This is a genomic window from Pseudomonas sp. UBA5568, from assembly GCF_002425525.1.
GTDB classification, from domain to species: Bacteria; Pseudomonadota; Gammaproteobacteria; order Pseudomonadales; family Pseudomonadaceae; genus Aquipseudomonas; species Aquipseudomonas fulva.
In genome coordinates this window covers 26,017-83,687 of the sequence record NZ_DIMK01000043.1, presented here as the reverse complement: position 1 = coordinate 83,687, position 57,671 = coordinate 26,017, and the positions used below count along the sequence as shown (strand labels likewise).

The following is a 57,671-nucleotide window of genomic DNA, read 5'->3' as shown; positions in this document are numbered from 1 at the left end:
CTCCCAGTTGCCATGCCCTTGTTCGTCACGGGTCAGGATCAGGTTCAGCCCTTCGACGCGCACATCACTCATCTGCACCTCGCGGCGCAGCAGCGGCAGCACCCGCACCGACAGGCCCAGCATCTGCAAGTCGGCAAACGGCGCCTTGGGCGCATTCAAGGTGGCGATGCTGGCGTCATGCAGCTCAAGCCCCAGCCATGGGAACAGGCTCCAGCCAATGTCGCCGTTGAGAGTCAGCTCCACGTGAGCCTTGTCGCGCGCCAGCTGGCGAATCTCGTCTTTGTAGTCGTTGGGATCGAACAGGTGGGTCAGGGCAAAGCCCAGCGCCACGATGATCAGCAACAACCCGAGAAGCCCTAGGCCCAGGATTTTGCCGAACGCTTTCATGGGCGAGTCCTTAACTATCGGAATGTGAATTCAAGCGCGAGAGTATAGCGCCGCAGCGGCCGTCCCTGCTGATTCGGCTGGATATACCGGCCATTTCCCACGTGCTCAGTAGATGCTACGGCTTTCGACAGCGGTGATCTTGGCAGTTCAGAAAGATCGGCTACAGCGCGTTACCGTTTCAGCCGAACTAAAATAGGCGATATCAGATTGCTTTCATGTGATCGGATACTGCTACCCTTGCGCCGCTTTGCCTGCCTTCACGACTTATAAAAAAGGATCATCCCCATGAGCCGCACCATGACGGCGGATGCCTTGGCCAGTGCGCCAGGCTTCCTCTCCAAGGAACGCATCATCGCCCGGCCGGGCTTCAACCGCTGGCTGGTGCCTCCGGCTGCTTTGGCCATCCACCTGTGCATCGGCATGGCCTACGGCTTTTCGGTGTTCTGGCTGCCGTTGTCCCAAGCCCTGGGCATCACGGCGCCAGTGGCGTGCGCGCCAGACATGAGCTTCGTCGCCCGATTGTTCAGCGCCGAGTGCGACTGGCCCATTTCGATGCTCAGCTGGATCTATACCCTGTTCTTCGTCTTCCTCGGCTGTTCGGCCGCCGTGCTGGGCGGCTGGCTGGAACACGCCGGCCCGCGCAAGGCCGGGCTGGTCTCGGCGCTGTGCTGGTGTGGCGGCATGCTGATCTCCGCCATCGGGGTGAAAACCCATCAGCTGTGGCTGATGTGGTTGGGTTCCGGCGTGATTGGCGGTATTGGCTTGGGCCTGGGGTACATTTCGCCCGTGTCCACCCTGATCAAGTGGTTCCCGGACAAGCGCGGCATGGCCACCGGCATGGCCATCATGGGCTTCGGCGGCGGTGCCATGGTGGGTGCACCGTTGGCCACGGCGCTGATGGGTCATTTTGGCAGCGCGCAAGAAGTGGGCGTGTGGCAGAGCTTCGTGGTCATGGCCGCGATCTACTTCGTGTTCATGACGGCCGGCGCCCTGGCCTATCGCATTCCGCCCACCGGCTGGAAGCCTGAAGGCTGGACCGCGCCGGCCAAGAAGGCGGGCAACGGCATGGTCACCGATCGCCATGTGCACGTCAGCGTAGCCTGGAAAACCCCACAGTTCGTCCTGGTCTGGCTGGTGCTGTGCCTGAACGTGTCGGCCGGTATCGGCATTCTCGGCATGGCCTCGCCGCTGTTGCAGGAAGTGTTCGCTGGCAAGTTGCTGGGCAATGAACTCACCTTCAGCCAGCTCAATGCCGCGCAATTGGCGCAGATTGCCGCCATCGCGGCGGGCTTTACCGGCTTGTTGAGCCTGTTCAACATCGGCGGGCGGTTCTTCTGGGCGTCGTTCTCCGACTACATCGGACGCAAGAATACCTACTTCGCCTTCTTCGCCTTGGGCGTTGGCCTGTACAGCCTGATCCCGAACATGGGTCACCTGGGCAACGTGGCGCTGTTCGTGGCGGCGTTCTGCATCATCCTGTCGATGTATGGCGGTGGCTTCTCCACGGTACCCGCCTACCTGGCCGACCTGTTCGGCACACAGATGGTCGGCGCCATCCACGGGCGTCTGTTGACAGCCTGGGCGGCCGCCGGGGTGCTGGGGCCTGTGTTGATCACCTACCTGCGCGAATCTCAATTGGCGGCTGGCGTTGAACGTGCGGCAGCGTACGACATGACCCTGTACATCCTCGCCGGCCTGCTGGTGCTGGGCTTCATCTGCAACATGCTGATCCGCCCGGTGGCCGACAAGTACTTCATGTCCGATGCGCAACTGGCCGCCGAACGTGCGTTGAGCCACGACAAGGGCGCTGACGGGGCGCGGTCCCTCGAGTGGAAGGCTGCGCCTGGCAGCCTGCCGCTGGTGCTGTTGGCCTGGGCCGTGGTGGTGGTGCCGTTGGCCTGGGGCGTCTGGGTGACCCTGCAGAAGACCGCCGTATTGTTCCACTGATCCGGGCCGATCCAAGCCTTGCCACGGGGCCGTCGCGTCTGGCCCCTTGGCGTCGATGCTACCAGCACGTGCAACAGGGCCGCGTTCAATGGCGGCCCTTCAGGCACCCCACGAGCGATCCCCCGCTCCCGGTTGTATAGACCTGTAGCGGTATCCGAGCCCGTCATTGCTGGGCTTGCCATCTATCTTGCGCGTTCCAAGCAGCGGCCATCTGCGCCTATAATGCAGCCCTTTCGCCTAATGATTTTGCGGAGCTGGTGATGGTCGAACGTAAGGCTTCCGTCGAGCGCAATACCCTGGAAACCCAGGTCAAGTGCTCGATCAACCTCGATGGCAGTGGCAAGGCCCGATTCGATATCGGCGTGCCGTTCCTTGAACACATGCTGGACCAGATCGCTCGCCATGGGCTGATCGATCTGGATATCGAGTGCAAGGGTGACCTGCATATCGACGATCACCATACCGTCGAGGACGTCGGTATCACCCTGGGCATGGCGTTTGCCCAGGCCATCGGCGACAAGAAAGGCATCTTCCGTTATGGCCACGCCTACGTGCCGCTGGACGAAGCGCTGTCACGCGTGGTCATCGACTTCTCCGGCCGCCCTGGCTTGCAGATGCATGTGCCTTACACCCGTGCCAGCGTAGGCGGCTTCGACGTCGACCTGTTCCAGGAATTCTTCCAGGGCTTCGTCAACCACGCCCTGGTCACCCTGCACATCGACAACCTGCGTGGGCACAACACCCATCACCAGATCGAGACCGTGTTCAAGGCCTTCGGCCGCGCACTGCGCATGGCTGTTACCCTCGACGAGCGCATGGCCGGGCAGATGCCGTCCACCAAAGGGTGCCTGTAAATGCAGACGGTAGCGGTAATCGACTATGGCATGGGCAACCTGCACTCGGTCGCCAAGGCGCTCGAGCACGTCGGCGCCGGCAAGGTACTGGTCACCAGCGATGCAGCGGTGATCCGCGAAGCGGACCGGGTGGTGTTCCCAGGCGTTGGCGCCATTCGCGACTGCATGGCCGAAATTCGCCGCCTGGGCTTTGACAGCCTGGTGCGTGAAGTGAGCCAGGATCGCCCGTTTCTGGGCATCTGCGTGGGCATGCAGGCACTGCTTGAGCACAGCGAAGAAAACGACGGCGTCGACTGCATCGGCCTGTTCCCGGGCCAGGTGCGCTTCTTCGGCAAAGACCTGCAAGAAGAGGGCGAGCACCTGAAGGTGCCGCACATGGGCTGGAACGAAGTCAGCCAGAGCGTCGACCACCCCCTGTGGCACGACATCAGCGACCGGGCGCGTTTCTATTTCGTGCACAGCTACTACATCGCCGCCGGCAAACCCACGCAGGTGGTCGGGCGCGGTCACTACGGCGTCGATTTCGCCGCGGCGCTGGCTGATGGTTCGCGCTTCGCGGTCCAGTTCCACCCGGAGAAGAGCCATACCCATGGCCTGCAGCTGCTGCAGAACTTCGTGGCCTGGGACGGGCGCTGGTAAATGAGCCGTTCGAAGACCAAGGCGCCGATCCTCACGTTGGCCCCCGAGCAGGAGCGTGAAGCGCTCGATACGCTCAAGCGCTTTCTCGAAGACCGTTTCGAGCTGGAGCTGGGGTCGTTCGAAGTCGCCGAGGTACTCGAACTGTTCACCCATCACATTGCACCCCATTACTACAACAGGGCGATCGCCGATGTTCAGCTGCACCTCAAGGAGCGGTTCGAGAGCATCGAAAGCGATCTGTGGGCGCTCGAGAAGCCCTGAAACCCCAAGAACGGACAGGTTCCCAAGATGCTGATTATCCCCGCTATCGATCTGAAGGACGGTGCCTGCGTGCGTCTGCGCCAGGGCCGTATGGAAGATTCCACGGTATTTTCCGATGACCCGGTGAGCATGGCCGCCAAGTGGGTCGAGGGCGGCTGCCGTCGCCTGCACCTGGTCGACCTCAACGGTGCCTTCGAAGGCCAGCCGGTCAACGGTGAAGTGGTCACCGCCATCGCCAAGCGCTACCCGACCCTGCCGATCCAGATCGGTGGCGGCATTCGCTCGCTGGAAACCATCGAGCACTACGTCAAGGCTGGCGTCAGCTACGTGATCATCGGCACCAAGGCGGTGAAGCAGCCTGAGTTCGTGGCCGAGGCCTGCAAGGCCTTCCCCGGCAAGGTCATCGTCGGCCTGGACGCCAAGGACGGTTTCGTCGCCACCGACGGCTGGGCTGAGGTGAGCACGGTGCAGGTCATTGACCTGGCCAAGCGCTTCGAGGCCGATGGCGTCTCGGCGATCGTCTACACCGACATCGCCAAGGACGGCATGATGCAGGGCTGCAACGTGCCCTTCACCAAGGCCCTGGCAGAAGCCACGTCGATACCGGTAATCGCCTCGGGCGGCATTCACAACCTGGGCGACATCAAGGCACTGCTACAGGCCAATGCGCCTGGCATCATTGGCGCCATCACCGGCCGTGCCATCTATGAGGGCACCCTCGACGTCGCCGAGGCCCAGGCCTTCTGTGACACCTACCCGAGCATTGGCCAGCGCTAAGTGTCTGCGGCAAGGGGCCCGTTCGGTGCGTATCCCTTGCCGCCCCAAGCTTGCAGCTTGCAGTTGCTTCCCAGGAGCCCTCTCATGGCTTTAGCTAAACGCATCATCCCTTGCCTGGACGTGGACAACGGCCGTGTGGTCAAGGGCGTCAAGTTCGAGAACATCCGCGATGCCGGTGACCCGGTTGAAATCGCCCGGCGCTACAACGAGCAGGGTGCGGACGAAATCACGTTCCTCGATATCACGGCCAGCGTTGACGGCCGCGACACCACGCTGCACACAGTCGAGCGCATGGCCAGCCAGGTCTTCATCCCGCTGACCGTCGGTGGTGGCGTGCGTACCGTGCAGGACATCCGCAACCTGCTCAATGCCGGTGCCGACAAGGTGTCGATCAATACTGCCGCCGTGTTCAACCCGGAATTCGTGGGCGAGGCCGCCGACCGTTTCGGCTCGCAGTGCATTGTCGTGGCCATCGATGCCAAGCAGGTATCCGGCCCTGGCGAAACGCCGCGCTGGGAAATCTTCACCCACGGCGGACGCAAGCCGACCGGTTTGGACGCGGTAGAGTGGGCCAAGAAGATGGAAGGCCTGGGCGCGGGCGAGATCCTGCTGACCAGCATGGACCAGGATGGCATGAAGAACGGGTTCGACCTGGGCGTGACCCGTGCCATCAGCGATGCGTTGAGCATCCCGGTGATCGCCTCGGGCGGGGTGGGTAACCTTCAGCACCTGGCCGATGGCATCTTGCAAGGGCATGCCAGTGCCGTGTTGGCTGCCAGCATCTTCCATTTTGGGGAGTACACGGTGCCTGAGGCCAAGGCCTATATGGCAGCGCGCGGAATCGTCGTTCGCTGATCCGAAAAAAAAGGGGCTGCCAGGCAGCCCCTTTTGCTGATCAGCCCTGCTTCACTTCGCGCATGGGCTTGCCTTTGACCGGCGCGTCGTTGGCCACGTAGTACTTGGCAGTGCTGCGCGGCAACGGCTTGCGACCACGGATCTTGTCCGAGATTTTCTCGGCAATCATGATGGTGGTGGCGTTGAGGTTGCCGGTGATGATGATCGGCATGATCGAGGCATCCACTACACGCAGGCCCTGCATGCCATGCACGCGGCCTTCGCCATCGACCACCGCCATGTCGTCGGTACCCATCTTGCACGAGCAGGATGGGTGGTAGGCGGTTTCGGCGTGCTCCCGGATGAATTTGTCCAGCTCTTCATCGGTCTGCACATGCGCGCCTGGGCTGATTTCGCGACCGCGGTACGGGTCCAGCGCCGGCTGGGCCATGATTTCGCGGGTCAGGCGAATACCGTCACGGAATTCTTCCCAGTCCTGCTCGGTGGCCATGTAGTTGAACAGGATGCTCGGGTGCTGGCGTGGGTCCTTGGACTTGACCTGCACGCGGCCGCGGCTAGGCGAGCGCATCGAGCCCATGTGCGCCTGGAAGCCATGTTCCTTGACGCCCTTGGAGCCGTTGTAATTGATGGCAACCGGCAGGAAGTGGTACTGGATGTTCGGCCATTTGAATTCAGGGCGCGAGCGAATGAAACCGCCGGCCTCGAACTGGTTGCTGGCCCCGATACCGGTACCGTTGAACAGCCACTCCGCGCCGATGGCCGGCTGGTTCCACCACAGCAGCGATGGGTACAGCGATACGGGCTGGGTGCACGCGTACTGAAGGTACAGTTCCAGGTGATCCTGCAGGTTTTCGCCAACCCCTGGCAGGTCGTGAACGACCGGGATGTCCAGGCTTTCGAGCAGGGCGCGCGGGCCTACACCGGAGCGCTGCAGCAGTTGCGGCGTGGCGATGGCGCCGGAGCTGACGATCACTTCCTTGCGCGCGCGTGCTTCGACGCGCTCTTCGCTGTCGCCCACCAGGTAGCTCACACCAATGGCGCGCTTACCGTCGAACAGTACGCGGTCGCTCAGGGCGTGAGTCACGATGGTCAGGTTGGGGCGTTTCTTGGCCTGGTCCAGGTAACCGCGGGCAGTGCTGGAGCGGCGGCCATTCTTGGTCACCGAACGGTCCATCGGGCCGAAGCCTTCTTGCTGGTAGCCGTTGAGGTCTTCGGTGCGCGGGTAGCCGGCCTGTACGCCAGCTTCGACCATGGCGTTGAACAGCGGGTTGTTACCCGCCTTGGGCGTGGCCACGCTCAACGGGCCGTCGCCACCGTGATAGTTGTTGGGGCCGATGTCGCGGGTTTCGGCCTTGCGGAAGTACGGCAGGCAGTCCAGGTAGGCCCAGTCTTCCAGGCCTGGCAGCTCAGCCCAGCCATCGAAGTCCAGGGCGTTGCCGCGGATGTAGCACATGCCGTTGATCAGCGAGGAGCCACCCAGGCCCTTGCCACGGCCACATTCCATGCGGCGGCCGTCCATGTGCGGCTCCGGGTCGGTCTCGTAGGCCCAGTTGTAGCGGCGGCCTTGCAGCGGGAAGGCCAGGGCGGCTGGCATCTGGGTGCGGAAGTCGAAGCGATAGTCAGGGCCGCCCGCTTCGAGCAGCAGTACGGTGGTGCCTGCGTCTTCGGTAAGGCGAGTAGCCAGGGTGTTACCGGCAGAGCCGGCACCAACGATGATGTAATCGTATTCCATGGGGAAGCTTCCTCCGGAAGCAGTTGCGCGTCTGGCGCTGCACCTGGGTGCAGCTGGCCTCACGCGCAAATGGATGAGTGCTGCAAGGGCCGGTCGGTCAACGACCGGCGCTGTCCTGCAGCATGGGCTGGCGTGCTACGGGCGGTCAGAAGACCGACGCGTAGTCGCCCAGCTCGACCTGTACCGACTTGATGCGGGTGTATTGGGCCAGCGAGCTGATGCCGTTCTCGCGACCAACGCCCGATTGCTTGTAGCCACCCACCGGCATTTCGGCTGCGGACTCGCCCCAGGCGTTGATCCAGCAAATGCCCGCTTCAAGCTGGTGGATGATGCGGTGGGCACGGTTCAGGTCATTGGTGCACACGCCGGCTGCCAGGCCGTATTCGGTGTCGTTGGCGCGGCGGATCACTTCTTCCTCGGTCTCGTAGCTGAGGATGCTCATGACCGGGCCGAAAATCTCTTCCTTGACGATGGTCATGTCGTCGCGGCAATCGGTGAACACGGTCGGGGCCACGAAGGCACCCTTGCCGAAGTCGCCTTCGGTCAGGCGCTCGCCGCCACACAGTACGCGGGCACCTTCTTCCTTGCCCTTGGCGATGTAGCCCAGCACGCTTTCCATGTGCTGGAAGCTGACCAGCGGGCCGAAGTTGGTGTTTTCATCTTCCGGGTTGCCGGCACGGATGCGCGCCACGCGCTCGAGAATCTTGGCTTCGAAAGCGGCCTTGTGCTCGGCTGGGATGAACACGCGGGTACCGTTGGTGCATACCTGGCCCGAGCTGTAGAAGTTGGCCATCATGGCGATGTCGGCGGCCTTGTCCAGGTCGGCGTCGGCGCAGATGATCAGCGGCGACTTGCCGCCCAGCTCCATGGTCACTTCCTTGAGCGAGGAGCTCGAGGCGCTGGCCATGACCTTCTTGCCGGTGGTGGTGCCGCCGGTGAAGGAGATCTTCTCGATGCGCGGGTGCTCGGTCAGCCAGCTGCCGACTTCGCGGCCGCTGCCGGTCAGTACGTTGAACACGCCGTCCGGCAGGCCGGCCTCGGTGTAGATCTCGGCCAGCTTGAGGGTGGTCAGCGAAGTGACTTCCGACGGCTTGAAGATCATCGCGTTGCCGGCAGCCAGGGCCGGTGCGGATTTCCACAGGGCGATCTGGATCGGGTAGTTCCAGGCACCGATACCTGCGGTCACGCCCAGCGGTTCGCGGCGGGTGTAGACGAAGGACGATTCGCGCAGCGGAATCTGCTCGCCTTCGATGGCAGGGACCAGGCCTGCGTAGTATTCCAGTACGTCGGCGCCGGTGACGATGTCGACGTAGCGTGTTTCGGAGTAGGACTTGCCGGTGTCCAGGGTTTCCAGCATGGCCAGCTCGTCGTTGCGTTCGCGCAGGATGTCCACGGCGCGGCGCAGGATGCGCGAGCGCTGCATGGCGGTCATGGCCGCCCACACTTTCTGGCCGCGCTCGGCGCTTTCGACAGCCTTCTCGACGTCAGCTTCGGTGGCGCGTTGCACGTGGGCAAGCACTTCGCCGGTAGCCGGGTTGATGGCTTCGAAGGTGGCATCGGTGCCAGCGTCGACATAACCGCCATCGATGTAGAGTTTTTGCGTTCCGAAACGGGCCATAGTGTCCTCGCAAGTGCAATGTGTGAGTAGGCCGGGCGTCACGCTCCTGCCGTGCTGGCAGAGGCCGTGCGCCGTTTTTCAGCAGCGGGGTCGGTGCCCAGTGTGTGCTGCTTGGCCAGTTGTAGATCCATGTATTCGTAAGCGATCCGTATCGCCTGGTCAGTGTCGAAGGCATCCCCCGACAAGGCGCCACGCAGCCACAGGCCGTCGATCAGGGCCGCCAGCCCGCGGGCTGCCTTGCGTGCATGGTAAAGCGGCAGCACGCGGCGAAACTGGCAACACAGGTTGGAGTACAAACGGTGGTCATTGATCCGTTGCAATCTGTGCAGATCGGGCTGGTGCATGCTGGAAGCCCAGAAAGCCAACCAGGTTTTCATCGCCGGGCCATTCACCTGGCTGGCATCGAAGTTGCCCTCGATGATCACTTTCAGGTGGGCGCGCGGCGCATCGTCCGTCAACGCCTGGCGGCGCGCTCGCACGCCTTCGTTGAGCATGCTCATGATGTAGCCCATCGTCGCTGCGATCAGGCCGTTCTTGTCCCGAAAGTAGTGACTGATGATGCCGTTCGACACGCCGGCCAAACGGGCAATGAGCGCAATGCTGGCGTCCCCCAGACCGACCTGATCGACCGCCTGTAGCGTGGCTTCGATCAACTGCTGACGGCGGATGGGTTGCATACCGACCTTGGGCATCTTGCTTTCTCCTCAGGTCTGCCAGCAGACGACAAGCGTCTCACTCGGCGAAGACCAGTCTATTTTGTTTTGATTGAACGTTCAATCAATAAAGAATAAGCTCTGCGACAATTTGTGCCATTGACAGCCCATGTGGCGGCGCCAGCGGCATCGATTAAAACCTTAGGAAATCGCGCAAACCCAGAGCCGGCAAGGCTTGTAAGGGGGCGATCGATAAAGGACGCAGACGCCGTCGCAGCGTGAAAAACCTGCGACATGCCTCAGGATCGGGCGATATCCCTGTGACCAATGCGCGCATGTGCAACCGTGCGCAGCAGTTTGAAGCGGTGGTAACGGCGTATGTGTTGCAGCGGATCGGTTCGAAACCGCGATTCCCAGGGTGCTTTTATAACACCTGATGCAGTGGGGGTATTCCACCAAATGCTCAGGAAGACCGATTAGCCTCCACTGCCGTTCTGCCCGGAGCCTTCTTGCAATGAGTTCTGCCTCACTAACCAAACCCCCCGCCGAGAGGGTACGGGTCAACCGCGTGGTGTTCTACACCTCGGCGCTGATGATCCTCGTTCTGACTGCCTTGCTTATCGCTGTTCCTGAAACTGCCGGCCGCGTACTGGGCGTCGCCCAGCAGTGGCTGACGCGCAGTTTCGGCTGGTACTACATGCTGGTGATCTGCGGCTACTTGCTGTTCGTCATCTACCTGGCGTTTTCCGACTACGGCAAGCTCAAGCTGGGCGGCAAGGAAGATCAGCCTGACTTCAGCTATGGCGCCTGGGCCGGCATGCTGTTCTCGTCGGGCATCGGTATTTCGCTGTTGTACTTCGGCGCATCCGAGCCACTGGATCACTATTTCAATCCGCCCGAAGGCACGCCGGCCAGCCTGGAAGCGGCGCGTCAGGGCCTGCAACTGACGTTCCTGCACTGGGGCCTGCACGGCTGGGCGATCTACGCCCTGGTGGGCTTGGCCGTGGGGTACTTCGCCTACCGTCACAACCAGCCGCTGGCACTGCGCTCGGCACTCTATCCACTGGTAGGCGAGCGCTGGGTCAAGGGCGCTGCCGGCAACGCTGTGGATATCTTCGGCATGTTCGTGACCCTGCTGGGCCTGGTCACCAACCTCGGGATCGGCTCGATGCAGGTCGCATCGGGGCTCGAATACCTGTTCGGCATGGACCACAGCAAGACCAACCTGCTGGTAGTGATCCTGGTAATGGCTGGCGTTGCCACGGTGGCGGCGGTCTCGGGTGTGGAAAACGGCATCCGCCGCCTGTCCAACCTGAACATCGCGCTGTTCAGCGGGCTGCTGATCTTCGTACTGCTGGGCGGCCAGACCCTGCACCTGCTCAACGGCTTCGTGCAGAACGTGGGCGACTACCTCAACGGCATCGTGCTGAAAACCTTCGACCTTTATGTGTATGAGGGTGAGTCGGGCAAGTCAGAGCGCTGGTTGGGCCTGTGGACAGTGTTCTATTGGGCCTGGTGGATTTCCTGGGGACCGTTCGTGGGGATGTTCATTGCCCGGATCTCCAAGGGCCGTACCGTGCGCCAGCTGGTCAGCGGTGTGCTGTTGATCCCGCTGGGCTTCACCCTGGCGTGGCTGTCGATCTTCGGCAACACAGCCTTGGACCTGGTGATCAACCATGGCGCCGTCGAACTGGGCAAGACCGCCCTCGAGCAGCCGTCCATGTCGATCTACCAGCTGCTGGAATATTTCCCGGCCGCGAAGATCGTGATCGGCGTGGCCGTGTTCGTGGGCTTCGTCCTGTTCCTGACCCCAGCGGATTCCGGCGCAGTCATGATGGCCAACCTGTCGTGCAAAGGCGGCAAGGTCGACGAGGACGCCCCGCACTGGATGGTGGTGTTCTGGTCGGTGATCATCACCCTGGTCACCATCGGCCTGTTGTTCGCCGGCAACTTCGAAGCCATGCAGACCATGGTGGTACTGGCAGGCCTGCCGTTCTCGGTGGTGCTGGTGCTGTTCATGTTCGGCTTGTACAAGGCCATGCGACAGGACGTGACCATGGAGCAGGAGCGGGCCGAACTGGCCGCACGTGGCCGTCGAGGCTTCAGTGAGCGCCTGACCCAGCTCGAACTGCAACCGACCCAGGCTGTGGTGCAGCGCTTCATGGACAAGCAGGTCAGCCCTGCGCTGAAGGATGCTGCGGCTCAGTTGCAAACCCAGGGATTCGACGTCGAGACCCGGGTCGGCCAATCGCGCAACATGATGGGCCTGCGGGTGATGATGGAAGAAGGTAACCCCTTCGTCTATGAAGTCAGCCTCGACGGCTACATGGCTGCACCGACAGAAGCCCCGGTCGAAGGTGAGCCCGAGGTACGGCAACGCTTCTACCGTGCCGAAGTGTATTTGCACGACGGTAGCCAGGAGTATGACCTGATGGGCTTTGCGCCTGAACAGATCGTGCGCGATGTACTGGACCAGTTCGAGAGCCATCGGCAAGTGTTGGGGCGGGTATACAGCTGACGCTTGGTCCTGGCCTAGCAATATGTACGGCCGATGACCACACGTGCGTGGCTACGGTGGGTCTCCCGATTCAAGGAGGCCCACCATGCCCACCGCTCGAGCCGCTTCATACGACCTCAAAGCCCAGGTCAACGCGCAATTTTCAGGCAGGCCTACATTACGGCAAGTAGCCAGCCGGCAGATCATGGGTCTGCTGATCGAGCACTACCCCCTGATCGCCGTCCATCGCCCCACGCTCAAGGATGCCAACCAGCTGAGCCTGGTCAGAGCTAACCCCGATGGGCAAAGCGTATCGACCCTTCCGCTCGTGGACGAGATCCTCAAGGCAAAGCTGCACAACCGGGTGCTGGACTTCGCGCCAGTGGCCAATTTCAACCAGTATCTGCTGCTCGACGGCAAACATTTCTTCGCCATCCCAGATCCGTTCGAGACAGCAGAGGGCGATCAAATCGATCTCTTCGCTCTGCAACCTGCCTTCGAAGACCTGCTGCTTTTACTGGATGGCTACTTCAACGCGGCGCAGGTCGAGTACTGGCGTGCTGTCGGCAGCATGGGGGTCAGCCGTGACCGCTGGCTGCAACTGGTCTTGAAGACGGCGCTGCTGCACAACCTGTCACTTCAAGGCTTGAGCGCTCGGCAGCAGGCATGTTTGCGTGGACTCTTGGGCAGCCCCAGTGAGCGGCCGACGGTGTTCATGGTGGAGATGACCCGCCCCTATCAGAACACCACCGTTAGCCGATTCCTGCCCGATCTTATCGTGCAAGGGCAGTGGGATGAGGGTGAGACAGTGCTGTGGTGCAAACCGTCCGGCGTGGTCTGGGCGTTCGACACGCTGGATGAGTTCGCGCAGGCCCTGCAGCAGGAATATCCCGGCCTTGTGGACGAGCTAGAGATGGCCTGGCATCGGCATGAGCTTGAAGGGGATCCCTTTGCGCAGCAAACGGCCATGATGCAGGAACTCATGCTGGGGCAAGTGAACGACCTGTACAAGGCGCCATTGACCGACGTCACGCAGTTGGAAAACGCCTACTTTGCATTGAGCGATCCTGCGCAATGGTTCATCGAAGGTTATGTCGACCCGTCCGATTTCCAGAAAGCGCCGGTAGGTGTATTTCGGGTGGCAGCAGCCGATAGCTTCGCTTGCCAGAGCGCCTTTTTCGAAATTGCCCTGGCCCAGGCCGACTCGGACGGGGAAGGGGCACTGTCCGGGATTCTCGATCTTCACAGCTACACCAGTCAGCAATTGCGAAAGCAGCTGTTGCAGGACCATCCGGTTGATGCCAATTACTTTCCCGATGATGTGCTTCTGGAATTGAGCACTGCCTACGGGGTTCCTGGCGGGGCAGGTACAGGCGCCGGCGACGGCGTTGTGGAAAAGCGCACTATCACGTTGACGGAGTTTGCCATTGGTAACCTGAGTTCGCTCGGGCAAGCGACCATCACCGCCATCGGCCACCGTGAAGATCAGCTGATCATGGATTGGTTGACCGTTGATTACCTCAAGCAGCTTGTCTGGCGAGTAGACATCGGTGCTACTTACCCAGCGTATGTGGTCACCCATCTCGACGACGCGCAGCGCCAACCTGAGCGGGTCAAACGCTTCGCAGGAGAATGGCGAAGCGCATTGCTCAATAGCGCCTTGCTGGCGAAATTGACGCAACAGTTGAGCGAAATCGGCCTGCAGGCTATTTCCGATTATTGCGGCGGTAGGCTGGACGCAGCGCAACCGGCCAGCACACTGATGCCGTTCGCATTGCGACGTGCGCCGGACAGTGAGCAATACGATCGGGTGCATGGCATGTATGTCTTGGTCAATCAAACCCCAGGGACCGTTGTGCTGTACAGGCCCCTCTACGGCGGGAAGGCCGTGCTGGAATTCACCAGTACGGACGCTTTGATGGCTCAGGTGCGCGACGATGCTGAGCTGCAGACCAGCATCCTTGACTGGCTCACGCCTGAAGTGCGTCCGGTCTACGACCACGGCGGCTTCAGCGAGCCTCATCTGGGGCATTCGATCATCGATACCTCGATCTTGCCCGGGCGTGTAGCGCCTGCTCAGTTCTGGGCCAAGCCTTGGTTGGATGCTGTCGATCTCAAGCTGTACAGAGCCAACCGCGATTTGCTGGTCGATTTGGCCGAGCGCAGCTCGGTTTCCAACGCAGAAAGCCAGTGGGCGATTCTCACTCAAGGTGCCTGGTTGCTGTTCGATGTCGCTTCTATGGTGGTAACAGGGCCCGTCGGCGCCATAGCCTGGATGGTCCAAACGCTCAATGCCGCGGCGGCCGACGAAAAAGCCATCCGAGAAGGTACGGCGTTCGAGCGCTCGGCTGCCATTGTGGATATCGTGCTCAACCTGGTAATGGCACTGGGGCATGTGTTCGGACCAAAAACTGCCGCCAAGCCGGTAGAGTTACCCGATGCCATACGCCCTTCAACGTTGGCGCCGGGGTCGACACTCCCACTGCTGGCCGATGCCGATATGCCCATGCAAGGCAAAGTCTACCTTCCTGGGCCGGTCACCAAGCCGCAGGCGATCATGGATTTCTCCTTCTCTGGTGGGGAAGGGTTCAATGCCTTGCCGGCCGAAATGCGCAGCAAGGTCTTGGGGTTGCGCGTGCAGATCGATCTGGAAGAGCACTCGCCCGCTTCCAGCGGGGAGGCCGCAGGTCTTTACACGGTCGATGGGCAGCGCTACGCAAAAATGCTGATGGGCACCTTTGCTGTATCGGTTGATACCGAGGGTGTGCGGATCGTTGATGCGCAGGGCCAGCCTGGCCCGTGGTTGAGGTATGTGGGGGGAGCGTGGCGTATCGACTCGGGCCAACGCTTGCTCGGCGGTATGCCCAAGAGCCGTCTTCAGCTTGTGCGCGAAGAGAACATGCGCCGCGAAGAGAGCATGCGTGAAGAGGATGCGCGCTTGACGTATGCGCGCGAAACATTGGCCGAGACCTATGACCGACATGCTTCTGAAGTGGATAAGACCACCGAAAAACTTGAGGAACTCGAGCGAGTCGAAACGCCCGATGCACAGCAGCTGGAAATGATCAGTCTACTGCGCCAAGTCAGAAGGGGGCAGCGCCAGTATGTGTGCAAAGACCTGGACGCACTCATCAAACACGACAGCGAGCACGACGCTCTGCTCATGTCGGGCGGATCGGTAAGACCTTCCAGTCAGCTCGTCTCGACCACGGTAGCGTATCAACGCAGTATTATCCGACGTGGCCTGTTGAGGTCCTGCGAGATGTATTACAACTTGCTGGCGGATATGATCAATGAGGAGTCCATAGACGCACAGCTTGAGGAAATCGCAGTCCTCCCTACCACTGAGCAGGAGCAGCAACGCTACAAGCAATTGACCGCCTCGCTCGAACGCGTGACGCAGTGGGCCAAAGACATGCTGGCCTTGGCCGCTAAACTTGATCCTCTACTTGAGAGCACCCGAGCCGACAATGACATTGTGTTCCAGGACGAGGATGGCAAGAGCGAAAACAAGCATCTTGAACTGACCCGAATCATTCAACAGCGCCAATTGAACGCCATTGATCTTGAGTTTCGACTGCTTGAAGACCTCGGCGAACTGTCAGTTGATCGTCTCCGGGGCGCCTCTGAAAAGCAGATCAACGAGTACAACGAAATGTTGGTTGGAAAGGCACTCAAGAGTGCGGGCAGTGCACATGGTGAATTGGCTGGCAGTAGCCTGTCTGGCGAAGAGCGAGTCGCTGTGCTCAATGACGTGATCGATGCGTACGAAGAGACCATTGGCAGGGCGCAATACCTGGCCGGCGCCAAACCTGAAGCTATCCGGCTCGATAAGCTCCAGCAGTATCTGGAAGAGCTACGCCGGTTGAAGCTGTTGGCCAACGAGGAAATGCAGGCCAATCTTCGTGAGGTCGAGCAGACCAAGACCTCTGCACCACGCGCTCCCGTCTATGCGCCGCGTGGCGGTGTGCGTCGAATGGTCAGGACCCAGCAGGGACGTAACGTTGTGGGTGTCGAGAGCGTCGACGACGCAGGCCTGCCCGTGGTGCAGCAAGTGGACAGTCATGCGAAGGTGTTGCGAACCTTTCGCCGGCAGAATAGCCAGTGGCAAGAGATCGAGCCCTTAGGCACGACCGAACATTCGCCTGGCCCTGCCATAAGGCTAAGCGAACTGCGCCGACAAGCGCAGAAGCTGATCGATGGCGTTGATGCCACGGTTGCGATGGCAAGGAAATTTTTCGCCAAGAATGAGCCCCTGGGATTGACCACGATTGTCGATCAGCACGTCAAAGACCTCGAAAGCAATCTGGCGCTTTTGCCCCGAACGGATGCCGAGAGTGCGTTGAGAGGGCGAATCGAGCATGCAATCACCGAGCTCGAAGACCATCGTCAGGAGCTGCTCAAGACGTATTACCTGACCTGCAAGACCCCTACCTTGAACGCGCTCAAGTTCCTTCACGGACTGGGTGAGATCAGCATTAGTCAAGCCGATCGCAGGGTGCCGTTGGGAGCAAACGATTACTTGGACACCTACGAGATCAAACGGGCGTCAGGCAAGCCTATCTGGGAGGCTCACTTTCACTACCCCGCCGTCGACACGCCGGATCGAGAATTTTCTCGAGGGCATCTGAAATTGTGGGAGCAGCGCAGGCTTGGGCATCAAGCCGTGTTGCGGGCCGCGAAGAAACAGGAAGTGCTCTCCATCTACCGTGGCCAGCTACGCAAAGGCGATGTCGAGGGCATCATTCCATTCGGGTAACGCTGTTGACTGTGATGGCCTGTGCTCTGTTCGCCGCCCGGGGGGCAGGGTTCAGACGTCACCGACGTGCCTGCGCTGGCATGAAGGCACGCGCTCGACTCGCTTCGCAGGCCCGCACGCGACGCCCGCTCAACGATTGCTGTAACGGCCTTGCTTGCCGTGGGCGGGCATGGCCAGGTTGCTTCGTTCAGCAATCATCTGTTGCAGGTTGATCAGCTTCACACCCTGTCGCGCGAGGGTGGGTAGCTCGCGCTCCAGCACTTCGAGGGTTTGTGGATACGGGTGGCCAATCAGCACCGCTGACCCCTGCTTGCGCGCCAGGGCGATGCCTTGGTGCAGTTGGCGCGTGATTGCCTCTGGCGTGCGCTCGTCATCCAGAAACACATCCCTGGACACGTTCGCCGTACCCTGTGCCTGAGCTTGTGCCGCGGCCACGGTCGCGGCGCTAGTGCGGCTGTCGACGAAGAACAGGTCGCGTCGCTGTAGCTCGCCCATCAACCAGGTCATGGCGTCGCGTTGTGCAGTCATACGGCTGCCCATGTGGTTGTTCACACCAGCGGCATAAGGCACCTTGGCCAAGGCTGCATCAAGACGCCTGGCAAGCTCGGCCAGCGGCACGCCGGGGTGCCAGGCATAGGGCCCGGTAGCCGGGTCCATGGGCATGTGCAGGATGACGGTTTTACCCGCCTTGTGCGCTTGGCGGGCGAAGTCGGTGGCATGCGGGGTGTCAGGCATGATGGCCATGGTCACCGGCCCCGGCAGCGCCAGGGTTCGGCTGTCGCGTTCGGGGCTCTGACCCAGGTCATCGATGATGATGCTCATGTACGCCTGGCCGGTGGGCGCTGCGTGCGCCACGCCCGCCACCAGCCCGATCAGCAGATACAGCAAATAACGCATGGGTGGCTCAGCTGCCTTTGGTGATGTTCAGGCCCTTGAGCAGACTCAGGGCCTGGCTCAGCTGGAAGTCGTTGTCCTGAGGCCGCTCCTTGCGCTTGCTGCTGCCTGTGGGGCGGTCGGCGCCACCATTGCCGTTACCCAGGTGCCCTTGCAGGTCGGCTTCCTTGAAGTTGTCGTTGTCCGCTTCGGCCGTAAGCTTGGCCTGGCGGACCTCGATGTCCGGCACGATACCCTGGGCCTGGATGGAGCGACCGTTGGGGGTGAAGTACAGGGCAGTGGTCAGTTTCAGCGCACGGTCGTTGGCCAGTGGCAGCACTGTCTGGACCGAGCCCTTGCCAAAACTGTCGGTGCCCATCAGCACGCCGCGCTTCTGGTCCTGCAAGGCGCCCGCAACGATTTCCGAGGCCGAGGCACTGCCGCCGTTGATCAACACCACCAGTGGCACACCTTCGCTGGCATCGGCGGGGTCAGCCGAGAAGCGCAGCTCGGAATTGGCGATCCGCCCTTTGGTGTACACGATCAAGCCCTTGGTCAGGAAATGGTCAGCCACTTCCACCGCCGACTGCAACACGCCCCCCGGGTTGTTGCGCAGGTCCAGGATCACGCCACGCAGCTTCTTGCCGTTGTCCTTGCGCAGCTTGGCCAAGGCCTTGCCCACTTCGTCGCCGGTCTTGACCTGGAACTGGGTGATGCGGATGTAGCCGTAGTCGTTCTCAAGCAGCTGGCTCTTGACGCTCTTGACCTGAATGACTGCACGGGCCAGCGTCACATCGAACGGCGTACCCCCGTCGCGCACCAGCGTCAGGGTGATCTTGTCGCCCACCTTGCCGCGCATCTTGTCCACGGCTTCGGTCATGGTCTGGCCACGTGTCGGTGCGCCGTTGATCTTGACGATCAGGTCCCCCGCCTGGACACCAGCCTTGGACGCCGGCGTGTCATCGATGGGCGAGACGACCTTGATGAAGCCGTCTTCCTGGCCGACTTCTATGCCCAGGCCGCCAAATTCACCACTGGTACTTTCCTGAAGCTCCTGGAAATCTTCAGGGCCCAGGTAGGCCGAGTGGGGATCAAGGTTGCTGAGCATGCCCTTGATGGCGTTTTCCAGCAGGGTCTTGTCATCGACAGGCTCGACATAGGCCGCCTTGATGCGGTCCATGACTTCAGCGAAAGTGCGCAGCTCTTCAAGCGGCAGCGGCGCCTTGGCCGTTACCTCTGTGGCCGGCACGGCTGCCGCCTTGGTCGGCTCTGCGGCAACGGCCAGGGGTGCGCCGACCGCCAGGGCGATGGACAGGGCCAGCTGGGTAAGACGGGGCGAGTGCAGCATGTCGAACGAACTCCTGATCCTGTAGACGCTCCCTTCGGAGCATGGGCACAGCACACGCTGCGCCACATAAGTTTGACTAGCCGCGGCACCACTGAGAGGGGTCGGAAGGCCGGCCCTGCTGGCGGATGGCGAAATACAGACCGGCAGCCTCCTGGCCACCACTGTCGCCGACTGTCGAAATGGCTTCGCCCGCCTTGACGACGTCACCGGCGCTCTTGAGCAGGCTCTGGTTATGGCCATACAGGCTCAGGTAACCATTGCCATGGTCGAGAATGACCAGAAGACCGGCGCCACGCAACCAGTCGGCGAACACCACACGGCCTCCATGGACAGCCCGCACCTGGGTACCGGGGTTGGCACTGATCATCACCCCGTCCCACTTGGCGCGTGAATCACCGCCGCGGGCATCCCCGAAGCGTGCCAGCAATCGACCATTGACTGGCCATGGAAGTTTTCCGCGGGAAGCAGAAAATGCACCGCCATAACTGGCACCGTCGCTCGAAACCATGGGCCCGAGGGTCGCGCGGGCCTTGCGAGGTGGCTCGACCGGCTCGGGTGCCTTGTCCCGGGCTGCGGCGGCGAGTGCCTCTTGCTGGCGGCGTTTTTCCGCTTCCTGCTGGGCCAGCAGTGCGCGTCGACGAGCCTGCTCGGCTTCACGCGCCTGGCGGGCCAGGGTTTCCTCGATGGTCTTGAGCACCTTGGAGAGGTCGGCCTGGTCCTGCTCGCGGGCGCGCAACTTCTGGTCGCGGTCTTTCACATCGCCGTTGAGTTTGGCCAGCACCTCGCGGCGCTTGCCCCGCTCGACTTCCAGCGCCTGACGGCGGGTGTCGAGGTCGGCGCGCTGGGCCAGCAATTGCGCTTGTTGACTGCCGATGTCGCGTTCCACACCGGCCAGTTGGCGCAAGGTGTCATTGAAGGCGCGCAGTTGCTCCAGGCGTGCCTTGCTGAGGTAATCGTAGTAGGTGAGCGTTCGCGCAAATTTTTCGGGGTTCTGCTGGTTGAGCAGCAGCTTGAGGTATTCCTCACGGCCGTTCTGATAGGCCGAACGGGCCTGAATGGCGATCAGCCGCTGTTGTTCAACGCGGGCGCTCTGGAGTTTTTTTTTCTCGGTATCAAGGCGCTCCAGCTCGCCTTCGGTCTTTTTTAGTTGCTGCTGCAGGGCCTCCACCTGCTTTTCCAGGTTGCCGATGTCGGTTTCGGTGGCCTTTAGGTCTTTCTGCACACCTGCCTTTTCTTCCTGGAGCTTGCCCAAGGTTTTCTTGAGTTCGGCGATGTCCTGGCGGGTGGCGTCCAGTTGCTGCTGGGTCTGTGCGCGCTCATCGGCGAACGCCGGGGTAAGCAGGCAAGACAAGGCGAGAAGGATCAGGGCGCGAAGCATGGGTTTGGCATACCGGGGATGGAGACTGGCCTAGTATGAATGAGCGGCAGGCTGCACGCTACACGCCACAGGAAGGGGCCGTGAACCGGCACGTGCTTCGTGTGGCGTGTGGCATGACCGTCAGGCGTCGATCAGGATGGAAGTGCCTGTCATCTCGGCAGGCTTCTCCAGCCCCAGCAGCTTGAGCATGGTCGGTGCCACGTCTGCCAGCACGCCGCCTTCGCGGACCTTGAGGTTGCGCTTGCCTACATAGATGAACGGTACTGGCTCGGTGGTGTGCGCGGTGTGCGCCTGGCCGGTGGATTCGTCTTCCATTTGCTCGACGTTGCCATGGTCGGCCGTGATGAGCGCTTCGCCGCCAACCTTTTCAAGCGCCGCGACGATGCGGCCCATGCAACCATCCAGGGCCTCGACGGCCTTGACTGCCGCATCGAACACACCGGTATGGCCAACCATGTCACCGTTCGCGTAGTTCACCACGATCACGTCGTGGCGCTGCTGCTCGATGGCTTCGACGATACGGTCGGTGACCTCGGGCGCGCTCATTTCCGGCTGCAGGTCATAGGTGGCGACCTTGGGCGATGGGATGAGGATGCGCTCTTCGCCTTCGAATGGCTCTTCGCGCCCGCCCGAGAAGAAGAAGGTGACATGCGCGTACTTTTCGGTCTCGGCGATGCGCAGTTGGGTCTTGCCGTTGTTCGCCAGGTATTCGCCCAGTACGTTGTGCAGGCTGGCCGGCGCGAAGGCGGCCGGCGCCGGGATCTTGGCCGAGTATTGGGTCAGGCCGATGTACGCCGCCACTTTCGGCAGGCGCGCGCGCGGGAACTCGTTGAAGTCAGGCTCGACGAACACGCGCGACAACTCGCGGGCGCGGTCGGCGCGGAAGTTCATGAAGATCACCGCATCGCCATCTTCGACCTTGACGGGCTCGCCGATGCGCGTGGCCTTGACGAACTCATCGCTCTCATCGCGGGCGTAGGCTGCTTCAAGGCCGGCCAGGGCAGTATCGGCAGTGTATTGCGCGTCACTGTCGACGATCAGGTTGTAAGCGGCGCTCACCCGGTCCCAGCGGTTGTCGCGGTCCATGGCGAAGTAGCGGCCGATGAGGCTGGCGATGCGGCCTTTGCCCAGCCGGGCGAAGGTGGCGTCAAGCAGCTCGATGGAGGATTGGGCGCTGCGCGGCGGGGTGTCGCGGCCATCGAGGAAGGCGTGCAGGTAGATTTTTTCGGCACCACGCTGCGCAGCCAGCTCGGCCATGGCAACGAGGTGGTCCTGGTGGCTGTGAACGCCACCGTCGGACAGCAGGCCGAGAATGTGCACGGCCTTGCCAGCGCCCGCCGCCGCATCGACCGCACCCGTGAGCACCGGGTTGGTGAAGAACTCGCCGTCACGAATGGCCTTGGTGACGCGGGTGAAGTCCTGGTAAACGACGCGCCCGGCGCCCAGGTTCATGTGGCCGACCTCGGAGTTGCCCATCTGGCCATCCGGCAGGCCGACATCCATGCCCGAACCGGAAATCAGGCCGTGCGGCTGGGTAGCCTGCAAGCGGTCGTACACCGGCGTATTGGCGGCGTGGATGGCATTGTATTCAGGGCTTTCGCTGTAACCGAAGCCGTCCAGGATGATCAGGACCAGGGGTTTGGGCGTGCTCGTCATCAATCAAACTCACGGTTGTTCAAAGATGATAAAGACACGCATTTTAGGGCAAATGCGCCGGGTATGGGCGAATAATCGTCCTCGAACCCGACCGGTGCACCCATGCGGCAATGTGTAACGGCGCTTGATCGGCGCTCCGGTCAGGCTTTGGTGGCACCGGGCTGGTGTGTATACTGGCCGGCATTTTCAATCGCGTGGAACACCCCAGATGGTTGCTAACCTGATTCAATTCGCGACAAACCACTACCTCCTGGTGGCGATCTTCGTCGTTCTGCTGGCGGCCTTGCTGGTCAACGAAATCCGCCGTGGCGGGCAGAGCCTGAGCAATGGGCAACTCACCGCCCTGGTCAACGCCGACAAAGGGCTGGTGATCGATATCCGCCCGGCCAAGGAATATGCTGCCGGTCACATCGTCGGTGCGCTCAGCATCCCCCAGGACAAGCTGGCCACCCGCATGACCGAGCTCGAAAAGCACAAGGACAAGACCCTGATCGTGGTGGACGCGATGGGTCAACATGCCGGCACCGTGTGCCGCGACCTGCTCAAGGCTGGTTACAACGCTGCCAAGCTCAGCGGTGGCGTTTCCAGCTGGAAAGCCGACAACCTGCCTTTGGTGAAGTGATATGAAGCCTGTCATCGTCTATTCCAGCGACTACTGCCCCTACTGCATGCGTGCCAAGTACCTGCTCCAAAGCAAGGGTGTGGCATTCCAGGAAATCAAGGTCGATGGCAAGCCGCAGGTTCGCGCTGAGATGACCCAGAAGGCCGGCCGCACCTCCGTGCCGCAGATCTGGATCGGCAGCACCCACGTCGGTGGCTGCGATGAACTGCATGCCCTGGAGGGCGCCGGTAAGCTCGACGCACTGCTGGCCGACTGATTTTTGCACTGCATTCCCAAACATTAGGATAAGGATCTGCCATGACTGACCAACAGACCACCGGCGCTGCTGCAGAAGACAACAGCCCTCAGTTCTCGATGCAGCGCATCTATGTGCGTGACTTGTCGTTCGAAGCCCCGAAAAGCCCGCAGATCTTCCGTCAGACCTGGGAGCCGAGCGTCGGGCTGGACCTGAACACCAAGCAGAAGGCCCTGGAAGGTGACTTCCACGAAGTGGTGCTGACCCTGTCGGTGACGGTCAAGAACGGTGACGAAGTCGCCTTCATCGCCGAAGTGCAACAGGCGGGTATCTTCCTGATCAAGAACCTGGATGCCGAGTCGATGAGCCACACCCTGGGTGCGTTCTGCCCGAACATCCTGTTCCCGTATGCTCGCGAAACCCTGGACAGCCTGGTGACCCGTGGTTCTTTCCCGGCCCTGATGCTGTCGCCGGTCAATTTCGACGCGCTGTATGCGCAAGAAATGCAGCGTATGCAGGAAGCCGGCGAAGCACCCACCGTGCAGTGATCGCCCGCTTCACCAAAAGCGCCCTCAGTGGCGCTTTTTGTTTGTCTGGCGTACAGCCCCACGCCGGCAGGCCCCGTAGAGCATTGCGCGGCTGCCTGACGCTAAGTCAGCTACCGGCAAACCCGTTCTGACGCCAGGCTTCGTACACCGTCACAGCTACCGTGTTGGACAGGTTCAGGCTCCGGCACCCGGGGCGCATGGGCAGTCGCAGTCGTTGTTCGGCGGGCAGGCTGTCCAGTACATCCGTCGGCAGGCCGCGGCTTTCGGGGCCAAACAGAAATGCGTCGCCAGGCTGGTAGGCCACTTCATGGAAAGGGTGCGAACCCTTGGTCGTGAAGGCGAAGAGCCTTGGCTGGCCCAGGCTTTCCAGGCAGTGCGCCAAGCTCGGGTGGCGCTTGAGCGTGGCATACTCGTGGTAATCGAGGCCTGCGCGGCGCAAGCGCTTGTCGTCCAGTTCGAAGCTGATGGGCTCGATCAAGTGCAGCGCGCACCCGCTGTTGGCGCACAGGCGAATGATGTTGCCCGTATTGGGTGGAATTTCGGGTTGAAAAAGGATGACGTGAAACATGCACGGCTCCAAGCATGAAGATGGTGAGCATTCTACCCCTGAACCGGACGTGCGATCGAAAGCCTTCCCCCGGGTGATGCTTTCACTGGCAATCGTGGGCGTGATGATCGGTTTGATGATTGGCCGTCTGACCGCGCCCGTGGAGCGCGAGCTGCAGCAGGTGAGCGTGGCGCAAGATGGGTTGGTGTTGTGGTTCAACGCAGAACCCAAGCTGCATGGGGAGAACGTGGAAGGTACCGTGGCGTTGCTGTTTCAGGCCAAGGGCCGCTCCCAGCGAGGGCAGTTGACCGTGCGTGGCAAGCCGGTCAGCTGGCGGGTGCAGGACAGCCAGGAGGGCCTGCTGTTGACGGTGGTGGCTGCGCGTACGCTGCAGGGCCACTGGTCCAGTGAAGAAGTGTCTGGACGCTGGCGGGTGCAGGTGGACCTGCGCGAATAAAAGAGGGGATTCCCGGCCTGCCTGTACCAAGGTCCCCGAAACGTGTGCGTGAGCGAATAAAAGAGGGGTCACCTGGCCTGCCTGTACCAGGGCCCCCGAAACGGATGTTATCTGTCCTGTTGCAGGTGCCGTGCCAACTTCTGAGCCCCGCTATAACAGGGTGAAAAGGGGAAAACGGCCAGTGTTTGCGGCCATTTGTGCCTTCGGGCGGTGCGTCTGGCACAGAAACGGTGCAACCATGCGCCTAAATGAAAAAGGGCCGCGAAGCGGCCCTTTTCAGGTGTTCTGCAGTCGTCTACGCCTGGTGGTCTTCACCTTCCTCTTCGTCACCACCGGCTACGTTCATGCCTAGTTCCTTGATCTTGCGCGTCAAGGTATTGCGACCCCATCCCAGCAACAGTGCCGCATCTCGGCGCCGCCCGGCGGTGTGCTTGAGGGCCGTCTCGATCATGATGCGCTCGAAACTCGGAACGGCGCTGTCAAGCAGGCTGGTCTGCCCGCGCGCCAGTGCCTGGTCCGCCCACTGGCGCAGTGCTTGCTCCCAGTTGGTAACCGGTGCGGCATCCTGTGGCAGATTCAACAACTCAGGTGGCAGGTCGCCGATCAATACCTCACGGCTCGAAGCCATTACCGTGATCCAGCGGCAGGTGTTTTCCATCTGGCGCACGTTGCCCGGCCATGGCAGGTTGCGGATGAACTCCTCGGTCTCTGGCTTGAGTACCTTGGGTTCTACCGATAGCTCCTGGGCCGCCCGGGCCAGGAAGTGGCGGGCAAGGGCGGGAATGTCTTCACGGCGGTCCGCCAACCGAGGGATATGAATGCGGATGACGTTCAGGCGATGGAACAAGTCCTCGCGGAACTTTCCGGCCTGCACCAGCGCTTCCAGGTTCTGATGGGTAGCAGCAATGATGCGCACGTCGACCTTGACCGGAATGTGGCCGCCTACGCGATAGAACTCGCCGTCGGCCAACACACGCAGCAGGCGCGTCTGGGTATCGGCCGGCATGTCGCCGATCTCATCGAGAAACAGCGTGCCGCCGTCCGCTTGTTCGAAGCGCCCTCGACGCAGGTTGGCCGCGCCGGTGAAAGCGCCTTTTTCATGGCCAAACAGCTCCGACTCCATCAGGTCCTTGGGGATCGCCGCCATGTTCAGGGCGATGAAGGGGGCGGCTGCGCGCGGGCTGTGCCGATGCAGCGCGTGGGCGACCAATTCCTTGCCCGTACCGGACTCGCCATTGATCAGCACGGTGATGTTGGAATGGCTCAGACGGCCGATGGCGCGGAACACCTCTTGCATCGCCGGCGCTTCACCGATGATTTCAGGGGTGCGCGCCAGGTTTTGTGGCACTTCCAACCCTTGCTGCTCCTGGGCGTGCTGGTTGGCACGCTTGACCAGGGCAACCGCTTCATCCACATCGAAAGGTTTGGGCAAGTACTCGAAAGCACCGCCCTGGTACGACGCCACGGCGCTGTCCAGGTCCGAGTGCGCGGTCATGATGATGACCGGCAGGCGCGGGTGCTGGTCGCGTATCTGCGCCAACAGCTCCAGACCACTGGAGCCAGGCATGCGGATGTCGGAAATGATCACGTCAGGCTGCTGACGGGCCAGTCGGCCCATGACGCCCTCGGCACTGTCGAAGCTCTGGGTGGTCATCCCTTCCTGTTGCAGGGCTTTTTCAAGGACCCAGCGAATGGAGCGATCATCGTCGACGATCCATACGGTTTCACTTCGGCTCATGAGGCGGTGGCTCCTTGTTCCAGGGGCAGATAGATAGAGAAGGCGGTGTGACCTGCGTGGCTTTCACACTCGATCAGCCCCTGGTGCTGACTGATGATGTTTTGGGTAATGGCCAGGCCCAGGCCGGTACCGTCCGGGCGACCACTGACCATGGGATAGAAAAGGGTGTCCTGCAGCTCGGCAGGGATGCCGGGGCCGTTGTCGATGATCTCGACGCGCGCCACCAGGCGATGGCGCACGTGACCGATGGTGAACTGGCGCAGTGCCCGGCTGCGCAAGGTGATGCGGCCCAGGCGCAGCTCATTTTGCGAGCTGATGGCCTGCATGGCGTTGCGCACGATGTTGAGCACAGCCTGGATCATCTGTTCGCGGTCGATCAGCACGTCCGGAAGGCTAGGGTCATAGTCACGCGCCAGGGTGATGCAGCCCTGGCTCTCGGCCTCCACCAGGCTGCATACCCGCTCCAGCACCTCGTGGATGTTGGTCATGGCCAGCGATGGCAGCTTGTTCGAGCCCAGCATGCGATCGACCAGGTTACGCAGGCGGTCAGCTTCTTCGATGATCACGTTGGTGTAATCGCGCAAGCTCTCTTCGGGTAACTGACGCGCCAGCAATTGTGCTGCACCGCGGATGCCGCCCAAGGGGTTCTTGATCTCATGGGCCAAGCCGCGCACCAGCATCTTGGTGGTCTCCTGCTTGCTTAGCTGGGCTTCTTCCTTGGTGATGCGCAGGAGGCGATCGCGTGGGTGGACCTCCAGCAGCAGCAGGGTCTGGCTCAGGTGCAGGATCGGTGTAACGGCATAGTCCACCGTGATGGTCTGCCCCGTCAGCGAGGTCAACTGGGCTTCACGCTTGGTAAAGGGGTGTGCCTGCTCCACGGCCTGGCGCAGCGAGCTCAACGCTTCGGTGGACTCGGTGAACAGCTCGCTGATGAACTGCCCGTGGCTGCGCTGGCCACTGACGGCCAGCAGCATTTCGGCGGCCGGGTTCATGTATTCCAGCCGCAGCTCGGCGTTGAGCAGCAGCGTGGCCGTGGTCAGGTTGTCCAGAAGCAGACGGTGTTGTGCATCACTGATGGTCATGGTGCGGCGTCGACCTCTTTCGGTGCTTGCTGGCAAAGGAGCCGCGCTGTGCGCGACACATCCAGTGGTTGCTGTTGGTCTGGAAATGCAAGAAACAAACCAAGGCGCCGAAAAGAGGCAGATTCGACAGGATCCTGTAACTTTTCGCCCAGATTCGCACCAGAAGACGCTGCATTAACGTTTCAGGTGCTTCATTTTGGAATAAATAACGGTGCAACCAGGAAATTGCTGCACCATTTTGGAGCATAGGGCTTTTACGAGGGATCGCAAAGCTGGCCAGTTGCCCTGATCATGCCCTGCTTCATCAGCGGTGCATTTGGCCGGCTTGCAATAGCGCTAGCCACGCGCTGCGCACAGGCCCGCCCGTCCTGACGCCTGAATGCCGCAAGCTGTTCAAGCAATTGACTTTCGAGCCTGTCCAGCTGCGGGCGAATGACCGTTTGCAGGTCCTCCCGCAGGTGGTGCGGCGCTTGTCCTGCCAAGCGCCATTGGTGCAGCAGGGTGTACTGCACAAGCTTGTTGGCTTCCATCTGGTCGGCAAAAAAGGCTTCGGTATCGTGCGGGGCCAGGCCAAACACAGGTGCAGCCACCTGCACGCGCATCAGGACCTCTTGCTCGCGTTCAGTGGCTTGCACGGGTTGCCCTTTGTCCCACTTGTGCAAGGCAACGGCCTGCGCAATGGCCAGGCGCTGCTCAATGGTAGCTAACAACGGCTCAAGAGCAGGGTGTTGCGGTGCAGCAGCAGTGCAGCCAGTCAAGCTGAACGCTGTAAACAGACAAAGCAGTCGATTGCGCATACAGGGTGCCTCCTAGGGGTGGAGGTCTGATTCTGAGAGGGATGGGCAACGCACCGAGGTAGGTAACTTCCGAAATGCCTGAAGTCCAAAACGCAAACGGCCTCCCAAGGGAGGCCGTTTCGATCCAGTCATCGGCGCCAGGCGCCGATCAGATCAGCAGCTGTAGTACAGCTCGTATTCCAGCGGATGGACGAAGGTACGGACCTTGATTTCTTCTTCGCTCTTGAGCTCGATGAACGCGTCGATGAAATCATCGGAGAACACGCCGCCCTTGGTCAGGAACGCACGGCCCTTGTCCAGCTCTTCCAGGGCTTCCTTCAGGCTGCCGCACACCTGTGGGATGTCCTTGGCCTCTTCAGGCGGCAGGTCATACAGGTTTTTGTCGGCTGCATCGCCTGGGTGGATCTTGTTCTGGATGCCGTCCAGGCCAGCCATCAGCAAGGCCGCGAAGGCCAGGTACGGGTTAGCCGATGGGTCTGGGAAGCGCGCCTCGATACGGCGGGCTTTCGGGCTGCCGACATAAGGGATACGGATCGAAGCCGAACGGTTGCGTGCCGAGTAGGCCAGCATCACGGGTGCCTCGAAACCTGGGACCAGACGCTTGTACGAGTTGGTCGACGGGTTGGTGAAGCCGTTCAGGGCCTTGCCGTGCTTGATGATGCCGCCGATGAAGTACAGGGCGGTGTCGGACAGGCCGGCATAGCCTTCACCTGCGAAGGTGTTCTTGCCGTCTTTCCAGATCGACATGTGCACGTGCATACCCGAGCCGTTGTCGCCGTACAGCGGCTTCGGCATGAAGGTAGCGGTGCGGCCGTAGGCGTCGGCAACGTTGTGCACGACGTACTTGAGGGCCTGGACTTCGTCGGCCTTCTTCACCAGGGTGTTGAACTTGACGCCGATTTCGTTCTGGCCGGCAGTGGCCACTTCATGGTGGTGCACTTCGACCAGCTGGCCCATCTCTTCCAGTGCGTTGCACATGGCAGTACGGATTTCGTGGTCGTGGTCGAATGGCGGTACTGGGAAGTAGCCACCTTTGACGCCTGGGCGGTGGCCTTTGTTGCCGCCTTCGATATCGGCACCGGTCATCCACGAGCCTTGCTCGGAGAAGATCTTGAACATCGAGCCGGAGATGTCCGACTGGAACTTCACTTCGTCGAAGATGAAGAACTCAGGCTCCGGGCCGGCGAACACGGTGTCACCGATGCCAGTGCTCTTGAGGTATTCCTCGGCGCGCTTGGCGATCGCACGTGGGTCACGGTCGTAGCCCTGCATGCTCGACGGGTCGACGATGTCACAGGTGATGATCAGCGTCGGCTCTTCGGTGAACGGGTCCAGAACGGCAGTCTCGTCTACCGGCATCAGGATCATGTCGGAGGCTTCGATGCCTTTCCAGCCAGCGATGGAGGAGCCGTCGAACATCTTGCCGACTTCGAAGAAGTCTTCGTCCAACGCATCACGCGCCGGCATGGTCACGTGGTGCTGAGTACCTTTGGTGTCCGTGAAACGCAGATCAATCCACTTGACGTCATGATCTTTGATGAGCTGAACCGACTTCGACATGTTGTCCTCCGGATGGTCTAGGGCACGGTTGGCCGCCGCCCTGGAAAAAGGGTGTTGCCGGGCGCGGATAGTCGGCCAAGCTTACCTGCCTCACAAGGGAGCAAATTGCATGCCAGTGCCCGAAAATGGCGAGGCCGGGACAGAAGGGGGCGTTTGTGGGCATCTGGCTGGGGCTGCAGGGAGAAATGTGCACCCTTACGATGCGATTTTTTTAATTGTCGCACCAATAAGGTGCATTGGGTCGAATGGCGTTGAATGGGATCGTACTCGACGTATGAGGCCGACTGGATGCAATGGGCCGTCTGTCCAAGATCGCGGATACCGCCTTCAAGCCCCGACGCGCGGTGTCTGAAGTTGGCTTCCTGCATTTTTCTGCAAGCTTCTGCTCAAAAGTTGGTCAAATCCTGAGCAATTTCCGATATAATTCGCGCCCCTCATTTTCGGCAGGCCCTGCGCGCGCTGTAAACCAATGAAACTTATCGTCAAAGTCTTCCCAGAGATCACCATCAAGAGCCGGCCGGTGCGCAAGCGCTTCATCCGTCAGCTCGCCAAGAACATCCGCAACGTGCTCAAGGATCTGGATCCTGAGCTCGTGGTCGATGGTGTCTGGGACAACCTCGAGGTAATCACCCGCATCGAGGACGAGAAGGTTCAGCGCGAGATCGTCGAGCGCCTGACCTGTACACCGGGTATTACCCACTTCCTGCAGGTCGAGGAGTACCCCCTGGGCGACTTCGACGACATCGTCGCCAAGTGCAAGCAGCACTTCGGCCACCTGCTGGCCGGCAAGCACTTTGCGGTGCGTTGCAAGCGCGGTGGGCACCACGACTTCACGTCGATGGACGTCGACCGCTACGTGGGCAGCCAGCTGCGCCAGCAGTGCGGTGCGGCCGGCATCACGTTGAAGAACCCGGAAGTGCTGGTACGCATCGAAATCCGCAACCAGCGCCTGTTCGTGATCCACAACCAGCACCAAGGGATTGGCGGCTACCCGCTGGGCGCCCTGGAGCAGACCCTGGTCCTGATGTCCGGCGGGTTCGACTCTACCGTGGCCGCCTACCAGATGATGCGTCGCGGCCTGATGACGCACTTCTGCTTCTTCAACCTCGGCGGACGTGCCCACGAACTGGGCGTGATGGAAGTGGCACACTTCCTTTGGAAGAAGTACGGCAGCAGCCAGCGCGTGCTGTTCATCAGCGTACCCTTCGAGGAAGTGGTCGGCGAGATCCTCAACAAGGTCGACAACAGCTACATGGGCGTCACCCTCAAGCGCATGATGCTCCGTGCCGCGGCGCGAATGGCCGAGCGCCTTGAGATCGACGCGCTGGTGACTGGCGAAGCCATATCCCAGGTATCCAGCCAGACCCTGCCGAACCTGTCGATCATCGACTCGGCCACCGACAAGCTGGTGCTGCGCCCTCTGCTGGCGACCCACAAGCAGGACATCATCGACCAGGCCAACGCCATCGGTACCGCCGATTTCGCCAAGCACATGCCCGAATACTGCGGCGTGATTTCGGTGAACCCGACTACCCATGCCAAGCGTCACCGCATGGAGCACGAAGAAAAGCAGTTCGAGATGCAGGTACTCGAGCGCGCCATCGAGCGCGCCAAGTTCATCTCCATCGACCATGTGATCGATGAGCTGGGCAAGGACATCGAGATCGAAGAAGTGGCCGAGGCATTGCCGGGCCAGATCGTCATCGATATCCGCCACCCCGACGCCCAGGAGGACGAGCCTCTGGCGATCGACGGTATCGAAGTCCAGGCGCTTCCGTTCTATGCCATCAACAGCAAGTTCAAGCACCTGGACCCCACGCGCCAGTACTTGCTGTATTGCGACAAAGGTGTGATGAGCCGTCTGCACGCACACCACCTGCTCAGTGAGGGACATGCCAATGTGCGTGTTTATCGTCCGGCATAAGACGCCAGGGCTGTATGGCGGCAGCATCCGCCATCGCCCTCCCGACCTGCGGGCCCGCTGAGCCTCAAACGTACTTATTCGCCGCCTACACTGGCGGCAACCGAATCCTCTGATCGAGATACAGTTGTGATCGAAAATCTGCGTAACATCGCCATCATCGCCCACGTTGACCATGGCAAAACCACCCTGGTAGACAAACTCCTGCGCCAGTCGGGCACGCTCGAGCGTAACGAGCTCAACGACGAGCGCGTGATGGACTCCAACGACCAGGAAAAAGAGCGCGGCATCACCATTCTGGCGAAGAACACCGCCATCAACTGGAACGGCTACCACATCAACATCGTCGACACCCCCGGCCACGCCGACTTCGGTGGCGAGGTTGAGCGTGTGATGTCGATGGTCGACTCCGTGCTGCTGCTGGTCGATGCCCAGGACGGCCCGATGCCACAGACCCGCTTCGTGACCAAGAAGGCCTTCGAAGCTGGCCTCAAGCCAATCGTGGTCATCAACAAGGTCGACCGCCCGGGCGCGCGTCCTGACTGGGTTCTGGACCAGATCTTCGATCTGTTCGACAACCTGGGCGCCACCGATGAGCAGCTGGACTTCAAAGTCGTCTACGCCTCGGCCCTGAACGGCATTGCCGGCCTGGACCACACCGACATGGCCGAAGACATGACCCCGCTGTACCAGTCGATCATCGACAACGTACCTGCGCCTTCGGTTGACCGTGACGGCCCGTTCCAGATGCAAATCTCGGCACTGGACTACAACAGCTTCCTGGGTGTGATCGGCGTTGGCCGCATCGCCCGTGGTCGCGTCAAGCCGAACACCCCGGTTGTCGCCATCGACACCAATGGCAAGAAGCGTAACGGCCGTATCCTCAAGCTGATGGGCCACCACGGTCTGCACCGCGTCGACGTTGAAGAAGCCCAGGCTGGCGACATCGTCTGCATCAGCGGTTTCGACGAGCTGTTCATCTCCGACACCCTGTGCGACCCAACCGCCGTCGAAGCGATGAAGCCACTGACCGTTGACGAGCCAACCGTGTCCATGACCTTCCAGGTCAACGACTCGCCGTTCTGCGGCAAGGAAGGCAAGTTCGTCACCAGCCGGAACATCAAGGACCGTCTGGACAAGGAACTGCTGTACAACGTAGCCCTGCGCGTTCAGGAAACCGATTCTCCTGACAAGTTCAAGGTATCGGGCCGTGGCGAGCTGCACCTGTCGGTGCTGATCGAAACCATGCGTCGCGAAGGCTTCGAGATGGCCGTGGGCCGTCCGGAAGTGATCATTCGTGAAGTCGACGGCGTCAAGCAAGAGCCGTTCGAAAACGTCACCATCGACATCCCTGAAGAATCCCAGGGCAAGGTCATGGAAGAGATGGGCCTGCGTAAGGGCGACCTGACCAACATGGTTCCGGATGGCAAGGGCCGTGTGCGCCTTGAGTACAACATCCCGGCCCGTGGCCTGATCGGCTTCCGTAACCAGTTCCTGACCCTGACCAACGGTGCAGGCATCCTGACCTCGATCTTCGATCGCTACGACACCATGAAGTCGGGCCAGATGTCCGGCCGTCTGAACGGTGTACTGGTGTCGGTCGAAACCGGCAAGGCCCTGACCTACTCCCTGGAAACCCTGCAAGCGCGCGGCAAGCTGTTCGTCGAGCACGGTCAGGAAATCTACGGTGGTCAGATCATCGGCCTGAACAGCCGCGACAACGACCTGGGTGTGAACCCGACCAAAGGCAAGAAGCTCGACAACATGCGTGCTTCGGGCAAAGACGAAGTCATCGCCCTGGTACCGCCAGTGCGTCACACCCTGGAACAGGCCCTGGAATTCATCCAGGACGACGAGCTGTGCGAAGTCACGCCGAAGTCGATCCGTCTGCGCAAAAAGATCCTGGACGAAGGCGAGCGTACCCGCGCTGCCAAGAAAGCCAAGAACTGAGTTAGCTCAGGCTGAATGAAAACGCCCCCGGTCGAAAGGCCGGGGGCGTTTTTGTTTGTCTGGCGACTCGTTGTCCTGTCGGTGGCCAGCTAGGCTCCAGCGGTATGCAAATACCGACAGGTTATCGACCCCATTGGGTCTTAGCGCCCAACCACCTTCGGCTTGTACGCACAATACCCCGGCCGTGGCCCGACCTTCGGATGGTTGCGGCAGGTGTCGGGGCGCTTGTCATAAATGGTGCACAGGCGGCTCTTACGATCCAGGTACATGCAATCGTCGTTGCTCATGCGCGTCAGGGTGAAGATGCCCGACTTCTGGTTGAAGCGCTCGATGATGCCTTCTTTCTGCAAACGCTTGGCCACGTTTTTAGGCGGCTCGTCTTTTTCGAATTCATCCACCACGCCGATGCGGATCAGGTCCTTGATCTTGACCTCCACCGGCAAGGTGCAGCAAGTTGAATGGCAGCCGCCGCACATGTGGCTGGCATAGCGCTGCCAAGTCTCCAGGCGGTCGACTTCGGCAGCGGCGATCAGGGTCGTTTTCATCGTTTTATGAGGCGGATCACGGTATAGGGCGCGCGATGATACCGGAATTGCTCAATTTATGAACAATTTTATGACCGGTTGCATGCGGCCACGCAAATACTCGAACACTGGTGATTGCGGCCGGTCGAAGCGTCTAGGCTCAACATTTGCTTTCTGCTCTTGTCCATTTGCCCCGAGGATGACGCATGTCCCAGGAACCCAAAGCGCGTGACGCTGAAGTCGCGGATTTTCGCGCTGCAGTGCTGGATAAACTTACCTATGCCGTCGGCAAGGACCCGGAGCATGCTTTCGACCATGACTGGTTCGAAGCCATCGCCCTGGCTGCGCGCGACCATATGGTCGATCACTGGATGGACCATACCCGGCAATCCTACCGACGCAGTCAGAAGCGGGTGTATTACCTCTCCCTGGAGTTCCTGATCGGTCGGCTGCTGTATGACAGCCTGAGCAACCTGGGCTTGCTGGACATCGCGCGCGACGCGCTGGATGGCCTGAACGTGGACCTGGAGCGCATTCGCTTGCTTGAGCCCGACGCGGCGCTGGGCAACGGCGGTTTGGGCCGGTTGGCAGCGTGCTTCATGGAAAGCATGTCAACGCTGGGCATTGCCGCGCATGGTTACGGTATCCGCTACGAGCACGGGCTGTTCCGGCAGGCCATGGTGGACGGTTGGCAGCAGGAACAGACGGAAAACTGGCTGGATTTCGGCAACCCATGGGAATTCGAGCGGGCCGAAGTCATCTACCCCATCAGTTTTGGTGGCAGCGTCGAAACGGTCAGCGACACGCATGGCAACCAGCGCCAGGTGTGGTCTCCCAGCGAAACCGTCCGGGCGGTGGCGTACGACACGCCGGTCGTTGGCTGGAGAGGCTCCAGCGTCAATACCTTGCGCCTGTGGCGTGCACGGGCGCTGGAGGAACTGCACCTGGAGCGCTTCAACGCAGGGGACCACCTGGGCGCGGTTGCCGAGGTGGCGCGCGCCGAAAGCATCTCCCGCGTACTGTATCCGGCCGACAGTACCGAGGCTGGCCAGGAGCTGCGCCTGCGCCAGGAGTATTTCTTCGTGTCGGCATCGCTGCAAGACCTGCTGCGTCGGCACCTGAACATGCATGACAGCTTGCTCAACCTGCCCGACGCGGCGGCTATCCAGCTCAACGATACCCACCCCTCCATCGCCGTGGCCGAGCTGATGCGATTGCTGGTCGACGAACATCAAATCCCCTGGGACACCGCCTGGGAAGTGACCGTGGGCACCTTGGCCTACACCAACCACACCTTGCTGCCCGAGGCCCTGGAAACCTGGCCGGTGGCCCTGATGGAGCGCATGCTGCCCAGGCACATGCAGATCATCTACCTGATCAACGCCTACCATATCGATTCGTTGCGTGCCAAAGGCATGCATGATTTCGACCTGCTGCGTGCCGTGTCCTTGATCGAAGAAGACAACGGCCGGCGGGTGCGCATGGGCAACCTGGCGTTCCTTGGCTCACACAGCGTCAATGGCGTATCGGCGCTGCACAGCCAGTTGATGAAGAGCACGGTCTTTTCCGAGCTGCACAAGCTGTACCCCCAGCGGATCAACAACAAGACCAACGGCATCACCTTCCGCCGCTGGCTCTATCAGTCCAACCCCCAACTGACCGGCATGCTGGTGGAGGCATTGGGCCCCGAGCTGCTGGACGACCCTGAGCGCCTGCTGACCGGGCTGGTTCCGTTCGCCGACAAAGCCAGTTTCTGCAAGCAGTTCGCAGCGCAGCGGCTGCACAGCAAGCGTGCATTGGCGAGCATCATCCAGGATCGCGTGGGCGTTACGGTGAACCCGGAAGCGATGTTCGACGTGCAGGTCAAGCGCATCCACGAGTACAAGCGGCAACTGCTCAACCTGCTGCACACCGTAGCGTTGTACCAGGCTATTCGCCACGACCCGGGTACGCACTGGGTACCCCGGGTCAAGATCTTCGCGGGCAAGGCAGCGGCCAGCTACCATCAGGCCAAACTCATCATCAAGCTGACCAACGACATCGCCCGGGTGGTCAACAACGATCCCACCGTGCGCGGCCTGCTCAAGGTCGTGTTCCTGCCCAATTACAACGTAAGCCTGGCCGAAAGCATCATCCCGGCGGCGGACCTTTCCGAGCAGATATCCACGGCCGGCTACGAGGCCTCGGGTACCAGCAACATGAAGTTCGGCCTCAATGGCGCCCTGACCATCGGCACCCTCGATGGCGCGAACGTGGAGATGAGCGAGCAGGTCGGCCCCGACAACATGTTCATCTTCGGCTTGACGGCGCAGCAAGTGGAAGCGCGCAAGCGCGCCGGCGATTTCGGCGCCTCGGCTGCCATCGCGGCCTCCGGGCGCTTGAACGACGTGTTGCAGGCCATCCGCAGTGGTGTGTTTTCCTCGGACGACCCTTCGCGTTACACCGGTCTGATCGATGGCCTGATTGGCTACGACCGCTTCATGGTCTGTGCCGATTTCGATGCCTACTGGGACGCTCAGCAGCGGGTGGAAGACCTGTGGCACAAGCCGCAGCAGTGGTGGCGTATGGCAGTGCTGAACACGGCACGCATGGGCTGGTTCTCGTCGGACAGGACCATCCGCGAGTACGCGACCGAGATCTGGAAGGCGCTGGACTGACACAGGGCAGGCCAGGTGGGCACCGCCACCTGGCTCGTCGACGTTGCCAGCAGCAGCGATCACAGGCCGCCCGGCGCCAGCATGGGGCCGGGCAGCCCTGTGCCGACCGTCGGCCTGGCGAGCGCTGAACTCCCGATCCATTGTGCCGTCTGACAGCCGTGGCGAGTCTCATCGCTCGCTAGCCCGCCGCTCTCCCTGTAAACTGCGTGGGTTTTCCATCCCCAATCCTGTTGGAGCCATACATGTCCCGCGTTACCCTGAGTCGCTATCTGATTGAGCAGACCCGCAGCAACAATACCCCTGCCGATCTGCGCTTCCTGATCGAAGTGGTGGCGCGTGCGTGCAAGGAAATCAGCCATCACGTGTCCAAGGGCGCCCTTGGCGGTGTGCTGGGCAGCATGGGCACCGAAAACGTCCAGGGCGAAGTCCAGAAGAAGCTGGACGTCATCTCCAACGACATCCTGCTCGAAGCCAACGAATGGGGCGGTCACCTGGCCGGCATGGCGTCCGAGGAAATGGACAACGCCTACCAGATTCCGGGTCGCTACCCCAAAGGTGCCTACCTGCTGGTCTTCGACCCGCTCGACGGCTCCTCCAACATCGACGTCAACGTGTCGGTCGGTACCATCTTCTCGGTACTGCGTTGCCCTAACGAGTACCTGAGCCAGAACGAAACCCTGAACGAAAATGCCTTCCTGCAGCCGGGCACCGAGCAGGTTGCGGCCGGCTACGCCATCTATGGCCCGCAGACCATGCTGATTCTGACCCTGGGCAACGGCGTCAAGGGCTTCACCCTGGACCGCGAACTGGGTAGCTTCGTGCTGACCCACGAGAACATCAGCATTCCGGAAACCACCGCCGAATTCGCCATCAACATGTCCAACCAGCGTCACTGGGAAGCCCCGGTACAGCGCTACGTGGGCGAGCTGCTGGCAGGCGAGACCGGCCCGCTGAAAAAGAACTACAACATGCGTTGGATCGCCTCGATGGTGGCCGACGTACACCGTATCCTCACCCGTGGCGGCCTGTTCATGTACCCGCGCGATGCCCGTGAGCCGAGCAAGCCGGGCAAGCTGCGCCTGATGTACGAAGCCAACCCGATGTCGTTCATCATCGAACAGGCCGGTGGCGCGTCCACCAACGGCTACGACCGCATCCTCGACATTCAGCCAGAGAGCCTGCACCAGCGTGTGTCGGTGATCCTGGGCTCGAAGGAAGAGGTTGAGCGCGTCACCGCCTACCACAAGGAGTAAGTCATGCTCGCACCTTGGCAGCCTTTGCTGGAATGGTGGTTCGGTTGGGGCACCAGCGCCCAGGCCGTGGCTGACGAGAAGAGCGCCCAATGGTTCGGCAAGCATCACGACGCCGAGGCCCAGGCGCTGTTCGGTGAGCTTGTCGACCAGGCCTTGGGAGGTGGGCTCGACGAGTGGCAGCAGAGCCCTCAGGGCTGGCTTGGGCTTCTGCTACTGCTCGATCAGCTGCCACGCATGATCTACCGCGACACGCCACGTGCGTTCGAGGGTGATCGGCGTGCGCAAGTGGTCGCCCTTCAGGGGTTGCAGAAGGACTGGGATTATCAGTTGCTCCCGATCCAGCGGGTATTCGTGCTGCTGGTGCTCGAGCATGCCGAAGTGCTGGACTGGCAGAACATGTCCGTCGAGCGCTACCAGGTGCTGCTTGACGAGCAACCTGAAGCCAACCGTCGGTTGTTCGAAGGCTTCCTGGATTATGCCCAGCAACACCAGCGGGTAATCGAGCGGTTTGGCCGGTTCCCGCACCGCAACCTCGTGCTGGACAGGCCCAGTACCAGTGAAGAGATGGATTTTCTGCTCGAGCCGGGTTCCAGGTTCTGAAGCAGCGCCCTACGTCCAATGACTGAGGCCGCCCTCCATGGGCTAATGCGATTGACTTGACACCATTGGGGCCGCACAGCGGCCCCATTAGTGTCTGCTGTTTCAGACCCGGCCCAGGCACGTAAAACCCCATATTGAACACACCAAGCCCCGGGCGGCTCATTCGAATAAGCCATTTTCCCGATCAGCGGTAGCGGTCTTGGGCAGGTCCAACAGGGAACCTGGGAGGCATTTTCCCGTCGAAGGGCACTGCAGGCCACTCGCCTGCTCCCTCGTTCAGGAGTGTCTTCATGTCGTTGCGTTCCCTCGCCCTGTTGTCGCTGTGTGTCGTGCTCGCCGCCTGCAGCAAGATCAATCAGGAAAACTATTCCAAACTCAAAGCCGGCATGAGCAAGGCCGAGGTCGAGCAATTGCTCGGCACGCCGACCGAGTGTTCTGGCGCCTTGGGCATGAGCAGTTGCACGTGGGGGGACGAGCGGAGCTTCATCAGCGTGCAGTACGCGTCGGACAAGGTCTTGATGTATTCGGGGCAGGGTCTCAAATGAGGGCTGCCGGTCTACTGTTGGGCCTGTGCCTGACCCTCTTGCTCGGCGGGTGCGCGGGGTCGATGAACGACCCGCTTGCACCGAAGACCGCGGGGCAGGTGGATCTCAAGCGTTACCAGGGCAAGTGGTACGAGCTTGCACGCTTGCCCATGCGCTATCAGGCCGGCTGCGAACAGTCGGAGGCCCATTACAACCTCAAACCCGACGGGTCATTCGGTTTGCTGAACCGCTGCCGCACCCTGGGTGACGAGTGGCTGCGTGCCGAAGGCCGTGCCTACATCGAGGCGCCAGGGCATACCGACAGGCTGTGGGTGGAATTCGACAACTGGTTCACACGGCTGGTCCCTGGCGTAGCCAGGGGCGAATACTGGATCTTGTATGTGGACGAGCGCTACCGCACCGCGGTTGTCGGCAGCCCGGACCGCAAGTACTTGTGGATTCTGTCACGCACGCCCAGCTTGCCGGCCTGGGAGCGCGAACACTTGCTGGCCAAGGCCCGCCAGCAGGGCTACGACACCAGCCGGTTGATCTGGCGAGCTTCCGACCAGCAGATCGTCAAGATGCACTGAGTGGGTTGCAGGCGTGGTGGGCGGAAGCGAACGTCATGCCTACCCGGGGCCTGCTGTAGCGCCTCAGCTCGAATCGCGGCCGCCGCTAAGCGGCCTTGGTCGGGTCATCCCAAAAGCTGCCGCAGTACCTGAGCGAATGCCGCGCGGCTTTGCTCCTCTTGCAGATGATGGCCTTGGCGTACCACCCATTGGCCATTGACCATCACGTCGCGAACCTGCCGGTCACCGCCGGCAAACAGCCACCGATTGAGAATGCCATCACCGTCGGCCATGGCGATGTAGGGGTCCTGATCATCAAGCACCAGCCAGTCGGCGCGCTTGCCTACAGCCAGTTCGCCAATGGGCTGACCCAGCGCCTGTGCACCCCCTGCCCACGCAGCGTCGAGCAAGGTGCGCCCGACCATCGGTTGGTCGCGGCGATGCAAGCGGTTGCGTCGCTGGTCGCGCAGGCGCTGGCCGTACTCCAGCCAGCGCAGCTCTTCAACCACGCTTAGCGAGACATGGCTGTCCGAACCAATCCCCAGGCGCCCGCCCTGTGCCAGGTAGTCCGTGGCCGGGAAAATGCCGTCGCCCAGGTTGGCTTCGGTCGTCAGGCACAATCCCGCCACGGCGCCGCTGCGGGCCATGGCTGTCACTTCGTCCGGCTGGGCGTGTGTGGCGTGCACCAGGCACCAGCGCTCATCCACGGCCACGTGCTCATACAGCCATTGCAAGGGTCGCAGGCCGCTCCAGGCCAGGCAGTCATCGACTTCCCGTTGCTGCTCGGCAATATGAATGTGCACCGGGCATTTGCCGTCACTGGCCGCCAATACCTCGGCGATCTGCCCAGGCGTCACGGCCCGCAGCGAGTGAAAGCACAAGCCCAGCCCCTGCGCCGGTTGCGCGGCCAGCAGCGGCGCCAATTGCGCCTGCAAACGCAGGTAGTGGTCGGTGGACTGGATGAACCGGCGCTGGCCATCGCTTGGCGTTTGGCCGCCAAACCCTGCATGGCTGTAGAGTACCGGCAGCAGGGTCAGGCCGATGCCGCTCTGCGTGGCCGCTGCGCTGATCCGGCGAGACAACTCGGTCGGGTCTGCATACGCATTGCCTGCCTGGTCATGGTGCACGTAATGGAATTCCGCCACCGCGGTATAGCCCGCTTTGAGCATCTCGATGTAGAGCTGGCGGGCGATGACCTGCAGCTGCTCAGGCGTGATCTGCCCGACCAGCCGGTACATGAGGTCGCGCCAGGTCCAGAAGCTGTCATTGGGGTCGCCGACGACCTCGGCAAGCCCGGCCATGGCCCGCTGGAACGCGTGGGAGTGCACATTCGGCATACCGGGAAGTAGGGGCCCCGCCAGACGCTCTGCGCCGTCGGCGCAGGCGCCGGCTTCAATGCGTGTCAGGAACCCGTCCGTACCGACGTCTAAGCGCACGTCTCGGGCCCACCCCGTAGGCAACAAGGCGCGTTGGGCAAAATAGGCGGGCATTGCAGGCTCCTGTTCTTGTTGGCTTGTATATACATATACAGGCGTTTGCCTGCCGGGTAAACTCCGGCAAGCTAACGCTCATTTCTTATGCACAAGGATTTCTCGCCGTGCCGACACCTCCTGCCAACGCGCTGGTTGCCCCCATGGGCGAAGGCCCGGCGCCGCTGTACGCGCGGGTCAAACAGATGATCAAGCAGCACATCGACGACGGTAGCTGGCCGCCGCATCACCGTGTGCCCTCGGAAAGCGAACTGGTCAGCCAACTGGGCTTCAGCCGCATGACCATCAATCGCGCCCTGCGCGAGCTCACAGCCGAGGGGCTGTTGGTGCGCATGCAAGGTGTCGGCACCTTCGTAGCCGAGCCCAAAGGCCGCTCGGCGCTGTTCGAAGTGAACAACATCGCCGACGAAATCGCCGCACGCGGGCACCGGCATAGCTGCCAGGTCGTGGTGCTTGCCGAGGAAGCTGCAGGTTCCGAGCGAGCGCTGGCCTTGAACATGCGCGAAGGTCAGCGGGTATTTCATTCGCTGATCGTGCATTTCGAGAACGATACCCCGGTGCAGATCGAAGATCGCTACGTCAATGCGGCCGTGGCGCCCGAATACCTTCTGCAGGACTTCACCCGTCAGACGCCTTATGCCTATCTGTCCCAGGTAGCTCCGCTGACGGAGGGCGAGCATGTGGTCGAGGCGATCCTGGCAGAGCCTGAAGAATGCCAGCTCCTGCAAATCGAACGCGGCGAGCCATGCCTGCTGATCCGCCGCCGTACCTGGTCCGGGCGCCAGCCGGTCACGGCCGCGCGCCTGATTCACCCCGGTTCGCGCCATCGCCTGGAAGGACGTTTTGGCAAATGAGCCGATTGCATGTGTTGCAGGCGCGGGACTATCCGCGCATGCCCTGGAAAAACGGCGCTGGCTTCACCGAGGAAATCGCCCGTGACCACGGCAAGGGCCTGGACGGTTTTGGCTGGCGCTTGTCGATTGCCGATATCCAGGCGTCGGGCGCCTTTTCGAGCTTCGCCGGCTACCAGCGGATCATCACCGTGCTGCAGGGCGATGGCATGCGTCTGTGGGTAGACGGCCAACTCAGCCGGCCGCTGCTGCCATTCGACGGGTTTGCGTTCGAGGGGGCAAGCGAGGTCGATTGCCACCTTATCGGCGGGCCGATTCGTGATTTCAACCTCATCTACGCACCGCAGCGCTATCGGGCGCGCTTGCAATGGCTGGAAGGTTTCAACCGTTTGCACACCTCGGCCTCGACCGTGCTGCTGTTTGCCGCCAGCCAAGCGGTAGAAGTGGCGGCGGGGCACCAGGCCCTGCAATTGGGGCGTCATGACTGCCTGCAACTGGAAGGTAACGAAGCGTTGCTGGCGTTGGACGTACAGGGGCAGTGCTGCCTGATCGAACTCGATCCCCGTTGAGCTGACCCTGGGCTGGCATCGCTTGCGGCGTCAAGGTCTGCGAATTTCACTTGTCCATGCTTGTACATACAAGTAAAGATGTGTTTGTATTGCTCCACGACACATCTGCTGCAGCCGACCGCAAAGGACATTCCCGTGACCGACAACAACAAATACCGTGACGTTGAAATCCGTGCCCCGCGTGGCAATACGCTCACTGCCAAAAGCTGGCTGACCGAAGCGCCACTGCGCATGTTGATGAACAACCTCGACCCGCAGGTCGCCGAGAACCCCAAGGAACTGGTGGTGTACGGTGGCATCGGCCGGGCCGCGCGCAACTGGGACTGCTACGACAAGATCGTCGAAACCCTGACCCGTCTGGAAGACGACGAAACCCTGCTGGTCCAGTCCGGCAAGCCGGTCGGCGTGTTCAAGACTCACAGCAACGCACCACGCGTGCTGATCGCCAACTCGAACTTGGTCCCTCACTGGGCCAGCTGGGAGCACTTCAACGAGCTGGACGCCAAAGGCCTGGCCATGTATGGCCAGATGACCGCTGGCAGCTGGATCTACATCGGCAGCCAGGGCATCGTCCAAGGCACTTACGAAACCTTCGTCGAGGCGGGTCGCCAGCACTACGGCGGCAGCCTCAAGGGCAAGTGGGTGCTGACCGCAGGTCTGGGTGGCATGGGTGGGGCCCAGCCACTGGCCGCGACCTTGGCCGGGGCTTGTTCGCTGAACATCGAGTGCCAGCAAAGCCGTATCGATTTCCGCCTGCAAACCCGCTACGTCGATGAGCAGGCCACTGACCTGGACGATGCCCTGGCGCGCATCGCCGGTTACACCGCCGAAGGCAAGGCCATTTCCATTGCCTTGCATGGCAATGCGGCCGACGTGTTGCCTGAGTTGGTCAGGCGCGGGGTGCGGCCAGACATGGTCACCGACCAGACCAGCGCGCATGACCCGCTCAATGGCTACCTGCCCGCCGGCTGGACGTGGGAGCAGTACCGCGACCGCGCCCAGACCGACCCGGTGGCCGTGGTCAAGGCTGCCAAGCAGTCGATGGCCGTGCATGTACAGGCCATGCTCGATTTTCAGCAGCAGGGCGTGCCCACCTTCGACTACGGCAACAACATTCGCCAGATGGCCAAGGAAGAAGGCGTGGCCAATGCGTTCGATTTCCCAGGTTTCGTGCCGGCTTACATCCGTCCACTGTTCTGCCGGGGCATCGGCCCCTTCCGCTGGGCAGCGTTGTCCGGCGAAGCCGAAGACATCTACAAGACCGATGCCAAGGTCAAGGAATTGATCCCCGACGACGCCCACCTGCACCGCTGGCTGGACATGGCCCGCGAGCGCATCAGCTTCCAAGGCTTGCCGGCCCGCATCTGTTGGGTAGGGCTGGGGCTGCGGGCCAAGCTGGGCCTGGCGTTCAACGAAATGGTGCGCAGTGGCGAGCTGTCGGCACCGATCGTGATCGGGCGCGACCATCTCGATTCGGGCTCGGTCGCCAGCCCCAACCGCGAAACCGAAGCCATGCGCGATGGCTCCGATGCGGTCTCCGACTGGCCATTGCTCAATGCCCTGCTCAATACCGCCAGTGGTGCCACCTGGGTGTCGCTGCACCATGGCGGCGGTGTCGGCATGGGCTTCTCCCAGCATTCGGGCATGGTCATCGTCTGTGACGGCAGCGACGAGGCGGCGGCTCGTATCGCTCGCGTGCTGGCCAATGACCCAGGCACCGGTGTCATGCGTCACGCCGATGCCGGTTACGCTATCGCCATTGAGTGCGCGCAAGCGCAGGGGCTGGACCTGCCGATGATCACCGGCTGATCACCTCCCTCTGCAATGCACCCCACAAGGGTGATACTCGACAACAAGAAGAGGCGGGCTGGCGCTGCCGGTCATGCCTCGCGAACTGGAGTAGCAACGTGACCGAACTTACCCTCAAGCCCGGCTGCCTGACCCTGGCGCAACTGCGCACTGTGCATGCAGGCCCTGTACGGCTTCAACTCGACGCCAGCGCCGGCCCGGCCATCGATGCCAGCGTGGCCTGCGTCGAGCAGATCATCGCGCAGGACCGTACCGCCTACGGCATCAACACCGGTTTCGGACTGCTGGCGTCGACCCGTATCGCCAGCCACGACCTGGAAAACCTGCAGCGTTCGCTGGTGCTGTCGCATGCCGCCGGGATCGGTGCGCCGCTCGATGACGCGCTGGTCCGATTGATCATGGTGCTGAAGATCAACAGCCTGAGCCGCGGCTTCTCCGGTATTCGCCGCAAGGTCATCGACGCGCTGATCGCGCTGGTCAACGCCGAGGTCTATCCCCACATCCCCCTCAAAGGCTCGGTCGGCGCCTCCGGTGACCTCGCGCCGCTGGCCCACATGTCCCTGGTACTGCTGGGCGAGGGCAAGGCGCGCTACAAGGGCCAGTGGCTTGCGGCTACCGAGGCCCTGGCCATCGCCGGTCTTGAGCCGTTGACCCTGGCCGCCAAAGAGGGGCTCGCCCTGCTCAATGGTACCCAGGCCTCCACGGCCTATGCCCTGCGCGGGCTGTTCCATGGCGAAGACCTGTTCGCCGCCGCGGTCACCTGCGGCGCGCTCAGCGTGGAAGCCGCCCTTGGTTCGCGCTCGCCCTTCGATGCCCGTATCCATGCGGTGCGCGGCCAGCGCGGACAGATCGACACCGCTGCCTGCTTCAGGGCCCTGCTGGGGGACACCAGCGAGGTATCGCTTTCGCACCAGAACTGCGACAAGGTCCAGGATCCTTACTCGCTGCGCTGCCAGCCACAAGTGATGGGCGCTTGCCTCACCCAACTGCGCCAGGCTGCCGAGGTACTCGGCGTCGAGGCCAATGCCGTGTCGGACAACCCTTTGGTGTTCGCCGCCGAAGGCGACGTGGTTTCCGGCGGTAACTTCCATGCCGAGCCGGTGGCGATGGCCGCCGACAACATCGCCCTGGCCATCGCCGAAATGGGCGCGTTGAGCGAGCGCCGCATCTCGCTGATGATGGACAAGCACATGTCCCAGTTGCCGCCCTTCCTGGTGGAGAACGGTGGGGTCAACTCGGGCTTCATGATCGCCCAGGTCACCGCCGCCGCACTGGCCAGCGAGAACAAGGCCCTGTCCCACCCGCACAGCGTCGACAGCCTGCCGACCTCCGCCAACCAGGAGGACCATGTCTCAATGGCCCCGGCTGCCGGCAAGCGCCTATGGGAAATGGCTGAAAATACCCGGGGCGTGCTGGCGATCGAGTGGTTGGGCGCCTGCCAGGGCCTGGACCTGCGCAAGGGGCTCAAGACCTCCGCCAGGCTCGAACAGGCGCGCCAGGCATTACGCCGTGAAGTGCCGCACTACGACCGCGACCGGTTCTTTGCACCGGACATCGAAAAGGCCGTGCACCTGCTGGCCGAAGGCAGCCTGACCGCGCTGTTGCCAGCGGGCGTGCTACCAAGTCTGTAATGCGCTCGGGGGCCTTTGGTGGCGGCCCCCGTATCTCACGACCACAAAAACAATTCAAGGACGTGACATGCAACCTGCACAAGGTCTCAAGCGCGGGCTGACTGCCCGCCACATTCGTTTCATGGCCCTCGGCTCTGCCATCGGTACCGGCCTGTTCTACGGCTCGGCATCGGCCATCCAGATGGCCGGCCCGGCGGTATTGCTGGCCTATCTGATCGGCGGCGCTGCGGTATTCATGGTCATGCGGGCATTGGGCGAAATGGCCGTACACAACCCCGTGGCCGGCTCATTCGGTCACTACGCCAGCACCTACCTGGGCCCCATGGCCGGCTTTATCCTCGGCTGGACCTATGCGTTCGAGATGGTCATCGTCGCCATCGCCGATGTGACGGCGTTCGGCATCTACATGGGCTTCTGGTTCCCAGAGGTCGCCCGTTGGACATGGGTGCTGGGCATCGTCTTGGTCATCGGTGCGCTCAACCTGTGCAACGTCAAGGTATTCGGCGAACTGGAATTCTGGCTGTCCTTGCTCAAGGTGGGCGCGATCGTGGCCATGATCCTGGCGGGCCTTGGCATCATGGCCTTCGGCTTCAGCCAGGTGGGCAGCGGGCAGGCCGTGGGCGTGGGCAACCTGTTCGAGCATGGCGGTTTCATGCCTAACGGTGTCGCCGGGTTGATCGCCTCGTTTGCAGTGGTCATGTTCGCCTTCGGCGGCATCGAGATCATCGGGGTGACCGCAGGCGAGGCCAAGGATCCGCAACGGGTGATTCCCAAGGCGATCAACGCCGTGCCCCTGCGCATCCTGCTGTTCTATGTGCTCACCCTGTTCGTGCTGATGTGCCTGTACCCCTGGCCGCAGATTGGCAGCCAGGGCAGCCCCTTCGTGCAGATCTTCAGCAATCTGGGGATCGGCTCTGCGGCTGCGGTGCTGAACGTGGTGGTGATCTCTGCGGCCGTTTCTGCCATTAACAGCGATATCTTCGGTGCGGGCCGCATGATGTATGGTCTGGCCCAGCAGGGGCATGCCCCCAAGGGCTTCAGCCGGCTGTCCAGGCATGGCGTGCCGTGGATGACGGTGGTGGTGATGGGGGCAGCACTGCTGGTCGGGGTACTGCTCAATTACCTGATCCCTGAAAACGTGTTTCTGCTGATCGCCTCGATCGCTACCTTCGCCACCGTCTGGGTCTGGCTGATGATCCTCATCACTCAAGTGGCGATGCGGCGGCGCATGAGCCGTGAGCAGATGGCCGAGCTCAAGTTCCCGGTACCGTTCTGGCCCTGGGGCCCGGCATTGGCCATCGCCTTCATGGTCTTCGTCTTCGGTGTGCTTGGCTATTTCCCGGACACCCAGGCGGCGTTGTTGGTCGGCATGGTCTGGCTGGTCTTTCTGGTGGCGTCCTACCTGTTGTGGTGCAAGCCGCGCACAGGGCAGGGCGCGTCGGTGGCCGAAGCCGCCGAGTTGCATCGCTAGCAAAGGAGAACCTGCATGAAAACCCTCTGGCAACACTGCCACGTGGCAACCATGGCCCAAGGCCGTTATTCGATCATCGAAGACGCCGCCATCGTGACCGGTGGTGGGCGGATCCTGTGGATCGGCCCACGTGCCGACTGGCAAGTCGAAGGGACCGAGCAGACGGTGGACCTGGGCGGTACTTGGGTGACCCCCGGGCTGATCGATTGCCACACGCACGCGGTATTCGGCGGCAACCGCAGCGGCGAGTTCGAACAGCGGCTGCAAGGTGTGAGCTATGCCGAGATCGCCGCGCAGGGCGGGGGCATTGCCAGCACCGTGAGGGCCACCCGCGCCGCCAGTGAAGACATGCTGTTCGCCAGCGCCCGGCAGCGCGTCCGGGCGTTGATGCGCGACGGCGTGACCACCCTGGAGATCAAGTCCGGTTACGGCCTGGACTTGGTCAACGAGCGCAAGATGCTGCGTGTAGCCCGGCGTCTGGGTGACGAGCTGGGTATCACGGTTCGGGCCACGTGCCTGGCGGCTCACGCCTTGCCGCCGGAATACGCCGAACGCAGCGACGACTTCATTGCCCACATCTGTGATGACATGCTGCCGGCATTGGCAGCAGAAGGGCTGGTGGATGCGGTGGATGCCTTCTGCGAACACCTGGCCTTCTCACCCGTCCAGGTTGAACGTCTGTTCATCAAGGCACAGCAACTGGGTTTGCCGGTCAAGCTGCACGCTGAACAATTGTCTTCCTTGCACGGCTCCAGCTTGGCCGCCCGCTACCAGGCACTGTCGGCCGATCACCTGGAATTCATGACAGAAGAAGATGCCGTGGCCATGGCAACGGCTGGCACCGTGGCCGTCTTGCTGCCCGGCGCGTTCTACTTTCTGCGCGAGACCCAAGTTCCGCCGATGGAGGCCCTGCGTCGGCACGGCGTGAAAATCGCCCTGGCCAGCGACCTGAACCCGGGCACCTCACCGGGCCTGTCACTGCGGCTGATGCTGAACATGGGCTGCACCTTGTTCCGCATGACGCCGGAAGAGGCCCTCGCCGGTGTCACCACCCATGCGGCGCAAGCGCTGGGCATGGGAAGCAGCCATGGCACCCTTGAAGCGGGCAAGGCCGCCGACTTCGTTGCCTGGCAAATAGAACGCCCTGCCGACCTGGCCTACTGGCTTGGCGGCGACCTGCCTAAGCGCGTCGTGCGCGGCGGCCATGAACTGGATATCTGAGCGAGGCGAGATGGACAAGGTACTGAGCTTTCACCAGGGTCAATTGCCGCTGTTGATCAGCATTCCCCATGCGGGCCTGAAGCTGACCCCGGCAGTGGCCGATGGCCTGGTCGATCAGGCGCGCAGCTTGCCCGACACGGACTGGCACATTCCCCGTCTGTACGATTTCGCCCAGGCGCTGGGCGCCAGTGTACTGACGGCCGAGTATTCGCGCTTCGTCATCGACCTCAATCGCCCAGAGGACGACAAGCCGCTGTATGCCGGGGCCACCACGGGGCTTTATCCGGACACGCTCTTTGAAGGTGAACCTTTGTTCAAGGAGGGGCTGGCGCCAAGCCCGGCAGAGCGCAAGCACTACCTTGAGCACATCTGGCACCCTTATCACAGGGCAATCAGGCATGAGCTGGCACGTTTGCGTGAGACGTTCGGCTATGCCCTGCTCTGGGACGCCCATTCCATCCGCTCGCACATTCCTCGGTTGTTCGATGGCAAGCTACCGGACTTCAACCTCGGGACCTTCAATGATGCGAGTTGCGACCCCAGCCTGGCCCAGCGGCTGACGCACGTCTGCCAACAGGCGTACGGTTACGATCATGCGCTCAATGGGCGCTTCAAGGGCGGGCACATCACCCGTCATTACGGCAACCCAGCCGCGCACGTTCACGCCGTCCAGCTCGAGCTTGCGCAAAGCACCTACATGCTAGAGCGTGAGCCTTTTAGCTACCGTGAAGATTTGGCAGGCCCCACCCAGGTGGTGCTCAAGCAGCTTCTGCAGGCGCTGCTAGCGTGGGGCCAGGCGCATTATCGCAACTGAAGGCAATCGGCCAGGCAGCGCGGGGTACGCGCGCCGCCCGGTCAATCGTCAGCCTTTGGCGACCTCCTTGAGCGTGAGTTCGCGCAGCAGTGCCTGCTCCTCGAGTTCCCGATCCATCTGCAAGCCTTGTTGCAAGATGACCTCTTCCTGCAGCGGATGGCTGGTGTTGGCCAGTTCCAGTACCCGCTGGCGGTACCGGTTTTCAACCTCCTCGAACCGCTCGGCGTATTCACCGCGAAGGCGCTGGGTCCAGTCCTGGTTGGACAGCAGATAGTCGATGAACGCTTCGCTGTGTTCGCGCTTGCGCACGTGTTCGAGCACGCTCGAAAGCTCATCGGCCGCCAGGTTGGCAGCACTTCGGAAACGCATGCGGTCGGCGATGGGCAGCTCGAGTTCCTTGGCCAGTTCGCGGCGATAAGCCAGGCGCACCGAAACCAGATCCCCCGGTATCGAGCGGTGCTGGGCAAGGTGTTCGAGTTCCTCTACCCGGAACAGCTGCAACAGCCTTTGGCGCATCTGCTGCAGGCTATCTCCTGCATCGATCACGACACGTTGATGCATCAGGTACAACTCGATGTTGTTGAACGCCTGAAGCGCGCCGTCATGACAGGTTTGTGCGCCATTTTCGTCCGGCAGCGCCGCTACAGCGATGCTTTCCAGCAATGGCCGCTCGGTCGGGTTGCTGACCGCCGCGACCAGCATCAGTCGCACCCGTTCGCAGAACCTGCCCCGAGTAGCGGGCTCCACGTAAGGGGCTGCGTTTTGCAGACGGCCCACCAGGCGCAGCAAGTCACTGCCTGCAAGCGCGTCCCAGCATACCTGCAGGGATTCATTTTGCAGTGCATTTCCCAACATCCACGATTCCATCCGTGGGGTATCGTCACCGGACACCGGAAAGTGCGGGTGGTCCAGAGAGCCATCACTGGAACCATCGGTGAGCAGGTCGTTGGGAATGTCCAAGGCGAAGGAGAAGCTGTGATGGCTGTCGGAAAACGTGCGGACCCGCTGGATGGTTTCGGCTGGCAGCGGGTTGTCCAACAGGGACACAGAAGAAATCGGAATGGTGCTATCCAGGTTCGACAGGACACGGTCCGGCAGTTCGGTGATGTTGTTCGAACTGAGGTCGAGCAACTCGAGCGGCAGCAACAGGTCGCACCAGTGCGGCCAGCCCTGCAGGTCCATGTTGCTCAGCACCAGGGACTGGAGATTCGCTGCAAGCTGTGCAGGAACACGATTGATGGTGCCCACCCGGTTGCCCGAAAGGTCCAGCGAAGTAAGGTGGGCCAGGCGGCCAAAAATCTCGAACATAGGCTCATCGATTTCCAAACCCATATTGCGCAACTCCAGGTACTCCAGCTCCGGCAAGCGCAGCAAGGCGGTAGGCAGTGTCGATTGCGGCGCTTGATGACCGTCTATGGTCAGGCGCGTGATACCCGGAAACCGACTGAGCAGCTCATCAAGCTGCGCAGTCGTGCCTCGCAAGCGGGTCAAGGCCAGGGCGCGAACACGCTCGCCAAAGAAGGGGGGCAGGCGCCTCGGGAAGTGCTCGATCGACACGTCTTCCAGATGCAGCCTGAGGTATCGATGGCCCTGTTCCTGATATGTCCAGAAATCATTGATCGCCGTTTCAATGCGTTGACGCTCGGCCAGGGCGGTTTGTGTCAGGGGGTTGCTGGAACTCGATGCCTGCGCCCAGCCCTCCAGCGCTTCTCGTACCTGCGAGCGCTCGGTGCGCAGGCGCGTGATTCCCTCGATAAGCGACGGCGGCTGGTCCACGCGAATACCAGAAGTGTCCAGCTGCTCGTTCATGAGCAAACGCTGCACGTGAATTTCGTTGATCGGGTTGCCTTCAAGGTTGATGACCGGCGGGAGTCGCAGTGATTCGGCTTCGTGCAGCAGGAACGATGGCAGCGTGAGCAGGTTATTGGCGCGCAGGGACAGCTCACCGATGCGGCTCAAGGCATCGCTGTCGATGCCCATCGGCCATTGCGACAGATGCATGCGGTCGAGCCCGAGGTAATCGAGTGTGAGCGCGTGGAAGCTCGGACGGTTGCCTTGTGCCAAGCGATTTCCGGAAAGGTCCAGATGACGCAGCTGCCGGGCACCGGTCAGCATGTCCAGGTCACTGGAGGACAAGGCAATGTTCTGGTTGGTCAGTACCAAGCGCTGCAGCTGTGGCAGGTTTTCCAGAATGGTGGGAATGCTGAATATGAATGCCGAGGGTGTTGCCCGCGGTGTGTAGGGCCGGTCAATTTCCAATGCCTGGAGTTGCGGCATCTGGCGGAGCAGGCGTTGCAGCAAACGCTCGTTCTGCGCCCAGCTGGCCATCGCGCCTGAGGGCAGGTCATAGAGGGTCAGGCTGCGCACTCGCTGGTAGAAGAACTCGGGTAAGTTCAACGGAATATCGGCCAGAGAGATCAGCGCCAGGCGTAACACGGACGTGCTCCGGTCGCCTTCGTCCAACGCCGTGTCATACCAGAACTGCACGATAGCCTCGCGCAACGCATCGTAGTTGCGTGCTGCCGCATCGGTCGACGGCGAAATGGCCTCGCTCCAGTCATCGAGCCTGCTTTGCAGTTCGGTGCGCTGCTCGGCCAAACGTTGCAGGTGTTCGAAAATCTGCAGGCGCGTGCGGCCACTGCTGGCCAGCGTATTGATCACCTGATCGGCAGAGCGGCCGGTACGCTGCGCCAACTCCAATGCCTCGACCTCTGCAAGGAGCTGCGAATAAGAGACCGCATGGGCTTGCGGGCCACCGCCGCTCAGCGGATACCCCAGGCGGCCCTCGGCAAGGCGCATGGGTGACCGATAGCCGGGGCGCACCGGCCGCATGCCCAGGGCCCTGCGCAAGGCTGGGCGAGGCAGCAACGGACTTTCCTGCATCAGGTGCCGCAGGGCCGCAGCGTCAGCCGCGCCGAGTTGTGCCATGACGTCTGGCAGCGCCTCGTGAAGCGCGGTAAAGAGGTCCGGGTGTGCCGTTACCAACCGAGATGACTCGGCTTGATCCTGGACGATGTACCCTGCAGGGGCATGGATGATGGTTACGCAGGGGTTACCTTGCTTGGGGCCGATTGCCTCGGCTTGAGTGGGCCAGAACCCACCTCGCAGGATTTGTAGCCTGGTACCGGTAGGCCATTGCCTGAGTGTCGGCAAGGTATGCAGCACGAGTCGATCGCTGTCCCAGCTCTGAGCCCCTACCAGAAACAGCCCCTCGTAAGCCCGCGCCAGACGGACCTGTTGCAGATAAACACGAATTTCCTCGCTCAGGCGTAGCGGTACCCTACCGCTTGCCAGCAGGCCCCGTTCGTTGGCAGTCGCGCTGCGTACCAGCTCGTCGGCAATGGCGGCTGGAAGACCGGGGTATGCCCGCATGACCGGTTCGGCGTCGGGCAGCTGGGCTGATGCCATGCGCCTGTAGGCTCTGAAAAATTCGGTTGAGCGGTCTGCCGTGACGGGCAACTGGCTGATCGACTGGTCAAGCTTGAACCGCTGGAGGGTGTCTTGCAGCAACGCTGGCAATCGCTCGCTCTCCACCAGCGCCCTGCGCAAGGTATCTTCGTCCGTGTCACTGATCTGCAGCATCCGTTGCAGCGTCGGCTCATCGAAGTCAGCACTCAGGTGCCCCATTCGTTGCAACAAGGTCGAACCTGTCCAGGTAGCGGGGCGGTCGGTGACCTGTATCCACGCGCCAGCGCCGTTGTAGCGCAGCGGTGGCTGATAGCGATGCTCGCCCCGTGGGTGCTGCAGCCGGTATTGGCCAGTGTCGGCGTCTGACACGACCTGATACTGGCGACCCTGCAGCACCAGCCGTTGCTGACCCTCATGCAACAACAGGCCCTGCTCATCCGGTGCCAATGACTGTGGCAGTGGGTCCTGGATTTGATAGGGCGTCAGGTCAGGTTTCCACAGGCTAACCTGCCCATCAGGCATGTCCACGTCTTCCAGCTCTTCGATGAATGACGGGGTCTCGACGGGAATGCGCGCATCACCCGATTCGTCGTCGGGTTCTTCGACGATGGGTTCGTCGCCCCCTGGGATTTGCGGCGCGCCTTTGAGCGCATGGCCGGCAGCTGTCAGCGCAGCCATGACCGCCACGTTCTCGACGACATCGATCAGGTAGTCGTAAGCTGTGTCGCGCTCGTCTGCCTCCCAGGCTTCGATCCCCTCATACACCTCATGGGCCAGCTGGACGATGCCCACCAAAAGCATGGCCTCCCCAAGGCCAGGCACGAAGAAGCCGGCGATGTTCAATGCCAGCAACGCGCGCCCGGCAATGAGCTCGCGGTGAGCCTGGGCCGTACGCCGGTCCACGATCTGGGTTGGGACAGCGTGGAAGAGCACGTCCTGTTCATGACGTTCCACCTTGCGAAAGGCCATGAGCCCCTGGAACGCGTGGGTGAAAGGCTGTTGAACGGGGTAGAGCCTGGCATGTGGATCGCGTACGGGCTCGTGCAGGCCGCGGGTACTCCAGCCCGGTGGTGTCAGACGCGCTTGCAGGCGCTGTCGAACCATCCCCTTGTCGCGCTCGGGCACATGCTTGTCCAGGTAGCCCATGTCAGCCTGGAGCCGATCCCGCAGTGCGTCATGCATGGCCTGCGTATCGGCGAACGCCTTGAGGGGTGTTTCCTCGTCGTCGGGGATATACAGCGCAATGCGGCTATCGGCACCCGATTGCCTCTCGATGACCACTACTCCCGTCAGTACGCAGCCCCAGAGTTGCAGCTCGCTGAACCTGAACCCCGACGCGAGAGGATCCAGCTTTTGATCGAGCGGTACTTCCAGCGCGGCGGTGTAGAACGTCTCGCTGATATCGCCCTTCAAGCGAGCGTAGTGCAGGGACTGTCGCCAAGCCGATTCCTCCGCCCGCCCCAGTGTTTGATACACCTCCAGGGCCACCTCGTCCGCACTGCGGTCAGCCGTTGCGGCCGGGTAGTAGATCGCGTGTATCAGGTCGTGATATTTCCCACCAATGTCCAACGTCCGACACAGGTCGGCGAAGGCTTCTGCCGGAATGTCCAGTGCATTGGTGATAGGCACGGTGCCCATGAAACGCCGGTGGTCGAGAATCACCGATTTTTTCAGGAGCCCATCGGGTGCATCCATGCCACCTTCAACGGCGGCGGACGCCTCGAAGTTATGCAGGGCTGCCTGAAGCAGTGAACGGGTCGCCCGCTCCACGGCCTGCCGCCCGTCCAGGGCGTTGTGTTCCTCGATCAGGCGCGCGTCCACCAGGTAGCTCTTGTCGACATCGACCTGTAGACCAAAGCGTTCGGCAATGGCTTCGGTCAACGCCTTTCTGGCATAGATCTCCAGCTCTGCAACCTGCTCGAACAGCGCCGCGACCTGCGCTTGGTGCTGACGGTGCTGTGCGTGTTCGATGCTCCAGGCACGCGCGACGGCCGGTTGCTCCGTGATCGCTGACGCCAGCCAGGCAGGTGCCTGCCGCCAATTGCGCATGGCCTGGTGCGTGTGGGTCGGGCTTTTTTTCAGCCATTGGGGGATGCGCTTGGCAATGGTGGAGTAATGGACACCTTGTGAGGGTAGGGTGTCGCTGGTGGGTGTTGGCATTTAGCAGTCCTCTGCACGATGAGGTGAAGGACTCTGTAGGGCCGGGGAAGGAGAAAGGAGGTAGATATATCTGCCCGGCAACTGTACCGGGCCAGGCATGGAGTTGATGTACAAGCATGCTCTGCGCTCAATTCAGGTTTATGATGGCTCACGGTCGAACAACCTTCACACGGAGTGCGCAATGCAGACCCTCTACCCGCAGATCAAACCCTACGCCCGGCACGATCTGGCCGTGGAAGCGCCACACGTGCTGTACGTCGATGAAAGTGGCTCACCCGAAGGTTTGCCAGTGGTCTTCATTCACGGCGGCCCGGGTGCAGGCTGCGACGCCCAGAGCCGGTGCTATTTCGATCCCACCCTGTACCGCATCATCACCTTCGACCAGCGCGGCTGTGGCCGCTCCACCCCCCATGCCAGCCTGGAAAACAACACCACCTGGCACCTGGTGGAGGACATGGAGCGCATCCGTGAACACCTGGGTATCGACAAGTGGGTACTGTTCGGCGGCTCATGGGGCTCCACGCTCGCGCTGGCCTATGCCCAGACTCACCCCGAACGCGTGCATGGTCTGATCCTGCGCGGCATCTTCCTGTGCAGGCCCCAGGAGATACAGTGGTTCTACCAGGAAGGTGCCAGCCGCCTGTTCCCCGACTACTGGCAGGACTACATTGCGCCCATCCCACCGGAGGAGCGCGGCGATATGGTCAGCGCGTTTCACAAGCGCCTGACCGGCTCCGACCAGATTGCCCAGATGCACGCGGCCAAGGCATGGTCCACTTGGGAGGGCCGCACGGCCACACTGCGGCCCAACCCCCTGGTAGTGGACCGGTTCTCCGAGCCGCAGCGGGCCTTGTCCATCGCCCGCATCGAATGCCACTACTTCATGAACAACGCCTTCCTGGAGCCGAACCAGCTGGTGCGCGACCTGCCCAGCATCGCCCACCTGCCGGCGGTGATCGTGCACGGGCGCTACGACGTGATCTGCCCACTGGACAACGCTTGGGAACTGCACCAGGCGTGGCCGAACAGTGAACTGAAGGTCATTCGCGATGCCGGGCATGCCGCATCCGAGCCGGGCATTACCGATGCTCTGGTGCGCGCAGCCGACCAGATGGCCAGGCGCCTGCTCGACTTGCCACTGGAAGAAGCATGAAGGGCCTGCTGCAACGGGTGCGCAACGCGCGGGTGGAAGTGCAGGGCCAGGTCATCGGCGCTGTCGAGCAAGGCCTGCTGGTGCTGGTGGCCGTGGAGCCGGACGACACCCGCGAGCATGCTGACAAGCTGCTGCACAAGCTGTTGAACTACCGCGTGTTCAGCGATGAGCAGGGCAAGATGAACCTGTCGTTGAAAGAAGTGGGGGGCGGGCTGCTGCTGGTCTCGCAGTTCACATTGGCGGCCGACACCCGCAACGGCATGCGCCCCAGCTTTTCCACGGCGGCGCCGCCGGCCTTGGGCGCCGAGCTGTTCGACTACCTGGTGACGCAAGCCAGAGACCGCCACGCCGACGTCGCTACCGGTCAGTTCGGTGCCGACATGCAGGTCCACTTGGTCAATGATGGCCCTGTAACATTGCTGTTACAAATTTAAGGTTAAAAAAAGCCGCTTTCTTGAATAAATAAGCGGTTCTATACCATAAATAGTTGTTGCAGCCTGATGCGTTGTCACGCGACCTGCTGGATAATCGCGCGCTGCATGAGGCCTGCGTTCGCAGGTCCGTTTCACTCTGACTCGAGCATTGTCCGTAGCCGTTTGGGGAATCATTACGCCCTTACGGGGTCCGAACAGTGCTCGCCAACCCGGCATTTGTCGCTGGCCGTTGGTTTCATGATCTGTTTTCGGCGAGGGTTGCTCGTGATTGTTAGTCCCCAAAAAGCATCAAGAATCCCCGGCGTCAGGCTGCGCAAGGCGCTGATGGCCAGCATGGCAATCGTTGGCCTGATGAGCGCGGGCCAGCTGTGGGCATTCAATCTTGACGATGTTGCAGCCAAGGCAAAGGATCTGGCCGGCCAGAAGTACGAAGCGCCCAAAAGCAACCTGCCGGCCGTGTTCCGCGACATGAAGTTCGCGGACTACCAGAAGATCCACTTCCTGCAGGAAAAGGCCGAGTGGGCCAACGACAAGACACCGTTCAAGCTGTCGTTCTACCACCAGGGCATGCACTTCGATACGCCGGTGAAAATCAACGAAGTCACCGCCACCAAGGTCCAGGAAATCAAGTACGACCCGAGCCGCTTCGAGTTCGGCGACGTGCCGCATGATGCCGATGCCACCAAGAACCTGGGCTATGCGGGCTTCCGCGTGCTGTACCCGATCAACAAGGCCGACAAGCAGGACGAAATCATGACCCTGCTTGGCGCCAGTTATTTCCGCGTCGTGGGCAAGGGCCATGTGTATGGCCTGTCGGCCCGTGGCCTGGCCATCGACACGGC

At 61.7% G+C, this 57,671-nt stretch carries 45 protein-coding genes (1 of these 45 running past the window's edge); 29 read left to right on the top strand and 16 right to left on the bottom strand.

Features of this window, described 5'->3' with window-relative positions:
* On the bottom strand, positions 1 to 387 hold the start of the coding sequence (locus B2S33_RS13665; protein WP_028687281.1) for an AsmA family protein. It extends 1,869 nt beyond the left edge of the window; only the first 387 of its 2,256 coding nucleotides appear in the window; the start codon lies at positions 385 to 387; the stop codon falls past the left edge of the window.
* 285 nt (positions 388 to 672) lie between these two features.
* Here B2S33_RS13665 and B2S33_RS13660 point away from each other — a divergent pair, with 285 nt between their 5' ends.
* The 6 genes from B2S33_RS13660 (at position 673) to hisF (ending at position 5,720) form a co-directional block, all read left to right on the top strand.
* Complete coding sequence (locus B2S33_RS13660) at positions 673 to 2,334, top strand: OFA family MFS transporter (protein WP_028687280.1); 1,662 nt, start codon at positions 673 to 675, stop codon at positions 2,332 to 2,334.
* 260 nt (positions 2,335 to 2,594) lie between these two features.
* Positions 2,595 to 3,188, top strand: coding sequence for an imidazoleglycerol-phosphate dehydratase HisB (hisB, locus tag B2S33_RS13655; protein ID WP_023532883.1), 594 nt, complete (start codon positions 2,595 to 2,597; stop codon positions 3,186 to 3,188).
* Positions 3,189 to 3,827, top strand: a complete 639-nt coding sequence (gene hisH, locus B2S33_RS13650) for an imidazole glycerol phosphate synthase subunit HisH (RefSeq protein WP_023532895.1) — start codon at positions 3,189 to 3,191, stop codon at positions 3,825 to 3,827. It begins immediately after the preceding gene.
* Complete coding sequence (locus tag B2S33_RS13645) at positions 3,828 to 4,088, top strand: DUF2164 domain-containing protein (RefSeq protein WP_027914086.1); 261 nt, start codon at positions 3,828 to 3,830, stop codon at positions 4,086 to 4,088.
* Positions 4,089 to 4,115: 27 nt separating this feature from the next.
* Entirely contained in the window at positions 4,116 to 4,865 is a 750-nt protein-coding gene (gene hisA, locus B2S33_RS13640; RefSeq protein ID WP_023533011.1) for a 1-(5-phosphoribosyl)-5-[(5-phosphoribosylamino)methylideneamino]imidazole-4-carboxamide isomerase, read from the top strand.
* A gap of 84 nt (positions 4,866 to 4,949) precedes the next feature.
* Positions 4,950 to 5,720 carry an imidazole glycerol phosphate synthase subunit HisF gene (gene hisF, locus B2S33_RS13635; RefSeq protein WP_027914085.1) on the top strand — a complete coding sequence of 257 codons (771 nt, stop codon included), beginning with the start codon at positions 4,950 to 4,952 and terminating at the stop codon, positions 5,718 to 5,720.
* A gap of 40 nt (positions 5,721 to 5,760) precedes the next feature.
* Here the strand turns inward: hisF and betA are convergent, their stop codons facing one another.
* The 3 genes from betA to betI all read right to left on the bottom strand — a co-directional run bounded on the left by betA (position 5,761) and on the right by betI (position 9,762).
* A complete protein-coding gene (gene betA, locus B2S33_RS13630) occupies positions 5,761 to 7,452 on the bottom strand; it encodes a choline dehydrogenase (protein ID WP_288650486.1) in 1,692 nt (563 codons plus the stop codon).
* Positions 7,453 to 7,597: 145 nt separating this feature from the next.
* Complete coding sequence (betB, locus tag B2S33_RS13625; protein WP_023532870.1) at positions 7,598 to 9,070, bottom strand: betaine-aldehyde dehydrogenase; 1,473 nt, start codon at positions 9,068 to 9,070, stop codon at positions 7,598 to 7,600.
* 38 nt (positions 9,071 to 9,108) lie between these two features.
* Positions 9,109 to 9,762, bottom strand: a complete 654-nt coding sequence (betI, locus tag B2S33_RS13620; protein WP_023533018.1) for a transcriptional regulator BetI — start codon at positions 9,760 to 9,762, stop codon at positions 9,109 to 9,111.
* Between the two features lie 475 nt (positions 9,763 to 10,237).
* Between betI and B2S33_RS13615 the strand changes: the two genes are divergently transcribed.
* Entirely contained in the window at positions 10,238 to 12,241 is a 2,004-nt protein-coding gene (locus B2S33_RS13615) for a BCCT family transporter (protein WP_110606980.1), read from the top strand.
* An 85-nt stretch (positions 12,242 to 12,326) separates the two neighbouring features.
* Positions 12,327 to 16,979, top strand: coding sequence for a dermonecrotic toxin domain-containing protein (locus B2S33_RS13610; RefSeq protein ID WP_288650484.1), 4,653 nt, complete (start codon positions 12,327 to 12,329; stop codon positions 16,977 to 16,979).
* Between the two features lie 129 nt (positions 16,980 to 17,108).
* Here B2S33_RS13610 and B2S33_RS13605 read toward each other — a convergent pair whose 3' ends face one another.
* The 4 genes from B2S33_RS13605 to gpmI all read right to left on the bottom strand — a co-directional run bounded on the left by B2S33_RS13605 (position 17,109) and on the right by gpmI (position 22,234).
* Complete coding sequence (locus tag B2S33_RS13605; protein WP_027914080.1) at positions 17,109 to 17,876, bottom strand: divergent polysaccharide deacetylase family protein; 768 nt, start codon at positions 17,874 to 17,876, stop codon at positions 17,109 to 17,111.
* Between the two features lie 7 nt (positions 17,877 to 17,883).
* The gene (locus tag B2S33_RS13600) at positions 17,884 to 19,200 is read right to left on the bottom strand and encodes a S41 family peptidase (RefSeq protein WP_023533072.1); all 1,317 of its coding nucleotides are present in this window, start codon (positions 19,198 to 19,200) and stop codon (positions 17,884 to 17,886) included.
* A 76-nt stretch (positions 19,201 to 19,276) separates the two neighbouring features.
* The gene (locus B2S33_RS13595; protein ID WP_288650482.1) at positions 19,277 to 20,578 is read right to left on the bottom strand and encodes a murein hydrolase activator EnvC family protein; all 1,302 of its coding nucleotides are present in this window, start codon (positions 20,576 to 20,578) and stop codon (positions 19,277 to 19,279) included.
* A 120-nt stretch (positions 20,579 to 20,698) separates the two neighbouring features.
* On the bottom strand, positions 20,699 to 22,234 hold the full coding sequence (gene gpmI, locus B2S33_RS13590; RefSeq protein ID WP_027914078.1) for a 2,3-bisphosphoglycerate-independent phosphoglycerate mutase: 1,536 nt from the start codon (positions 22,232 to 22,234) through the stop codon (positions 20,699 to 20,701).
* A gap of 208 nt (positions 22,235 to 22,442) precedes the next feature.
* Between gpmI and B2S33_RS13585 the strand changes: the two genes are divergently transcribed.
* The 3 genes from B2S33_RS13585 to secB are packed head-to-tail and all read left to right on the top strand — an operon-like array spanning position 22,443 to position 23,639.
* Positions 22,443 to 22,856: a rhodanese-like domain-containing protein gene (locus B2S33_RS13585; protein WP_023532978.1), complete on the top strand. Its 414-nt coding sequence runs from the start codon at positions 22,443 to 22,445 to the stop codon at positions 22,854 to 22,856.
* Between the two features lies 1 nt (position 22,857).
* Positions 22,858 to 23,112 (top strand): glutaredoxin 3, encoded by a 255-nt coding sequence (gene grxC, locus B2S33_RS13580; RefSeq protein ID WP_027914077.1) that lies wholly within the window; start codon positions 22,858 to 22,860, stop codon positions 23,110 to 23,112.
* A 41-nt stretch (positions 23,113 to 23,153) separates the two neighbouring features.
* Entirely contained in the window at positions 23,154 to 23,639 is a 486-nt protein-coding gene (secB, locus tag B2S33_RS13575) for a protein-export chaperone SecB (protein WP_023532907.1), read from the top strand.
* Between the two features lie 106 nt (positions 23,640 to 23,745).
* Here the strand turns inward: secB and trmL are convergent, their stop codons facing one another.
* Positions 23,746 to 24,207, bottom strand: a complete 462-nt coding sequence (trmL, locus tag B2S33_RS13570) for a tRNA (uridine(34)/cytosine(34)/5-carboxymethylaminomethyluridine(34)-2'-O)-methyltransferase TrmL (RefSeq protein ID WP_027914076.1) — start codon at positions 24,205 to 24,207, stop codon at positions 23,746 to 23,748.
* Here trmL and B2S33_RS13565 point away from each other — a divergent pair.
* Entirely contained in the window at positions 24,206 to 24,643 is a 438-nt protein-coding gene (locus B2S33_RS13565; protein WP_288650481.1) for a hypothetical protein, read from the top strand. The genes trmL and B2S33_RS13565 overlap by 2 nt on opposite strands.
* A gap of 295 nt (positions 24,644 to 24,938) precedes the next feature.
* Here the strand turns inward: B2S33_RS13565 and ntrC are convergent, their stop codons facing one another.
* The 4 genes from ntrC to glnA form a co-directional block, all read right to left on the bottom strand.
* Positions 24,939 to 26,381 carry a nitrogen regulation protein NR(I) gene (ntrC, locus tag B2S33_RS13560; RefSeq protein WP_027914074.1) on the bottom strand — a complete coding sequence of 481 codons (1,443 nt, stop codon included), beginning with the start codon at positions 26,379 to 26,381 and terminating at the stop codon, positions 24,939 to 24,941.
* Positions 26,378 to 27,463, bottom strand: coding sequence for a nitrogen regulation protein NR(II) (gene glnL, locus B2S33_RS13555; protein WP_027914073.1), 1,086 nt, complete (start codon positions 27,461 to 27,463; stop codon positions 26,378 to 26,380). The genes ntrC and glnL overlap by 4 nt, the downstream gene beginning before the upstream one ends.
* Before the next feature lie 254 nt (positions 27,464 to 27,717).
* Positions 27,718 to 28,260, bottom strand: coding sequence for a chorismate mutase (locus tag B2S33_RS13550; protein ID WP_140174844.1), 543 nt, complete (start codon positions 28,258 to 28,260; stop codon positions 27,718 to 27,720).
* A 153-nt stretch (positions 28,261 to 28,413) separates the two neighbouring features.
* Positions 28,414 to 29,820 carry a type I glutamate--ammonia ligase gene (gene glnA, locus B2S33_RS13545; RefSeq protein WP_023532915.1) on the bottom strand — a complete coding sequence of 469 codons (1,407 nt, stop codon included), beginning with the start codon at positions 29,818 to 29,820 and terminating at the stop codon, positions 28,414 to 28,416.
* 469 nt (positions 29,821 to 30,289) lie between these two features.
* Between glnA and thiI the strand changes: the two genes are divergently transcribed.
* Positions 30,290 to 31,744, top strand: a complete 1,455-nt coding sequence (gene thiI / locus B2S33_RS13540) for a tRNA uracil 4-sulfurtransferase ThiI (RefSeq protein WP_027914071.1) — start codon at positions 30,290 to 30,292, stop codon at positions 31,742 to 31,744.
* Positions 31,745 to 31,870: 126 nt separating this feature from the next.
* Entirely contained in the window at positions 31,871 to 33,691 is a 1,821-nt protein-coding gene (typA, locus tag B2S33_RS13535; RefSeq protein WP_023532979.1) for a translational GTPase TypA, read from the top strand.
* Between the two features lie 140 nt (positions 33,692 to 33,831).
* Here typA and B2S33_RS13530 read toward each other — a convergent pair whose 3' ends face one another.
* Complete coding sequence (locus tag B2S33_RS13530) at positions 33,832 to 34,236, bottom strand: YkgJ family cysteine cluster protein (RefSeq protein WP_016712459.1); 405 nt, start codon at positions 34,234 to 34,236, stop codon at positions 33,832 to 33,834.
* Positions 34,237 to 34,421: 185 nt separating this feature from the next.
* Here B2S33_RS13530 and B2S33_RS13525 point away from each other — a divergent pair, with 185 nt between their 5' ends.
* The 5 genes from B2S33_RS13525 to B2S33_RS13505 all read left to right on the top strand — a co-directional run bounded on the left by B2S33_RS13525 (position 34,422) and on the right by B2S33_RS13505 (position 39,839).
* Positions 34,422 to 36,872, top strand: coding sequence for a glycogen/starch/alpha-glucan phosphorylase (locus B2S33_RS13525; RefSeq protein ID WP_288650479.1), 2,451 nt, complete (start codon positions 34,422 to 34,424; stop codon positions 36,870 to 36,872).
* Between the two features lie 242 nt (positions 36,873 to 37,114).
* Positions 37,115 to 38,125 carry a class 1 fructose-bisphosphatase gene (locus B2S33_RS13520; RefSeq protein ID WP_023532920.1) on the top strand — a complete coding sequence of 337 codons (1,011 nt, stop codon included), beginning with the start codon at positions 37,115 to 37,117 and terminating at the stop codon, positions 38,123 to 38,125.
* A gap of 3 nt (positions 38,126 to 38,128) precedes the next feature.
* A complete protein-coding gene (locus tag B2S33_RS13515; RefSeq protein ID WP_288650478.1) occupies positions 38,129 to 38,725 on the top strand; it encodes a DUF924 family protein in 597 nt (198 codons plus the stop codon).
* 290 nt (positions 38,726 to 39,015) lie between these two features.
* Positions 39,016 to 39,270, top strand: coding sequence for an outer membrane protein assembly factor BamE domain-containing protein (gene bamE / locus B2S33_RS13510; RefSeq protein WP_027914068.1), 255 nt, complete (start codon positions 39,016 to 39,018; stop codon positions 39,268 to 39,270).
* A complete protein-coding gene (locus tag B2S33_RS13505) occupies positions 39,267 to 39,839 on the top strand; it encodes a lipocalin family protein (protein WP_027914067.1) in 573 nt (190 codons plus the stop codon). Before bamE ends, B2S33_RS13505 begins: the two co-directional genes overlap by 4 nt.
* Positions 39,840 to 39,943: 104 nt before the next feature.
* On the opposite strand, the gene B2S33_RS13500 is transcribed toward B2S33_RS13505, so the two are convergent.
* On the bottom strand, positions 39,944 to 41,308 hold the full coding sequence (locus B2S33_RS13500; RefSeq protein ID WP_104925717.1) for a formimidoylglutamate deiminase: 1,365 nt from the start codon (positions 41,306 to 41,308) through the stop codon (positions 39,944 to 39,946).
* A gap of 143 nt (positions 41,309 to 41,451) precedes the next feature.
* On the opposite strand from B2S33_RS13500, the gene hutC reads away from it, so the two are divergent.
* The 7 genes from hutC to hutG all read left to right on the top strand — a co-directional run bounded on the left by hutC (position 41,452) and on the right by hutG (position 49,674).
* Complete coding sequence (hutC, locus tag B2S33_RS13495; protein ID WP_173645899.1) at positions 41,452 to 42,162, top strand: histidine utilization repressor; 711 nt, start codon at positions 41,452 to 41,454, stop codon at positions 42,160 to 42,162.
* The gene (locus B2S33_RS13490; RefSeq protein WP_059183449.1) at positions 42,159 to 42,728 is read left to right on the top strand and encodes a HutD family protein; all 570 of its coding nucleotides are present in this window, start codon (positions 42,159 to 42,161) and stop codon (positions 42,726 to 42,728) included. The genes hutC and B2S33_RS13490 overlap by 4 nt, the downstream gene beginning before the upstream one ends.
* A gap of 135 nt (positions 42,729 to 42,863) precedes the next feature.
* The gene (gene hutU / locus B2S33_RS13485; protein ID WP_197873969.1) at positions 42,864 to 44,537 is read left to right on the top strand and encodes a urocanate hydratase; all 1,674 of its coding nucleotides are present in this window, start codon (positions 42,864 to 42,866) and stop codon (positions 44,535 to 44,537) included.
* A 98-nt stretch (positions 44,538 to 44,635) separates the two neighbouring features.
* Positions 44,636 to 46,168 carry a histidine ammonia-lyase gene (hutH, locus tag B2S33_RS13480; RefSeq protein ID WP_049696738.1) on the top strand — a complete coding sequence of 511 codons (1,533 nt, stop codon included), beginning with the start codon at positions 44,636 to 44,638 and terminating at the stop codon, positions 46,166 to 46,168.
* A 67-nt stretch (positions 46,169 to 46,235) separates the two neighbouring features.
* Positions 46,236 to 47,639, top strand: coding sequence for an amino acid permease (locus B2S33_RS13475; RefSeq protein WP_110606976.1), 1,404 nt, complete (start codon positions 46,236 to 46,238; stop codon positions 47,637 to 47,639).
* A gap of 15 nt (positions 47,640 to 47,654) precedes the next feature.
* A complete protein-coding gene (gene hutI / locus B2S33_RS13470) occupies positions 47,655 to 48,860 on the top strand; it encodes an imidazolonepropionase (protein ID WP_049696736.1) in 1,206 nt (401 codons plus the stop codon).
* A 10-nt stretch (positions 48,861 to 48,870) separates the two neighbouring features.
* Positions 48,871 to 49,674 (top strand): N-formylglutamate deformylase, encoded by an 804-nt coding sequence (gene hutG / locus B2S33_RS13465; RefSeq protein WP_145279433.1) that lies wholly within the window; start codon positions 48,871 to 48,873, stop codon positions 49,672 to 49,674.
* Between the two features lie 48 nt (positions 49,675 to 49,722).
* Here hutG and B2S33_RS13460 read toward each other — a convergent pair whose 3' ends face one another.
* Entirely contained in the window at positions 49,723 to 55,242 is a 5,520-nt protein-coding gene (locus tag B2S33_RS13460; RefSeq protein ID WP_288650476.1) for a dermonecrotic toxin domain-containing protein, read from the bottom strand.
* A gap of 181 nt (positions 55,243 to 55,423) precedes the next feature.
* Here B2S33_RS13460 and pip point away from each other — a divergent pair, with 181 nt between their 5' ends.
* From pip to B2S33_RS13445, 3 genes are all read left to right on the top strand, one after another.
* Positions 55,424 to 56,395 (top strand): prolyl aminopeptidase, encoded by a 972-nt coding sequence (gene pip, locus B2S33_RS13455; RefSeq protein WP_027914057.1) that lies wholly within the window; start codon positions 55,424 to 55,426, stop codon positions 56,393 to 56,395.
* Entirely contained in the window at positions 56,392 to 56,829 is a 438-nt protein-coding gene (dtd, locus tag B2S33_RS13450) for a D-aminoacyl-tRNA deacylase (protein ID WP_028687265.1), read from the top strand. The genes pip and dtd overlap by 4 nt, the downstream gene beginning before the upstream one ends.
* Before the next feature lie 324 nt (positions 56,830 to 57,153).
* A partial coding sequence (locus B2S33_RS13445) for a glucan biosynthesis protein (protein WP_288650474.1) occupies positions 57,154 to 57,671 on the top strand: 518 nt, incomplete at its 3' end.

What these genes read in the sequence shown, in the direction of transcription:
- B2S33_RS13660 (WP_028687280.1), top strand. Translation starts at nt 673, where the DNA reads ATGAGCCGCACCATGACGGCGGATGCCTTGGCCAGTGCGCCAGGCTTC.
- hisB (WP_023532883.1), top strand. Translation starts at nt 2,595, where the DNA reads ATGGTCGAACGTAAGGCTTCCGTCGAGCGCAATACCCTGGAAACCCAG.
- hisH (WP_023532895.1), top strand. Translation starts at nt 3,189, where the DNA reads ATGCAGACGGTAGCGGTAATCGACTATGGCATGGGCAACCTGCACTCG.
- B2S33_RS13645 (WP_027914086.1), top strand. Translation starts at nt 3,828, where the DNA reads ATGAGCCGTTCGAAGACCAAGGCGCCGATCCTCACGTTGGCCCCCGAG.
- hisA (WP_023533011.1), top strand. Translation starts at nt 4,116, where the DNA reads ATGCTGATTATCCCCGCTATCGATCTGAAGGACGGTGCCTGCGTGCGT.
- hisF (WP_027914085.1), top strand. Translation starts at nt 4,950, where the DNA reads ATGGCTTTAGCTAAACGCATCATCCCTTGCCTGGACGTGGACAACGGC.
- betA (WP_288650486.1), bottom strand. Translation starts at nt 7,452, where the DNA reads ATGGAATACGATTACATCATCGTTGGTGCCGGCTCTGCCGGTAACACC.
- betB (WP_023532870.1), bottom strand. Translation starts at nt 9,070, where the DNA reads ATGGCCCGTTTCGGAACGCAAAAACTCTACATCGATGGCGGTTATGTC.
- betI (WP_023533018.1), bottom strand. Translation starts at nt 9,762, where the DNA reads ATGCCCAAGGTCGGTATGCAACCCATCCGCCGTCAGCAGTTGATCGAA.
- B2S33_RS13615 (WP_110606980.1), top strand. Translation starts at nt 10,238, where the DNA reads ATGAGTTCTGCCTCACTAACCAAACCCCCCGCCGAGAGGGTACGGGTC.
- B2S33_RS13610 (WP_288650484.1), top strand. Translation starts at nt 12,327, where the DNA reads ATGCCCACCGCTCGAGCCGCTTCATACGACCTCAAAGCCCAGGTCAAC.
- B2S33_RS13605 (WP_027914080.1), bottom strand. Translation starts at nt 17,876, where the DNA reads ATGCGTTATTTGCTGTATCTGCTGATCGGGCTGGTGGCGGGCGTGGCG.
- B2S33_RS13600 (WP_023533072.1), bottom strand. Translation starts at nt 19,200, where the DNA reads ATGCTGCACTCGCCCCGTCTTACCCAGCTGGCCCTGTCCATCGCCCTG.
- B2S33_RS13595 (WP_288650482.1), bottom strand. Translation starts at nt 20,578, where the DNA reads ATGCTTCGCGCCCTGATCCTTCTCGCCTTGTCTTGCCTGCTTACCCCG.
- gpmI (WP_027914078.1), bottom strand. Translation starts at nt 22,234, where the DNA reads ATGACGAGCACGCCCAAACCCCTGGTCCTGATCATCCTGGACGGCTTC.
- B2S33_RS13585 (WP_023532978.1), top strand. Translation starts at nt 22,443, where the DNA reads ATGGTTGCTAACCTGATTCAATTCGCGACAAACCACTACCTCCTGGTG.
- grxC (WP_027914077.1), top strand. Translation starts at nt 22,858, where the DNA reads ATGAAGCCTGTCATCGTCTATTCCAGCGACTACTGCCCCTACTGCATG.
- secB (WP_023532907.1), top strand. Translation starts at nt 23,154, where the DNA reads ATGACTGACCAACAGACCACCGGCGCTGCTGCAGAAGACAACAGCCCT.
- B2S33_RS13565 (WP_288650481.1), top strand. Translation starts at nt 24,206, where the DNA reads ATGCACGGCTCCAAGCATGAAGATGGTGAGCATTCTACCCCTGAACCG.
- trmL (WP_027914076.1), bottom strand. Translation starts at nt 24,207, where the DNA reads ATGTTTCACGTCATCCTTTTTCAACCCGAAATTCCACCCAATACGGGC.
- ntrC (WP_027914074.1), bottom strand. Translation starts at nt 26,381, where the DNA reads ATGAGCCGAAGTGAAACCGTATGGATCGTCGACGATGATCGCTCCATT.
- glnL (WP_027914073.1), bottom strand. Translation starts at nt 27,463, where the DNA reads ATGACCATCAGTGATGCACAACACCGTCTGCTTCTGGACAACCTGACC.
- B2S33_RS13550 (WP_140174844.1), bottom strand. Translation starts at nt 28,260, where the DNA reads ATGCGCAATCGACTGCTTTGTCTGTTTACAGCGTTCAGCTTGACTGGC.
- glnA (WP_023532915.1), bottom strand. Translation starts at nt 29,820, where the DNA reads ATGTCGAAGTCGGTTCAGCTCATCAAAGATCATGACGTCAAGTGGATT.
- thiI (WP_027914071.1), top strand. Translation starts at nt 30,290, where the DNA reads ATGAAACTTATCGTCAAAGTCTTCCCAGAGATCACCATCAAGAGCCGG.
- B2S33_RS13530 (WP_016712459.1), bottom strand. Translation starts at nt 34,236, where the DNA reads ATGAAAACGACCCTGATCGCCGCTGCCGAAGTCGACCGCCTGGAGACT.
- B2S33_RS13525 (WP_288650479.1), top strand. Translation starts at nt 34,422, where the DNA reads ATGTCCCAGGAACCCAAAGCGCGTGACGCTGAAGTCGCGGATTTTCGC.
- B2S33_RS13520 (WP_023532920.1), top strand. Translation starts at nt 37,115, where the DNA reads ATGTCCCGCGTTACCCTGAGTCGCTATCTGATTGAGCAGACCCGCAGC.
- B2S33_RS13515 (WP_288650478.1), top strand. Translation starts at nt 38,129, where the DNA reads ATGCTCGCACCTTGGCAGCCTTTGCTGGAATGGTGGTTCGGTTGGGGC.
- bamE (WP_027914068.1), top strand. Translation starts at nt 39,016, where the DNA reads ATGTCGTTGCGTTCCCTCGCCCTGTTGTCGCTGTGTGTCGTGCTCGCC.
- B2S33_RS13505 (WP_027914067.1), top strand. Translation starts at nt 39,267, where the DNA reads ATGAGGGCTGCCGGTCTACTGTTGGGCCTGTGCCTGACCCTCTTGCTC.
- B2S33_RS13500 (WP_104925717.1), bottom strand. Translation starts at nt 41,308, where the DNA reads ATGCCCGCCTATTTTGCCCAACGCGCCTTGTTGCCTACGGGGTGGGCC.
- hutC (WP_173645899.1), top strand. Translation starts at nt 41,452, where the DNA reads ATGGGCGAAGGCCCGGCGCCGCTGTACGCGCGGGTCAAACAGATGATC.
- B2S33_RS13490 (WP_059183449.1), top strand. Translation starts at nt 42,159, where the DNA reads ATGAGCCGATTGCATGTGTTGCAGGCGCGGGACTATCCGCGCATGCCC.
- B2S33_RS13475 (WP_110606976.1), top strand. Translation starts at nt 46,236, where the DNA reads ATGCAACCTGCACAAGGTCTCAAGCGCGGGCTGACTGCCCGCCACATT.
- hutI (WP_049696736.1), top strand. Translation starts at nt 47,655, where the DNA reads ATGAAAACCCTCTGGCAACACTGCCACGTGGCAACCATGGCCCAAGGC.
- hutG (WP_145279433.1), top strand. Translation starts at nt 48,871, where the DNA reads ATGGACAAGGTACTGAGCTTTCACCAGGGTCAATTGCCGCTGTTGATC.
- B2S33_RS13460 (WP_288650476.1), bottom strand. Translation starts at nt 55,242, where the DNA reads ATGCCAACACCCACCAGCGACACCCTACCCTCACAAGGTGTCCATTAC.
- pip (WP_027914057.1), top strand. Translation starts at nt 55,424, where the DNA reads ATGCAGACCCTCTACCCGCAGATCAAACCCTACGCCCGGCACGATCTG.
- dtd (WP_028687265.1), top strand. Translation starts at nt 56,392, where the DNA reads ATGAAGGGCCTGCTGCAACGGGTGCGCAACGCGCGGGTGGAAGTGCAG.